Source organism: Brevibacterium linens ATCC 9172, assembly GCF_900169165.1.
GTDB classification, from domain to species: domain Bacteria; phylum Actinomycetota; class Actinomycetes; order Actinomycetales; family Brevibacteriaceae; genus Brevibacterium; species Brevibacterium linens.
In genome coordinates, this window is the sequence record NZ_FXYY01000003.1 from 284,129 (window position 1) to 325,378 (window position 41,250).

The 41,250-nt window shown below is 64.6% G+C and carries 42 protein-coding genes, 4 tRNA genes and 1 other RNA gene (1 of these 47 running past the window's edge); 28 read left to right on the top strand and 19 right to left on the bottom strand.

Annotation, left to right across the window (positions count from 1 at the left end; genetic code table 11):
• From BLIN9172_RS04455 to gluQRS, 9 genes are all read left to right on the top strand, one after another.
• A protein-coding gene (locus BLIN9172_RS04455; protein ID WP_240811981.1) for a molybdopterin molybdotransferase MoeA crosses the window boundary here: on the top strand, positions 1-714 show its 3' portion. 495 nt of this gene lie to the left of the window's left edge; the window shows 714 of its 1,209 coding nt (coding positions 496-1,209); its start codon lies beyond the left edge, outside the window; the stop codon is at positions 712-714.
• Complete coding sequence (moaC, locus tag BLIN9172_RS04460; RefSeq protein WP_101554002.1) at positions 711-1,181, top strand: cyclic pyranopterin monophosphate synthase MoaC; 471 nt, start codon at positions 711-713, stop codon at positions 1,179-1,181. Before BLIN9172_RS04455 ends, moaC begins: the two co-directional genes overlap by 4 nt.
• Positions 1,178-1,609: a molybdenum cofactor biosynthesis protein MoaE gene (locus BLIN9172_RS04465; protein ID WP_101554003.1), complete on the top strand. Its 432-nt coding sequence runs from the start codon at positions 1,178-1,180 to the stop codon at positions 1,607-1,609. Before moaC ends, BLIN9172_RS04465 begins: the two co-directional genes overlap by 4 nt.
• A complete protein-coding gene (locus tag BLIN9172_RS04470) occupies positions 1,606-2,007 on the top strand; it encodes a TOBE domain-containing protein (RefSeq protein WP_101554004.1) in 402 nt (133 codons plus the stop codon). Before BLIN9172_RS04465 ends, BLIN9172_RS04470 begins: the two co-directional genes overlap by 4 nt.
• A 91-nt stretch (positions 2,008-2,098) precedes the next feature.
• Entirely contained in the window at positions 2,099-2,863 is a 765-nt protein-coding gene (gene modA / locus BLIN9172_RS04475; RefSeq protein ID WP_205751026.1) for a molybdate ABC transporter substrate-binding protein, read from the top strand.
• A gap of 20 nt (positions 2,864-2,883) precedes the next feature.
• Complete coding sequence (locus BLIN9172_RS04480; protein WP_101554005.1) at positions 2,884-4,581, top strand: ABC transporter permease; 1,698 nt, start codon at positions 2,884-2,886, stop codon at positions 4,579-4,581.
• 28 nt (positions 4,582-4,609) lie between these two features.
• Positions 4,610-6,301 (top strand): AMP-binding protein, encoded by a 1,692-nt coding sequence (locus tag BLIN9172_RS04485; protein ID WP_101554006.1) that lies wholly within the window; start codon positions 4,610-4,612, stop codon positions 6,299-6,301.
• 99 nt (positions 6,302-6,400) lie between these two features.
• A complete protein-coding gene (locus BLIN9172_RS04490; RefSeq protein ID WP_101554007.1) occupies positions 6,401-6,721 on the top strand; it encodes a GNAT family N-acetyltransferase in 321 nt (106 codons plus the stop codon).
• Entirely contained in the window at positions 6,718-7,656 is a 939-nt protein-coding gene (gene gluQRS, locus BLIN9172_RS04495) for a tRNA glutamyl-Q(34) synthetase GluQRS (protein ID WP_101554008.1), read from the top strand. The genes BLIN9172_RS04490 and gluQRS overlap by 4 nt, the downstream gene beginning before the upstream one ends.
• A gap of 43 nt (positions 7,657-7,699) precedes the next feature.
• Here gluQRS and BLIN9172_RS04500 read toward each other — a convergent pair whose 3' ends face one another.
• Positions 7,700-8,911: a glycosyltransferase gene (locus BLIN9172_RS04500; protein ID WP_308297938.1), complete on the bottom strand. Its 1,212-nt coding sequence runs from the start codon at positions 8,909-8,911 to the stop codon at positions 7,700-7,702.
• Complete coding sequence (locus tag BLIN9172_RS04505; RefSeq protein WP_240812193.1) at positions 8,912-9,823, bottom strand: DMT family transporter; 912 nt, start codon at positions 9,821-9,823, stop codon at positions 8,912-8,914. It abuts the gene before it with no gap.
• A 256-nt stretch (positions 9,824-10,079) separates the two neighbouring features.
• On the opposite strand from BLIN9172_RS04505, the gene BLIN9172_RS04510 reads away from it, so the two are divergent.
• The 5 genes from BLIN9172_RS04510 to BLIN9172_RS04530 all read left to right on the top strand — a co-directional run bounded on the left by BLIN9172_RS04510 (position 10,080) and on the right by BLIN9172_RS04530 (position 14,520).
• Positions 10,080-10,152: transfer RNA gene (locus tag BLIN9172_RS04510), tRNA-Asn, on the top strand.
• Between the two features lie 240 nt (positions 10,153-10,392).
• Positions 10,393-11,415, top strand: coding sequence for an LLM class flavin-dependent oxidoreductase (locus tag BLIN9172_RS04515; protein ID WP_101554010.1), 1,023 nt, complete (start codon positions 10,393-10,395; stop codon positions 11,413-11,415).
• A 92-nt stretch (positions 11,416-11,507) separates the two neighbouring features.
• Positions 11,508-12,947: an MFS transporter gene (locus BLIN9172_RS04520; protein ID WP_240812194.1), complete on the top strand. Its 1,440-nt coding sequence runs from the start codon at positions 11,508-11,510 to the stop codon at positions 12,945-12,947.
• Between the two features lie 120 nt (positions 12,948-13,067).
• A complete protein-coding gene (locus BLIN9172_RS04525; RefSeq protein ID WP_101554011.1) occupies positions 13,068-14,351 on the top strand; it encodes an EAL domain-containing protein in 1,284 nt (427 codons plus the stop codon).
• Positions 14,352-14,443: 92 nt separating this feature from the next.
• Positions 14,444-14,520 (top strand) — tRNA-Ile (locus tag BLIN9172_RS04530).
• A 56-nt stretch (positions 14,521-14,576) separates the two neighbouring features.
• On the opposite strand, the gene BLIN9172_RS04535 is transcribed toward BLIN9172_RS04530, so the two are convergent.
• Entirely contained in the window at positions 14,577-15,110 is a 534-nt protein-coding gene (locus BLIN9172_RS04535; RefSeq protein WP_101554012.1) for an immunity protein CdiI family protein, read from the bottom strand.
• Between the two features lie 158 nt (positions 15,111-15,268).
• On the opposite strand from BLIN9172_RS04535, the gene BLIN9172_RS04540 reads away from it, so the two are divergent.
• Positions 15,269-15,760: a DUF3145 domain-containing protein gene (locus BLIN9172_RS04540; RefSeq protein WP_039211244.1), complete on the top strand. Its 492-nt coding sequence runs from the start codon at positions 15,269-15,271 to the stop codon at positions 15,758-15,760.
• A 331-nt stretch (positions 15,761-16,091) separates the two neighbouring features.
• On the opposite strand, the gene BLIN9172_RS04545 is transcribed toward BLIN9172_RS04540, so the two are convergent.
• The 6 genes from BLIN9172_RS04545 to aceE form a co-directional block, all read right to left on the bottom strand.
• The gene (locus BLIN9172_RS04545; protein ID WP_101554013.1) at positions 16,092-17,336 is read right to left on the bottom strand and encodes a beta-ketoacyl-[acyl-carrier-protein] synthase family protein; all 1,245 of its coding nucleotides are present in this window, start codon (positions 17,334-17,336) and stop codon (positions 16,092-16,094) included.
• Positions 17,337-17,403: 67 nt separating this feature from the next.
• Positions 17,404-17,655 carry an acyl carrier protein gene (locus BLIN9172_RS04550; protein ID WP_025776743.1) on the bottom strand — a complete coding sequence of 84 codons (252 nt, stop codon included), beginning with the start codon at positions 17,653-17,655 and terminating at the stop codon, positions 17,404-17,406.
• A 119-nt stretch (positions 17,656-17,774) separates the two neighbouring features.
• Entirely contained in the window at positions 17,775-18,776 is a 1,002-nt protein-coding gene (locus BLIN9172_RS04555; RefSeq protein WP_101554014.1) for a beta-ketoacyl-ACP synthase III, read from the bottom strand.
• An 18-nt stretch (positions 18,777-18,794) separates the two neighbouring features.
• On the bottom strand, positions 18,795-19,700 hold the full coding sequence (locus BLIN9172_RS04560) for an ACP S-malonyltransferase (protein WP_101554015.1): 906 nt from the start codon (positions 19,698-19,700) through the stop codon (positions 18,795-18,797).
• Positions 19,701-19,755: 55 nt separating this feature from the next.
• A complete protein-coding gene (locus BLIN9172_RS04565; RefSeq protein ID WP_101554016.1) occupies positions 19,756-20,955 on the bottom strand; it encodes a PucR family transcriptional regulator in 1,200 nt (399 codons plus the stop codon).
• A 126-nt stretch (positions 20,956-21,081) separates the two neighbouring features.
• Positions 21,082-23,844 carry a pyruvate dehydrogenase (acetyl-transferring), homodimeric type gene (aceE, locus tag BLIN9172_RS04570; protein ID WP_101554017.1) on the bottom strand — a complete coding sequence of 921 codons (2,763 nt, stop codon included), beginning with the start codon at positions 23,842-23,844 and terminating at the stop codon, positions 21,082-21,084.
• A 293-nt stretch (positions 23,845-24,137) separates the two neighbouring features.
• Here aceE and BLIN9172_RS04575 point away from each other — a divergent pair, with 293 nt between their 5' ends.
• The 3 genes from BLIN9172_RS04575 to BLIN9172_RS04585 all read left to right on the top strand — a co-directional run bounded on the left by BLIN9172_RS04575 (position 24,138) and on the right by BLIN9172_RS04585 (position 25,514).
• On the top strand, positions 24,138-24,581 hold the full coding sequence (locus BLIN9172_RS04575; protein ID WP_025780561.1) for a DUF3052 domain-containing protein: 444 nt from the start codon (positions 24,138-24,140) through the stop codon (positions 24,579-24,581).
• A complete protein-coding gene (locus tag BLIN9172_RS04580; RefSeq protein ID WP_101554018.1) occupies positions 24,578-25,045 on the top strand; it encodes a redoxin domain-containing protein in 468 nt (155 codons plus the stop codon). Before BLIN9172_RS04575 ends, BLIN9172_RS04580 begins: the two co-directional genes overlap by 4 nt.
• Before the next feature lie 64 nt (positions 25,046-25,109).
• On the top strand, positions 25,110-25,514 hold the full coding sequence (locus BLIN9172_RS04585) for an HIT family protein (RefSeq protein WP_101554019.1): 405 nt from the start codon (positions 25,110-25,112) through the stop codon (positions 25,512-25,514).
• Positions 25,515-25,540: 26 nt separating this feature from the next.
• On the opposite strand, the gene BLIN9172_RS04590 is transcribed toward BLIN9172_RS04585, so the two are convergent.
• Both BLIN9172_RS04590 and BLIN9172_RS04595 read right to left on the bottom strand, forming a co-directional pair.
• Complete coding sequence (locus tag BLIN9172_RS04590; protein WP_101554020.1) at positions 25,541-26,302, bottom strand: MerR family transcriptional regulator; 762 nt, start codon at positions 26,300-26,302, stop codon at positions 25,541-25,543.
• 92 nt (positions 26,303-26,394) lie between these two features.
• Positions 26,395-27,576 carry a trans-sulfuration enzyme family protein gene (locus BLIN9172_RS04595; RefSeq protein ID WP_101554021.1) on the bottom strand — a complete coding sequence of 394 codons (1,182 nt, stop codon included), beginning with the start codon at positions 27,574-27,576 and terminating at the stop codon, positions 26,395-26,397.
• A 109-nt stretch (positions 27,577-27,685) separates the two neighbouring features.
• Between BLIN9172_RS04595 and BLIN9172_RS04600 the strand changes: the two genes are divergently transcribed.
• A complete protein-coding gene (locus tag BLIN9172_RS04600; protein WP_101554022.1) occupies positions 27,686-28,159 on the top strand; it encodes an Lrp/AsnC family transcriptional regulator in 474 nt (157 codons plus the stop codon).
• A 34-nt stretch (positions 28,160-28,193) separates the two neighbouring features.
• Complete coding sequence (locus BLIN9172_RS04605; RefSeq protein WP_101554023.1) at positions 28,194-28,622, top strand: DUF1801 domain-containing protein; 429 nt, start codon at positions 28,194-28,196, stop codon at positions 28,620-28,622.
• Positions 28,623-28,681: 59 nt separating this feature from the next.
• On the opposite strand, the gene BLIN9172_RS04610 is transcribed toward BLIN9172_RS04605, so the two are convergent.
• Positions 28,682-29,272 carry a DUF2249 domain-containing protein gene (locus BLIN9172_RS04610; RefSeq protein WP_240812195.1) on the bottom strand — a complete coding sequence of 197 codons (591 nt, stop codon included), beginning with the start codon at positions 29,270-29,272 and terminating at the stop codon, positions 28,682-28,684.
• 123 nt (positions 29,273-29,395) lie between these two features.
• On the opposite strand from BLIN9172_RS04610, the gene BLIN9172_RS04615 reads away from it, so the two are divergent.
• On the top strand, positions 29,396-29,743 hold the full coding sequence (locus BLIN9172_RS04615; protein ID WP_101554055.1) for a cupin domain-containing protein: 348 nt from the start codon (positions 29,396-29,398) through the stop codon (positions 29,741-29,743).
• A gap of 148 nt (positions 29,744-29,891) precedes the next feature.
• Here BLIN9172_RS04615 and BLIN9172_RS04620 read toward each other — a convergent pair.
• Both BLIN9172_RS04620 and BLIN9172_RS04625 read right to left on the bottom strand, forming a co-directional pair.
• Positions 29,892-29,965, bottom strand: a tRNA-Val gene (locus tag BLIN9172_RS04620).
• Positions 29,966-30,059: 94 nt separating this feature from the next.
• Positions 30,060-30,557, bottom strand: a complete 498-nt coding sequence (locus BLIN9172_RS04625) for a TetR family transcriptional regulator (RefSeq protein WP_101554024.1) — start codon at positions 30,555-30,557, stop codon at positions 30,060-30,062.
• 82 nt (positions 30,558-30,639) lie between these two features.
• On the opposite strand from BLIN9172_RS04625, the gene BLIN9172_RS04630 reads away from it, so the two are divergent.
• Positions 30,640-30,716 (top strand) — tRNA-Pro (locus BLIN9172_RS04630).
• Between the two features lie 121 nt (positions 30,717-30,837).
• Here BLIN9172_RS04630 and BLIN9172_RS04635 read toward each other — a convergent pair.
• Positions 30,838-32,244 (bottom strand): uracil-xanthine permease family protein, encoded by a 1,407-nt coding sequence (locus tag BLIN9172_RS04635; protein WP_101554025.1) that lies wholly within the window; start codon positions 32,242-32,244, stop codon positions 30,838-30,840.
• A gap of 205 nt (positions 32,245-32,449) precedes the next feature.
• Between BLIN9172_RS04635 and bioB the strand changes: the two genes are divergently transcribed.
• Positions 32,450-33,667 (top strand): biotin synthase BioB, encoded by a 1,218-nt coding sequence (gene bioB / locus BLIN9172_RS04640; protein ID WP_101554026.1) that lies wholly within the window; start codon positions 32,450-32,452, stop codon positions 33,665-33,667.
• 14 nt (positions 33,668-33,681) lie between these two features.
• On the opposite strand, the gene BLIN9172_RS04645 is transcribed toward bioB, so the two are convergent.
• Entirely contained in the window at positions 33,682-35,223 is a 1,542-nt protein-coding gene (locus tag BLIN9172_RS04645; RefSeq protein WP_101554027.1) for a fatty acyl-CoA synthetase, read from the bottom strand.
• A gap of 129 nt (positions 35,224-35,352) precedes the next feature.
• Here BLIN9172_RS04645 and BLIN9172_RS04650 point away from each other — a divergent pair, with 129 nt between their 5' ends.
• Together BLIN9172_RS04650 and BLIN9172_RS04655 are read left to right on the top strand one after the other, a co-directional pair.
• Entirely contained in the window at positions 35,353-36,207 is an 855-nt protein-coding gene (locus tag BLIN9172_RS04650; protein ID WP_101554028.1) for a Nif3-like dinuclear metal center hexameric protein, read from the top strand.
• 14 nt (positions 36,208-36,221) lie between these two features.
• Entirely contained in the window at positions 36,222-36,950 is a 729-nt protein-coding gene (locus tag BLIN9172_RS04655) for a zinc ribbon domain-containing protein (protein ID WP_025780320.1), read from the top strand.
• Between the two features lie 57 nt (positions 36,951-37,007).
• Here BLIN9172_RS04655 and BLIN9172_RS04660 read toward each other — a convergent pair whose 3' ends face one another.
• Positions 37,008-37,784, bottom strand: a complete 777-nt coding sequence (locus BLIN9172_RS04660; protein WP_101554029.1) for a YaaA family protein — start codon at positions 37,782-37,784, stop codon at positions 37,008-37,010.
• A 140-nt stretch (positions 37,785-37,924) separates the two neighbouring features.
• Between BLIN9172_RS04660 and rnpB the strand changes: the two genes are divergently transcribed.
• An RNA gene (gene rnpB, locus BLIN9172_RS04665) (RNase P RNA component class A) lies at positions 37,925-38,293 on the top strand.
• A gap of 28 nt (positions 38,294-38,321) precedes the next feature.
• Here rnpB and ppgK read toward each other — a convergent pair.
• Together ppgK and map are read right to left on the bottom strand one after the other, a co-directional pair.
• On the bottom strand, positions 38,322-39,155 hold the full coding sequence (gene ppgK, locus BLIN9172_RS04670; RefSeq protein ID WP_101554030.1) for a polyphosphate--glucose phosphotransferase: 834 nt from the start codon (positions 39,153-39,155) through the stop codon (positions 38,322-38,324).
• 1 nt (position 39,156) lies between these two features.
• Positions 39,157-40,065, bottom strand: coding sequence for a type I methionyl aminopeptidase (gene map / locus BLIN9172_RS04675; protein ID WP_101554031.1), 909 nt, complete (start codon positions 40,063-40,065; stop codon positions 39,157-39,159).
• A 125-nt stretch (positions 40,066-40,190) separates the two neighbouring features.
• On the opposite strand from map, the gene BLIN9172_RS04680 reads away from it, so the two are divergent.
• Together BLIN9172_RS04680 and BLIN9172_RS04685 are read left to right on the top strand one after the other, a co-directional pair.
• Positions 40,191-40,916 (top strand): FadR/GntR family transcriptional regulator, encoded by a 726-nt coding sequence (locus tag BLIN9172_RS04680; protein ID WP_101554032.1) that lies wholly within the window; start codon positions 40,191-40,193, stop codon positions 40,914-40,916.
• 146 nt (positions 40,917-41,062) lie between these two features.
• Positions 41,063-41,250 (top strand): helix-turn-helix domain-containing protein (locus tag BLIN9172_RS04685; protein ID WP_145997920.1); only part of this gene is annotated, 188 nt, incomplete at its 3' end.

Here is a 41,250-nt window from a genome sequence, read left to right on the forward strand (position 1 = left end):
GCCGCCGCGTGTGGGGTGAACCAACTTCCGGTGCTCGGTCTCCCGCGCGTGCTCGTCGTGAGCACGGGTGATGAGATCGCCGCTGACGCGGCCGCCGGGATCAACGACGCGAACTCCGTGACGCTGAACGCCGGGCTGCGTCGCCTCGGCGTCGATACCGAGGCGACGTTCGTCCCCGACGACCCACAGCAGCTGCTCGACCGAGTCCGCGACAGCGATGCGGAGCTCGTCATCTCCACCGGGGGCATCTCGAAGGGAGCGCACGAAGTCGTCAAGCTCGCGGCCGACCTCGATGCGGATTCTTCGATGACCTTCGAACCGATCGCCATGCAGCCCGGGGGACCGCAGGGCTGCGGACGCCTGGCCGATCATGCGTGGGTCGCGCTGCCGGGCAACCCGGTGAGCACACTCATCAGCTTCGAACTCTTCATCCGGCCCGCCCTGCTCGGACTGGCCGACCACGAACCGCCCCGCGAGGCCGGCCTCCACCGACTGGCACACGGATTCGACGAAGCCCCTCCGGCCGGAAAGCTGCAGGTGCGCCGCGCCAGACTCACCGACGCCGGCCTCGAATTCGTCGGCGACTCCCGGTCCCACCTGCTCCACAGCTATGCCGAAGCCACGCACCTCGTCTTCGTCTCACCCGAGGACGCGGGAGCAGACGATCCGTTCTCAGCTGTGGGAGATAGGCTGTTGACGTGGAAGATCGCATGAAACTCAGCCACGTCGACGCATCCGGAACCGCCCAGATGGTCGATGTCGGCGACAAGGACGTCACGAAGCGCCGAGCCGTTGCCTCCGGCCTCATCACCACTCGTGCCGAGGTCATCGACCTCATCGCCGAGGCGGGGCTTCCCAAGGGCGATGCTCTGCCCGTGGCCCGCATCGCCGCCGTCATGGGCGCCAAGCGCACCAGCGACCTCATCCCGCTGTGCCATCCGCTGCCCCTGACGGGAATCGACGTGGAGTTCGAACTCCGCGAGGACGCGGTGGCCATCACCGCCGCGGTGAAGACCGTGTCGAAGACAGGCGTCGAAATGGAAGCCCTGACGGCTGTGACCACGGCCGCGCTGGCGATCTTCGACATGATCAAGGCCGTCGACAACCAGGCCGTCATCAGCGACATCAAGGTCGTCGAGAAGACCGGCGGAAAGAGCGGAGATTGGACGCGAGAGTCATGAGCACCGGCACAGTCGTGACCACGGGAGTCATCGAGTCCCCGATTTCGACCCAGGAACTCGAACCCCAGGTCCTCACGGAGACCTGCGGTGCCGTCGTCAGCTTCTCCGGAGTCATCCGCGACCACGACGAGGGTCGGGGAGTCGCTCGTCTGCACTACGAATCCCACCCCCTGGCCTCCACCCAGATCGCCGAGGTGGCTGCGGACATCGCCGCCCGGCACCCTGCGGTCAGGCTCTCCGTCGTCCACCGCGTCGGCGACCTCGAGATCGGCGATGTGGCACTGGCCGCAGTCGTCGCCTCAGCCCATCGGAAGGACTCCTTCCTCGCCTGCTGCGAACTCATCGACGAGGTCAAGGCTCGGGTGGCGATCTGGAAGCATCAGCACTTCAGCGATGGCAGTGACGAATGGGTAGGAGCCCTCGAATGACCCGACTGCGGATCAGCGAAGCGGCACGGTTCCTCGGCGTCAGCGATGACACCGTGCGCCGGTGGGTCGCCGACGGTCGACTGTCCCAGCACAAGGACGCCTCGAATCGGGCGGTCGTCGACGGCAGTGAGCTCGCCGCTCTCGCTCAATCGTCCTCCGAGGCTCTGCCGGACCCCAGCGGAGTCGTCAGCTCCTCACGCAACCGCTTCGCCGGTCTCGTCACGGACGTCAGCATCGACGGAGTGATGGCCCAGGTCAGCATGCAGTGCGGTCCCTTCCGCGTGGTGTCGCTGATGTCGGCCGAAGCCTGCCGCGAACTCGGGCTCGAGCCGGGCAGACTTGCGACCGCCTCGGTGAAGGCGACGATGGTGTCGATCGACACCGTTCCGAGTTCATGAGGACCGGCCGTGCCTGGCAGAACGCGAGCGTAGAGTCTCATAATCGGAGCTGAAGTCGACACGGAGTCGCATTTGCGGGTTCAATAGGAGTATGAAGAAAACCTTGCTGGGGCTCTGCACCGTCGCAGCCCTGACCCTGACCGCCTGTTCATCGGGATCGGATCCGCACGCCGAGGCGGACGAACCGGAGGAGATCACCGTCTTCGCCGCCGCTTCGCTCACCGAAGTCTTCGACGACATCGCCGATGAGTACACCGCCACCGATCCGAATGCACCAGACGTGAAGTTCTCTTTCGCCGGTTCCTCCGACCTCGTCTCGCAGATCTCCGAAGGCGCCCCCGCCGACGTCATCGCCACCGCCGATGAGAAGACGATGGACACGCTCGCCTCCGACGATCTGCTTGCCGGCGAGCCCGAAATGTTCGCTTCGAACACGCTCACCCTGGCCGTGGCCGCGGGAAATCCGCAGGCGATCACGAGCTCCAAGGACTTTTCCGGCAATGACCTCGTCGTCTGCGCGCCTCAAGTGCCCTGCGGGGCCGCAACTCAGAAGTGGGCCGACCTCAACGACGTCGCACTCGATCCGGTCAGCGAAGAGAACTCGGTCACCGATGTGCTCGGCAAGGTCAGCGCCGGACAGGCCGACGCCGGAATCGTCTACGTCACCGATATCGCCCGTGGAGGCGGCAAGGTCGAACAGGTCGATCTCGACGGCGCCGACAAGGTCATCAACAAGTACCCGGCCGCCACTGTCAGAGCCAGCGAGAACCAGGACCAAGCCGATGACTTCGTGAAGTTCCTCGGTTCCGACACGGCCCAGAAGCTGCTGCGCGACGCCGGATTCGCTGCGGGCTGACCATGCCTGCGCCTGCTCCGATGCGTCGCGAGACGTCCCCGGTTCGACCCCCGCGGCGGCCCAGATCGGAATCGCTCGTCCCCGGCTGGCTGTGGGTGCCCGCCGTCATCGGAATCGTCTTCCTGCTCCTGCCGATCATCGGCATGCTCACTCGGGTCGATGCCCAGAGTCTGCTCGCCGTGATCACGGCCGAGGAATCCCGCCTGGCGATGAGGCTGTCCCTGCTGACCTCGGTGACCTCGGCACTCATCAGCGTCGTCATCGGCTTCCCCCTCGGGTACCTGCTCGCCACTCGGCGGTTCCCCGGCCAGCGCATCGTGCGCACCCTCATCCTGCTGCCTCTCGTGCTGCCGCCGGTGGTCAGCGGTCTCGCGCTGCTCTACACCTGGGGTCGGTCGGCCATCCTCGGCGGAGGGCTCGAAGCGGCGGGCCTCAGTCTCGCCTACACCACCTCGGCGGTGATCATGGCGCAGGTCTTCGTGTCCCTGCCGTTCATGGTCATGTCCGTCGAGACCGCCACCGCGGGCCTCGGACGCCGCTATGAACTCACCGCGGCCGAGCTCGGTGCGAAACCCAATCGTGTGTTCTTCACGGTCACTCTGCCGCTGCTCCGACACGGAATCGTCGCGGGCGCCGTGCTGTGCTTCGCCCGTTCACTCGGCGAGTTCGGGGCCACACTGACCTTCGCCGGATCGCTGTCCGGCGTCACCCGGACGATGCCCCTGCAGATCTATCTCGTCCGCGAATCCGACCCGCAGGCGGCCATCGGCCTCTCGCTCCTGCTCATCGTCATCGCCGTGCTCATCATCATCGTCGCCTACCGGTCCCCGCACGCTCCCCGGCTGAGATCCCCTAACACCGCCCCGACCCCCAACCCCGCCGAGGCGGTCCCATCCGCCCTCGACGACGCCCCGAAACGCGGGGGAGCGACCGAACCGAAGCCGCGGTCCGTGGGACCTGCGAGACCTGCACAGAGCATCAGGGCCGAAGTCCAGCTGACTGCCCGCGGAATCGATCTGGATCTGACTTCCGCGCTGCCGGGGACCACTGCGATCATCGGCCGCAACGGGGCCGGAAAATCCACCCTGTTCCAGGTGCTCACCGGCGCCCTGGTGCCTGATTCGGGACGGCTGCGTCTCGGGGACGACACGGTCTTCGACATCGCTGCCGGACTGTGGCCGCCGGTCCACGACCGCGGAATCGTCCATCTCGCACAGAGCCCCCTCCTGTTCCCCCACCTGAGCGTCATCGACAACGTCGGATTCGGTCTGCGGGCTCACGGTGCGACTCGCCGCGTCGCACGTGAACAGGCGCAGGCGATGCTCGACCGCCTCGGCGTGGGACAGTGCGCGCACCGCAGACCCGACGCCGTCTCCGGGGGACAGGCCGCCCGCATCGCGCTTGCCCGTGCGCTCGTCGTCGAACCGAAGCTGCTGCTGCTCGACGAACCGCTGGCCGCACTCGACGTGGATGTCGCTGTCGAGACCCGTCGGGTGCTGTCCCGGCTGCTGAGCGGGCGCAGCGCACTGCTGGTCACCCACGACGTCGATGACGTCACCGCTCTGGCCGAGTCGCTGGTCCTGGTGGAGAGCGGCACCGTCGTCCACTCGGCTCCCGTCGGACAGGTCGACCCCGAAGCCGCAGGTGAGGGCGCCGAATTCCTCGCCAGCTTTTGCATGCGGGACCGTGACGGAATAGTGTGCAATCAGTCACAGTGAAAATTGGCATGCAAGGGAGCACACCGCAGTGTCCGAATTGTCCTACTCGTCGGGAACATCGACGGAACCGCTGCTCGGGATCACCATCGCCGAGCACATCAAACGCACCGCCGCGAGGAATCCCGAAGCGCTGGCATTGGTCGACCGGCATTCGAATCGGAGGTGGACGTACTCCGACTTCGATCGTGACACCGACGCACTGGCCATCGGCCTTCTCGAACGTGGAGTGAAGAAGGGCGACCGGGTCGGCATCTGGGCGCAGAACGTCGGCGAATGGGCGCTCGTGCAGTATGCCACGGCGAAGATCGGAGCGATCCTGGTCAACGTCAACCCCGCCTACCGCAGCCACGAACTCGAGTTCGTCGTCGAACAGTCCGGAATGAGCCTGATGATCTCGCAGATCGTCGCACCCCCGCACTCGGACTTCCACGCCATCGCCACCGAGGTGGCCGCCAAGGTCCCCAGCCTCGATCTCGTCTTCCTCGACACGGTCTCCGCAGACCTCATCGGCGGTGTCACGGTCGGCGAGCGCGAATCCTTCGCTCACCTCATCGGGCAGGGCCGCGAGATGCTCGACGACGAACGGGCGAAGTACGCGGTGCGGCTGCAGCAGGTCATCGACGACCTCTCGGCCGATGATCCGATCAACATTCAGTACACCTCCGGCACGACCGGGTTCCCCAAGGGTGTGACCCTCAGTCACCACAACATCCTCAACAACGGCTTCTTCATCGGCGAGATGCTCTCGTACACCCCCGCCGACACCGTGGTCGTTCCCGTGCCGTACTACCACTGCTTCGGTATGGTCATCGGCAACCTCGCCGCGCTGAGCCACGGCTCGGCGGTCGTGCTGCCGTCACCGGCCTTCGACCCGGTGGCGACGATGTCGGCGGTCACCGAGGAGAAAGCCACATCGCTCTATGGTGTGCCGACGATGTTCATCGCCGAACTCGAGCACCCGCAGTTCGCAGAATTCGACTTCTCGACTCTGCGCACCGGCGTGATGGCAGGATCGCCGTGCCCGGTGAACACGATGCGCCGAGTCATCGACGATATGAACATGTCCGAGGTCGCCATCTGCTACGGCATGACCGAGACCTCGCCGGTGTCGATGATGACGCGTGTCGACGACTCCCTGCAGAAGCGCACCGAGACCGTCGGCCGGGTCATGCCGCACCTGGAGATCAAGATCGCCGACCCCGTCACCGGGCAGACCGTTCCGCGCGGCCAGAAAGGCGAATTCTGCACTCGCGGCTACGCGGTGATGCTCGGCTACTGGAATCAGCCGGACAAGACGGCCGAGACGATCGACGCTGCCCGGTGGATCCACACCGGCGACCTGGCCATCATGGACGATGACGGCTACGTCGACATCTCCGGACGGATCAAGGACATGGTCATCCGCGGAGGCGAGAACATCTATCCGCGCGAGGTCGAGGAGTTCCTCTACCACCATCCAGCGATCCGCGACGTCCAGGTCGTCGGCATCTCCGACGAGAAGTACGGCGAAGAACTCATGGCGTGGGTGATCCTGAAGGACGGCTTCGACTCGCTCACCGCCGACGAGGTCCGTGAGTTCTGCTCCGGCAAGCTCGCCCACTTCAAGATCCCACGCTATGTCGAGGTTCGCGAATCGTTCCCGATGACGGTGTCGGGCAAGATCCGCAAAGTCGAGCTGCGCCGAGAAGGCGAAGAGCTCACTCACTCGGCCGGAGCCTGAGGGCAACGGGCGCGGTCCCGGCAGGGGCTGGGGTCGCGAACAGACCCTGCCGCGACCATGTATCGTTCACAGAGGAGACGGCCATGAAGGAGCGCACCAATGCCACAGCCTCAACTCAGCCCCACACCGGTCCGAGTCGTGAAGAACGTCGATCGCGAACGGTTCGAACTCTTCTCCGAAGAGACCCCGGGGGAGTTCATCGGGTTCCTCGCCTACCAGGTCATCGATGAGCACACCCTGGAGCTGCAGCACACGATCATCTCCGAAGGCTACTCCCGCCGCGGTTTCGCCCGCACTCTCGTCACCCGGGTGCTCGACCTCCTCCGTGCGGATGGGACGTCCATTGTGCCCACCTGTTCCTATGTGCAGGACTACCTCGAACGGTTCCCGCAGTACGGCGACCTCGCAGCCGATCAGTGACCGGCACACACTCAGTCGGCGGAGCCGGGCGTTTCGCTCCGAGCCCGAGCGGTGACCTCCACATCGGCAATATCCGCACCGGACTGCTCAGCTATGTGCGTGCCCGGCAGACGGGCCGCCGGTTCCTGTGGCGGGTCGAAGACCTCGATCGGGTGAAGACCGGCGCGGCCGACTCGCAGCTCGAGGTCTTCGCCGACCTCGGAGTCGTTCCCGACGAGCGTCCCCTTGTCCAGTCCGCACGCACCGCGGAATACTCGGACGCGATTGCGAGGCTGGCAGCCGACGGTCTCGTCTACGAATGCTATTGCTCACGCAAGGACATCGCCCAGGCCCCGAGCGCGCCCCATGCACCACCCGGGGCGTATCCCGGGACCTGTCGCAGTCTCGGCGAGGGAGAGCGGGAATCGGCCCGACGGAGACTCGAGGCGAACAACCGGCAGCCGGCGCTGCGTCTGCGCACGGACAACCGAGAGCACAGCATCACCGATGTGCTGCTGGGCCGAGTGGAGGCCCTTGTCGACGATCTCGTGCTGCGGCGAGGCGACGGCGTCTACGCCTACAACCTCACCGTTGTCGTCGATGATGCAGCGAGCGGAATCGACGAGATCCTGCGCGGGGACGATCTGGCCTCTTCTGCACCGCGGCAGGCATATCTGGCACAGCTGTTGGGTCTGCCCGCACCGGGCTGGGTCCATGTGCCCCTGGTGCTCAACGACAGCGGCCAGCGGCTGGCCAAACGCGACGGCGCGGTGACCTATCAGCAGCTGCGCAGCCTCGGGTGGAGCGTCGAGGACGTCTTCGCCTGGATGCAGCAGTCACTCGGGTTCGACGGTACCGGCTCCCGGTGGAGGTCCGTCGATGACATGATCAGGAGTGTCGACTTCACCGGGATGCCGACCGCCCCGACGGTCTTCGTCCCACCTGTGGGTGGTTAGGCCCGCGTTCGTCAGGCCGCCTGTTCGTCAGCTCGCGTGGCCGTCAGGCCGCGGACGAGTCGGCGGCGTCTCGGATGACTCCGTCGTAGATGGATTCGAAGGTGTCGAGCGTGTATTCGATATCGTGTTTGGCCACGACGTCGAGCGACGCTTTCGACATGTCATCGAGATCGGCTTCGGGCATCCGGCAGATGCGGGTGAAGCGATCGGCCAGGGCGTCGGTGTCGCGCGGCGGGAACAGATACCCGTTGACTCCGTCGCGGACGAGGTGCGGCAGGGCCACCGCATCGGCAACGACCACGGGTTTGCGCGAGGCCAGCGCCTCCAGCGTGGCGATGGACTGCAGCTCAGCGGTCGAGGGCATACAGAAGAAGGTGCAGCGCTGGTAGGCGTCCATGAGCGCCTTGTCGCTGATCTTTCCGAGCACATGCACTCGGTCGGCGATGCCGAGTTCCTCCGCCAGGTGCTTCAGCGGTTCCTCCTGGTCACCGCCGCCGACGATATCGGCTTCGAGCCCCAACTCCGGATCGGTCTTCGCCACTGCCTCGACGATGTCTGCGGCATGCTTCTCCGAGGAGAGGCGACCGACGAAGAGGACGCGCGGGGGAACGGCCCGTGACTGGGCGCAGTCGAGTTCGCGCAGATGAGCGAAGCGTTCCAGATCGATCCCGCACGAGACCGCTCGGATGGGAGAGGAGAAGCCGTTCTCGGTGAGCAGATCGGCCGCCAACTGTGTGGGCACCGTGATGAAGTCAGCGGACTGGAACTTCCGGCGCAGATCCCACCAGGCGATGGCGGTGCCGCCGTCGAGAACGGGCTTCGGAGCTCTGAGGTAGGGACGGACGTTGTCGGGCATGAAATGGTTCGTGGCCACGACGGGGATAGCCCGCCTGATCGATTCGGAGAAGGCAAAGCGGCCGATGACGAAGTGAGCCTGTGTATGCACGACATCGGGACGGATGCTGTCGAGGAGTCGGGAGAGTTCGGGCTTCGTCTCCCACGGTATGCAGATCATCCACGTCGGGTGCAACGGCCAGCGGTGAGCGGTGAGTCGGTGAACGGTGACCCCGTTCTCGACGCTGACCGAGGGTTTGCCTGTCGCCGAAGGGCAGGCGACATGGACATCGTTGCCGCGGGCGGCGAGGCCTGCGGCGAGCCGTTCGGCGAACTTCGCGGCACCGTTGACTTCGGGGGCGTACGTCTCTGCCGGAATGAGGATTCGGCGTTTCGGAGTGGGACGGTGCGCAGACAGGATTCAGCTCTCCTCGGTGTCGGTCATGGTGTCGGAACGGCGGGCGTTCCTGCGCTGAGCTTCTCGATCTCTGACATCGGGATGATACCGCGACAATACAACGACGGCTGCGCAGGCGACCAATCCGGTGAGCGTGATGGTCAGGATCAGCCAGATGGGGGAGTGGGCCGCCTCGCCGAGGACGATGGTGCCCAGGATGACGGCACCGATCGGGTCGATGACTGTCAGCCCGGCGATGACCATCTCCGGAGGGCCCGCCGCATAGGAGTTCTGGACGAACAGGGAACCGAGGGCAACCGCCGCCACCAGTGCTGCGACGTTGATCCAGGTGACCTGGTCGATGCCGGCCCGGAGGAACTGGACGCTGACCAGGTGGGCGTTCGTCGCCACACAGGCGAAGAGCAGTCCGGCCGCGATGATGAGAACCAGCTGCGGGGCATGACGGAAGACGAGGACGATCACCAGGCCGATCGCGACGGCGATGGCGGTGATCCAGAACAGGGGCATGGCATCGGCGCCGAGGTGGACCTCCGACTGTGCGGTCGTGGCCGAGAGCGCGACGAAGGCCGTCACCCCGGCGGTGCACCAGACGACGGACTGGACGAGTCGTCTGTTGACCTTGAGGCCGCGGTGACGGACGCCGAGCAGCACGGAGACGATGAGTGAGAATGCCCCGATCGGCTGGACGACCATCACCGGGGCCAGGGCCAGGGCGACGAAATTGCCCGCCGTTCCCACGCCGAGGATGGTCAGCCCGAGCAGCCAACGGCGGTTGCGGAGCAGGTCGGTGAAATGTGCCCAGCTCAGTCCGTTGTGGGAGTCATCCTGCCCGGCAACGGCTTCGTGCTGATACAAGGCGCCATAGGCCAGTGCCACGGCCGCGAGGACGGCGAGGGCGATTGCCGCTATGGTCACGATGAGTCTTCCGGTTTCGACGGTGCAGTTCTGGGGTGGGGATCGCTTTGAGTCTATCGCGCAGGACGGCGGTGAAGATGGCCGCGGACTGTGTTTGTCCTGACTGTAAGGCAACCCTGCGGCAACGGGTGGGGAAACCCTCAATGCTGTGGCCGAAGCACCCTCCACGCTGTGAGCTAAAGCACTTGTCTTGGTTTTGTTCGTCGGCCGGGAGGTTTGCTAAGCTGGAACACACATCCGCAGGAAACTGCGGTATTCCTCCGTAGCTCAGTTGGCAGAGCATTCGACTGTTAATCGAAGGGTCGCTGGTTCGAGCCCAGCCGGGGGAGCAGCAAAGGCCCCGTCCATCATGGACGGGGCCTTCGTCGTTGCCGGAGGGTCCCCGGAGCCGACTCCGGTGCGCCAGCCCCCGCGGGTTCAAAATTCATACGCACTGTTCAAGAACACCACGTAGGCATTTTGAGGCCGCTGATGCCGACAATTTGAGTGTGAACCATACGGAAGCAGCGGACCTCGGCACGCGTCGAGACGAAGAGGAATATGTGCCTCTTGAAGCGAGTTCATCTGGCATGAAGTCTTTCGGATTCCTCAGTTTCGGTCACTATGACAACGGCGGCGACCTCGACGCCGGGCAGATGCTGCGCGATGGTGTTGAGATCTCAGTGGGCGCCGACGAACTCGGCGTCAACGGCGCCTCCTTCCGGGTCCATCATTTCGCGCCCCAGGCAGCCTCGCCCATTCCGCTGCTGTCGACGATTGCCGGGAAGACCAGCAGGATCGAGGTCGGTACCGGAGTCATCGATATGAGGTATGAGAACCCGCTTCACCTCGCCGAGGAGGCCGCCGCCCTCGATCTGCTCTCCGACCAGCGGGTGGCGCTGGGCATCAGCCGCGGCTCCCCGGAGCCGGCCCTGCGCGGATGGGAGGCCTTCGGCTACGAGGATCACACCGAACCCAAAGCCGCGAACATGGCCAGGGAGAAGTTCGATCGGTTCCTCCGCGCCATCCGCGGCGAGGAACTTGCCCCGGCCGATCCGCAGCAGTTCGGTCCGGGGAAGCCTCTGCGCATCGAACCGCATTCCCCTGGCCTTGAACGCCGCATCTGGTGGGGTGCTGGATCTGCTTCCACCGCCGAATGGGCGGCACAGCAGGGTGTGAACCTGATGAGTTCGACTCTGCTCACCGAGGCGACCGGTGCCGCATTCGGGGACCTGCAGGCCGAGCAGATCGCCAGGTACCGTCAGGCATGGAGCGCCGCGGGGCACGAATGGACTCCGAGAGTGTCCGTCAGCCGCAGCATCTTCCCGATCACCACCGATCTCGACGACCTCTATTTCGGTCGGCGTGGGACCGGCCAGGGTGATCAGATCGGCATCATCGACGACACACGCTCGACGTTCGGCCGTACCTACGCGGGCGAACCGGACAAGCTGATCGAGGAGCTCCAGTCCGATGCGGCCATCCAAGCTGCCGACACCCTCATGCTCACGATCCCCAGCCAGCTCGGCGTCGACTACAACCTGCACCTCCTCGAGTCCTTCGCAGAGAATGTCGCACCGGCTCTCGGATGGGTGCCTGCCGGTGCGCACTGAAGGGTACCGTCGTAGGACCATCTCCGAACGTATGATGAGACCAATCGGAGATGAATCACCATAAGGGACATTTCACCATCAGGGGAGACTGAGTGAGCGAGCGCACGACGATGACGCAGACGCAGAAGCGCATCCTCATCATCGGCCTCGTCCCCCTCTTCATGTCCCTGCTGTCGGTCTCGAGCATCAATGTCGTCCTGCCCTCCATCGCCGCCGGCATCGATGCCTCCACCTCGGCCCTGCAATGGGTGCTCACCGGGTATGCGCTGTCCTTCGGCGTCGTCCTCGTCGCTGCCGGACGGGCCGGCGATGTCTTCGGGCGCGGCCAGCTGTTCGTCATCGGCGTCGGTCTCTTCGGGCTCTCCTCGCTGGTCGCAGGAAGCGCCCCGGATCCGCTGACGCTCAATATCTCCCGCGTGTCCATGGGGCTGGGCTCGGGGTTCCTCAACCCGCAGGTCGTGGGCCTGCTGCAGCAGTATTTCCAGGGTCCGCCGCGCGGTCGTGCCTTCGGGCTGATGGGCACCACCGTGGGCCTGTCGGTGGCCATCGGCCCGGTGCTCGGCGGCGCCCTCATCGCACTGTTCGGCAGCGAACTCGGGTGGAGGGCGACCTTCCTGGTCAATGTGCCCTTCGCGATCGCCTCTCTCGTCCTCGCCCGGGTCTGGCTGCCTGCCGGAGCATGGCGACCTGCCGTCGATGAGGACGCGAAGAGCGTCGAAGGCGGCAGGGATCTCGACCCCGTGGGAGTCATCCTCCTCGGTGTCGGCGTCCTGCTCATCCTCCTGCCCTTCGTCGAATCATCGCTGGGCTGGTTCATCTGGCTGTCCCTGCCGGCAGGAATCGGCGTGATCTGGCTGTGGGCATGGTGGGAACGTCGCTATGCGCGTCAGGGTCGCCCTCCGATGGTCGACCTCGATCTCTTCCGCATCCGCAGCTTCAGCAACGGGGCGATCATCATCGCCCTCTACTTCCTCGGCGTGACCAGCGTCTGGGTCCTCGTCGCCATCTACATGCAGCAGGGGCTGGGGCATACGGCCCTGGCTGCGGGAATGATCGGTCTGCCGGCCGCGCTGTGTTCGGCGGTCTCGGCGGATGTGTCCGGACGGTACGTCTTCCAGATCGGGCGCCGCCTCGTCGTCTGGGGGATCGCGCTGTGCCTCCTCGGTCTCCTGGCCACCATCGGGGTCGTCGCACTGCTGTCCCGTGGCATCGGCAGCGAATGGTGGATGCTGCTCACCCTGGCTTTCATCGGCACCGCACAGGGCATGGTCATCAGCCCCAATCAGACTCTGACTCTGCAGGAGGTTCCCCTGCGATACGCCGGATCCTCCGGGGGCGTGCTGCAGACAGGGCAGCGCATCGGCACCTCGATGGGGCTGGCGATCATGACCGCTCTGGCCTTCTCGATCACTGCGGTGAGCAATTGGCATTGGGCAATGATGGGAGCGTTCGTCGTGATCGCCGTCATCGTCATCCTCGCCGGAGTCGTCGGCCTTATCGAAGTTCGCCGAGGCGGCCCCCGCCGAGCGTGAGGAACCGTTCGCGGCACACCCGGTCGGTACGGCCAGCATCAGCTGTCAGCGCAATAATGTTACGGATTTTAGACAATCCGCTGTGTCCGAATGTGGAAGACTGTGAACGCACATCAGCCCATGGAAGGAAACACAGTGGTCGAGGCCGTACCCGAAGACGAGCTAGCGCTCGAAGAGCTCGTGCGCTCGGGCGGGATCGAAACCTATTTCGCCCCCGTCGTCGATGTATTGACTTTCCAACGGGTCGGCCATCAGATTCTGCAGGCCCCCACGGGTGATCCTGAACTGGGACGTGCCGAATCGGAGAACCTGCGCCACGCCATGCGCGCCTCGACGATCACCGGTGATATCGACGCCTCCCTGCGGGATTCGGCGCTGCGCACGGCCGAAGGCGCAGGACTGCCGAAGTCCAACCGCCTGTTCCTCCACGCCGAAGCCGAATCCTTCGCCACCCTCGAGGACCGTGCCGGGGAACCCGACCGGTCGGTGATCCTCCAGCTCGACGCCAACCGTGTTGCCTCGTCTCCGGCCTCGGTGCTGCGTTCGGTGCGCTCGGCGCGCGCCATGGGATGGGGAGTGGGCATGTCATCGGTGGGTGCCGACCTGCGCAGCACCTCCTTCGTCCCGCTGGTCAATCCCTCCGTCGTCGGACTCCACCCGGACGTCCTGCGCATCGCCTGCGACTCCCATCTGGCTGAACTCAACCGCCTCCTCCACGCCCATCTCGAACGCACCGGCGCGGTCATCCTCGCCGACGGCGTCGTGACCGAAGACGATCTCGACCGGGTGCGTGCCCTGGGGGCACGATTCATGTCGGGGAGCTATTTCGGTGAGGCCACGAAACAGCCGCAGCCGTTCTCCGAACCGAACGAGGACGCTCTCGTCTCCCACTACTCACGCAACCTTCCGGCATTGGGCACACCGTATTCGATCTCTCAGGGGCTCCGGCGTGAGCCGCTGGTGATGAACCGCGAGCTCCTCGTCGCCCAGATCGCCGCCCTGGAAGAGCGCGCTCTGGCGTCGGGAACTGCGACCATCACTCTCGGCGTGTTCGGGGAGGACGCCGAGTTCTCCGAGGCGACACGGCTGCGGTACGAGAAGATCCGTGACACCGTTGGGCTGACCGCGATGTTCTCCGGCGGGTTCGACGGTCCACCGATTCCCGGAGTGCGCACCGGGCTCGTCGATGCGTCCGATCCCATTCGCAACGAACACGGTGTCGTGGTCGTCGGACCGGACTGGTCGGGCATGGTTGCGGCGTCGAAACGCAGTGATCCGGGCAGCGACGGGCAGACCGTCTTCGATGTCTACATCACGACCGACCGGTACACATGCGTCGACGCCGCACGCAGCGTTCTCACTCGCGTCGCACCTCTCACCGCAACAGCGAGGCTGCGGGCCTGAGCAGCGCGAGTCCGGGTGTCCCGGCTTTGCAGAACGCACGTGTGATCCGAATGGGGGAGCGGACTCCGATGGTGCTAATGTTGTCTCGGCTGGCCCCCGTAGCTCAGCTGGTTAGAGCAGGGAACTCATAATTCCTTGGTCGTCGGTTCAAGTCCGACCGGGGGCACCATGCAGGACTCGACAGTCGTCTAAGCACTGGGGTCGAACCCTCAGTTGTCATCGCGCTCAGGACCTATCCTCTTCGTGCTCTTGCTGGGCCCCCAGGCCTTGATTCGGGTCGAAGACTGTCCCGGACAGGGGAGCGTAGGCGATCCAACTTCCGCCGGGATTGTTCCTCCTGCGCTCTTCGGCCTCGCGCTTTTCGGCCTCTGCCTCGTCGAACAGCCGTGTGAAGGCTGCTTCCGCCTTCGGGTTCTCGGCGGAATGCTCCGACCGCATATGCACAGTCTCCGCGCTGACCTCATGTGAAGAGAACTCCACGACGAACTGCGGGCCGACTTCGGCAGCGACAAATCGGGCGAGCCGGACGCCTTCCTCGGTGTACGTGCGTTCAGCTGTCGCCGTCACCCATTCGAAATCGGAATCGAGCGAGTCATAGTAGGACTGTTCCCATGCCTCCAGCTCCGCGACCAGCCACTCGGACAGTCCCGTGTCCTCGTAGTCGATCGGCATACTGATCCACAGCACCGTATCTGCATAGTCGGGGAACATGCGGATGGTCCGGAGCGATGCATCGTCGGCACTGTGAACGTCGGTCATGTTCCCACCGTAACGCCGATTGTCGGCCACCTGCAGACACCCGACGCCACCAGCACATTTGATGCTTGGCTATGGGTCGGACATCGACTATCATGTGGTCAGCACCTCCTTTCGGATCGTAGGGGAAGACGTATCCGAGGTAGGAGGCAGAAATGGATATGACACAGGGCGTACTCTTCGTCCACTCAGCACCTCGTGCGCTGTGCCCTCACATCGAATGGGCAGCGGGCGGGGCAATCGGCGCACAGGCACGCTTCGACTGGACTCCCCAGCCGGCAGCGCCCGGTCTCGTGCGCGCAGAAGTCTGCTGGCGCGCGCCCGCAGGCTCGGGAGCCCGTATCGCATCCGCACTGCGCGGCTGGGACTCGCTCCGGTACGAAGTCACCGAGGAGCCCTCGGCCGGAGTCGACGGCGGTCGGTGGAGCCACACACCCGATCTGGGAATCTACCACGCTGTCACCGACACGGCCGGAAACATCCTCGTCCCTGAAGACCGCATCCGCTCCGTGATGGAACGCGCGGCAGGCGATCCCGCGAAGTTTTCCTCGGAGATGGCGATCGCCCTCGGCGAAGCGTGGGACGAAGAACTCGACGCATTCCGCCACGCAGGAGAGGGCGCACCGGTGCGCTGGCTGACCAAGGTCGGCTGAGCCTCTCTTCACCGCGCCGGGACTGCCGGCACACGCGCTGATTCCGTTCGCCTGATTCTGTCGCTCGATTCTGCTCAATGGGCACACCCTCCTACCTCGGGTGTGCCCATTTCGCAAGCTCTCGTGCCTGCGCGCCTTATGCAGGAGGCTCTGCACAGACCACCTTCCTGGTTGCCTTAAGCAGATTGCTCCGCACAAACCACCTTCCCAGGTACAGACCGCGATCTGCGCCCTCATGGAAACGGCCCACTCTGAGTCGGAAAGCACAGTTTCAAAACCGTGCTCTCCGACTCAGAGTGGGCCGTAGCGCTGTCTGAGTTCGCGCAGAACCTCAGACGGAGCGGAATGCGACGACGGCGTTGTGACCGCCGAAGCCGAACGAGTTCGTGATCGCCGCGATATCGCCGGAAGGCAGATCCGCAGGAGTGTCACGGACGATGTTGATCCCCTTGACCTTCGGGTCGACCTCATCGATGTTGATGGTCGGGGGAGCGGTGCGAGTCTGCAGTGCCTTGACAGTGAGGATCGCCTCGACGGCACCGGTACCGCCGAGCAGGTGGCCGGTCATCGACTTCGTGGCCGAGACGAGGGCGTCGGAGACGTTGTCGCCGAGGAGTTCGCTGATGGCCAGCGATTCGGGGATGTCTCCGACCGGAGTCGACGTGGCGTGTGCGTTGACATGCTTGATCTCGGAAGCGGTCAGCCCACCGGCGTCAAGCGCCTGCTGCATGGCGGCCAGGGCGTGCTTGCCCTCGGGCTCTCCGCCGGTGATGTGATAGGCGTCGTTCGAGATTCCCCAGCTGGCCACCTCAGCGTAGATCTTCGCACCACGAGCCTTCGCATGCTCCTCGGTCTCGAGGATGAGCGTGCCCGCGCCTTCGCCCATGACGAATCCGTCACGGTCGATGTCGTAGGGACGCGAAGCGGTCTCGGGAGAATCGGTGCGACGTGACAGCGCCTGCATCGAATTGAAGGAGGCGAGCGTGATCGGATGGATCGCGGCTTCGGAACCACCGGCGATGATGATGTCGGCCTTGCCCGAAGCGAGAACGTCATAGGCGTGACCGAGGCTCTCGGTCGATGAGGCGCAGGCGGAGACCAGCGTCTGCACTCCAGCGCGAGCCTTGAACTCCATCCCGATGGCGGCCGCGGGGCCGTTGGGCATGAGCATGGGCACGGTCAGGGGCATGACCCGACGCGGGCCCTCCTCCTGCAGAGTGTCCCAGGCGTCGAGGAGAGTCCACACTCCGCCGATCCCGGTCGCCCAGGAGACGGCGGTGCGTTCCGGGTCGGTCTCCTCGAGGCCGGCGTCGGCCATGGCTTCACGAGCAGAGATGAGGGCGAACTGGCTCGACGGATCGAGGCGTTTGGCCTGGACCCTTTTGAGATTGTCGGGCACGACCTGTGGGTCGACCTGCGCGGCGAAGTCCACGGCGAGGCCGTACTTCTCCGACCAATCGTTGTCCATTGTGTGAACGCCGGATTGACCTGCCAGGATGGCTTCCCAAGTGGCATCGACAGTCGCGCCCAGGGGGGTTACCGCACCGATTCCGGTGACGACAACTTTAGATGTCATGGTACAAACCTCGTCGATAGTGTGGACACGGCCCGTCTGTGGACGGGCCGTGTTCGGCTGCTGTGTCTCAGGCTTCCTGAGCTTTGTTGATGTAGTCGACAGCGTCCTGAACGGTGACGAGGTCCTTGACGTCGTCATCGGGGATCTTCACGCCGAACTTCTTCTCGGCGTTGACGACGATGGTCATCATCGAGATGGAGTCGATGTCGAGGTCATCGGTGAACGACTTGTCGGCTTCGACTGCTTCGACAGCCAGGCCGGTCTCTTCGTTGACGATCTCTGCCAGCCCAGCGAGGACTTCAGCTTCGGTGAATGCCATTTCTTTCCTACTTTCTGATTTCGGTCGAGGGTTTTTCGACCGTTTGAGGAACTTTTCGACGAGTGTCCCGCCGAATATCTTAGGACATTCACGGAGAGTTTTCCGTGAATGGGTGTGTCTCAGGGCAGGCGTACGACCTGGGCGCCGTAGACGAGGCCCGCCCCGAAGCCCATCTGCAGGGCGAGACCGCCGCTGAGCTCGGGCTGTTCGCGCAGCAGCCGTTCTGTGGCCAACGGGATCGACGCCGCCGATGTGTTCCCGTTGTCAGCGATGTCACGCGCGATGATGACCGATTCGGGAAGCTTTAGCTGCTTGGCGAGCTCATCGATGATGCGCATGTTCGCTTGATGCGGAATGAAGGCAGCGAGGTCCTCGGCCTCGACCCCGGACGCGGTGAGCGCTTCCTTGGCCACCTCGGCGCCGTCCCATACAGCCCAGCGGAAGACGGTCGGACCGTCCTGGCGCAGGGTCGGGAACGGCAGCTCGCGGTTGTCGCGGATGTCCATGAGCGAATCGGTCATCCGGATGGTCGACCAGTTCTCACCCTTCGAACCCCACACGGTCTTCGATATGCCCGGTTCATCGGATGAGGTCACGACGACGGCGCCGGCTCCGTCACCGAGGATGAAGGAGATCGAGCGGTCCTCAGGGTCGATGACCTCGGAGAGCTTCTCGGCGCCGATGACGAGGATGTTGTCCATCGTTCCGGCGCGCACGAGAGCATCGGCCTGGGAGATGCCGTAGCAGTAGCCGGCGCACGCGGCGCTGATGTCCCACGCCGGGATCGGGCCGGTGCCCAGCCGCGCGGTGAGAGCGGCGGCTGCTGAGGGCGTGAAGTACTCGAAGGTGACGGTGGAGATGATGATGCCGCCGATGTCCTCGGGCTTGAGGCCCGCAGAGGCGATCGCTTCGAGCGCGGCCTCTTCGGACATATCGAGGACGCCGACGTCCTTGCTGGCACGACGGCGGGTGATGATGCCCGTACGCTGACGGATCCATTCGTCGGAGGAGTTGATCGGTCCGGCGATATCGTCGTTGCTGACGAGATTCTCCGCGCGGTAGGCGCCGATTCCGGCAATGCGGGAGAAAGTGCCGAGCTCGGCAGTCTTGAGTGTAGGCATGGCGTCTTCTTTCGATTCTCAGGCGTGGGCTGCCGCGAACTCACGCGCGCCGTCGAGGTCGGCGGCCGATTTGATAGCGAATGTCTCGACGCCCTTCATGGCGCGTCGAGCTATTCCGGTGAGTGTTCCACCGGGGACGAGTTCGATCATTCCGGTGACCCCGGCACTCAGCAGCGTCTCCTGGCACAGGTCCCAGCGGACCGGGTTCGTGACCTGCCTGACCAGGCGGTCGACGTACTCGCGCCCGGTTTCGACTGCGGTGCCGTCGGAGTTGCTGAGGATCGAGACGGTGGGATCGGAGACCTCCATCGCCGAGGAGGCGGCAGCGAGATCATCGGTGGCCGCGGCCATGTACTCGGTGTGGAAGGCACCGGCCACGGCCAGCGAAATGACCCGGGCGCGCTCCGGCGGGTTCTCGGCCAGTGACTCGAGAGCGTCGAGGGATCCGGCGGCCACTGTCTGACCTCCGCCGTTGACGTTGGCGGGGCTGGCGCCGGCGGCCTCGATGGCGGCGAGAACGTCCTCGGGCTGGCCTCCGACCACGGCGGACATCCCTGTCGGGGTGGTGGCGGCAGCAGCGGCCATTCCATCGGCTCGCACCTTGACGAAGCGCATGGCATCGGCAGGTGTGAAGACGCCTGCGATCTGCGCGGCGGCGATCTCTCCCACCGAGTGTCCGGCGACGACGGCAGGGCTGACGCCGAGTTCGGCAGCGCAGGCGATGGCGGAAGCGACGAGCAGAGGCTGTGCCACCGCGGTGTCCTTGATCGTCTCATCGTCGGATTCGGTTCCGTGCAGACGCAGATCGATCCCCGAAGCGGTCGAGAGTTCGTCGATCTGTGCCGAGAAGGTGTCGAGTTCGAGGAACGAACTCAGGAAACCGGTCTTCTGGGCTCCCTGGCCCGGACAGGTGATTGCAAGCACTCAGTTCTCTTTTCGTTGGGTTCCGTTGATCAATCTAATGGATGCTGTGCCGATCTCAATGAGATTTGTCGTTGTTCGACAATACGCCGTCCTCGGACAGTCGCCCATAGACCAAGGCGATGTGGATGACGAAGGCATCACGCGACGTGGTCGGATCGAGCCCGATGGCATCGGTGATCTTCCGCAGCCGGTAACGGACGGTGTTCGGGTGCACGGACAGCGCCTTGGCCGTGGCTTCGAGCGAGGATCCGAATTCGACATAGGCGCTCACGGTCTTCAGCAGCTGGCCCGTTCCCGAGGTCAGCGGCACGTAGTAGCGTTCGATGAGTTCGGTCAGAGCGATCTGGTCCCCGGACAGGGCGCGCTCGGGCAGAAGGTCATCGGCCTTGACCGGTCGAGGGGAGTCCGGACGAGCGGTCGCCGCCTTGAGCGCCCGGATCGCCGCCTTCGCCGAGGTGGCCGCCTCGGCGAGGCCCGGCACCGCGGGTCCGACGATGACTTCGGAAGGGCCGAAGCAGTCCGAGAGGTCCTCGACGGCATCGTCGAGCTCGGTGACCCCGCCGAGGACGATGAGCAGGCGGTTGTCGTGGATGCCGACGAGCGCATCATCGGCCCACCGACTCGCCTTGCGGCGGATGCCGTCCAATCCCTTCTTCGCCGAGCGCTGCGGGGCACGGCCTACGATGACGCATACCGGGCCCTCGGACTGCCACCCGAAGGCCGCAGTGCGGCTGGCGAGCTCGTCGACGGAGTCGCCGCGGACGAGGGCGTCGACGACCATCGCCTCGAGTCGGGCGTCCCAGCTGCCTCGAGCCTCTGCGGCGCGGGCGTAGACATCGGCCGCGGCGAACGCGATCTCACGGGAGTAGACGAGGACGGCCTCACGCAGGGCCGGCTGTTCGACGGGGCGAGCGATGTCCGGGACGCGCTCCTCGACGACCTCGACGACGATCTTGAGCAGCTGCAGAGTCTGCTGCAGGCTGATGGCGCGGATGAGGTCGCGTGGCGCGGTCTTGAAGATGTCGGAGACCACGCGCAGATTCGTATCGGGTTTGCGATACCAGTCGACGAACGAGGAGATGCCCGATTGGGCGAGCAGTCCCACCCAGGAGCGGTCGGATGATGACATCGTGCGGTACCAGGGCAGCTGCGCCTCCAGCCGCTGCAGAGTCACCGAGGACAGGACACCGACCCCGGCACGCAGTCTGCGGGCGGTTTCGGCGCGACGGCGCAGGGTCTCGGCATCAGACATCATGAGCACGAGTTTAGATGACTGAGGACAATCCGGTTGTCACCGACATACAAATATCCGGAAAAGATGACAAATATGGCCGGAGTCTTGGAGACTCCGGCCATATCAGCGCTCAGTGTGCGGGCGAGCTCAGGCGCCTGCCCCTTCGGTCGAACCGGAGTTGCCGGCACGGACATCGTGGAGCTGGTACTTCTCAGCCGCCTCGGCGGCCTTGTCGATCGAGATCTTTCCGGTGTCGGCCAGCGAGATGAGCGCCTGCGTGACCACGGACGGACCGTCGACGAGGTAGTAGCGGCGTGCCGCGGGACGAGTATCCGAGATTCCGTAGCCGTCGGTTCCCAGCGAGGTGAAGTGGCTGGGCACGTACTGACGGATCTGGTCGGGAACGGCGCGCATATAGTCCGAGGTTGCGATGACCGGTCCTTCGGTCTCGGCCATCTTCTCGGTGACATACGGGATTCGCGGTTCGGACTGCGGGTTCTTCAGGCGCTCGTTCTCCGCGTCGAGCCCATCGCGGCGCAGCTCGGTCCACGAGGTCACCGACCACACATCGGCCGAGACGCCCCAGTCCTGATCGAGCAGCTCCTGAGCTTCGAGCACCCACGGCACACCGACGCCCGAGGCCATGAGCTGAACCTTCGGACCGCCGTTGTCGGGGCCCTTCTTCAGCAGGTAGAGGCCCTTGAGAACGCCGTCGACATCGAGGTCCTCCGGTTCGGCCGGCTGGACCATCGGCTCGTTGTACATCGTGATGTAGTAGAGCACGTCGGGGTCACGCTCATCGGCGGGATCGTACATCCGGTGGATGCCGTCCTTGACGATATGCGCGATCTCGTAGCTGTAGGCCGGATCGTAGGAGACCACCGACGGATAGGTCGAGGCGAGCACGTGCGAATGTCCGTCGCCGTGCTGGAGACCTTCGGCCACGAGGGTGGTGCGTCCCGCGGTGGCGCCGAGGACGAACCCGCGGGCCATCTGGTCGCCTGCTGCCCAGAAGAAGTCACCGGTGCGCTGGAAGCCGAACATCGAGTAGAAGATGTAGAACGGGATCATCGGCTCACCGTGCGTGGCGTACGAGGTGCCGACCGCGGTCAGCGCCGCGGTCGCTCCGGCCTCGTTGATGCCGACGTGGAGCAGCTGACCGTCCGTGGCCTCCTTGTAGGCGAGGAACAGGTCGCGGTCGACGGAGATGTAGTTCTGCCCGTGCGGATTGTAGATCTTCGCCGTCGGGAAGAACGAGTCCATGCCGAAAGTGCGGGCCTCGTCGGGGATGATCGGGACGATCCGGTGACCGAACTCCTTCTCCCGCATGAGGTCCTTGAGCACGCGCACGAAGCCCATCGTGGTGGCGATCTCCTGCTTGCCGGACCCGCGGCGCCCGGCCTGATAGGCCTTGTCCGACGGCAGCTTGAGATCGATATGATTCGACCGACGCTCGGGGGAGTAGCCGCCGAGCGCCGCACGGCGCTCCTGCATGTACTTGATCTCGGGAGCGTCGACTCCCGGATGGTAGTACGGAGGCAGCTTCGGGTTGTCCTCGAGCTGCTTGTCCGAGATCGGGATCTGGAAGTGGTCCCGGGCGAGCTTGAGATCGTCGACCGTGAGCTTCTTCATCTGGTGCGTGGCGTTGCGGGCCTCGAAGTGAGGTCCGAGCGAGTAGCCCTTGACCGTCTTGACGAGGATGACGGTCGGCTGACCGGTGTGCTCCATCGCGGCCTTGTAGGCTGCGAAGACCTTGCGGTAGTCGTGGCCGCCGCGCTTGAGGTTCCAGATCTGTTCGTCGCTGTAGTTCTCGACCATCGCCTTCGTCCGCGGGTCGCGGCCGAAGAAGTTGTCGCGCACGAACCCGCCGGACTCGCCCTTGTAGGTCTGGTAGTCGCCGTCGGGGGTGGCGTTCATCAGGTTGACGAGCGCACCGTCGCGATCCTTGGCCAGCAGCGCATCCCATTCGCGACCCCAGACGACCTTGATGACGTTCCAGCCGGCGCCGCGGAAGTAGGACTCGAGCTCCTGCATGATCTTGCCGTTGCCGCGGACGGGTCCGTCGAGACGCTGCAGGTTGCAGTTGATGACGAAGTTGAGGTTGTCGAGCTCTTCGAAGGCGGCGACGTGGAGCATGCCGCGGCTCTCGGGCTCATCGAGCTCGCCGTCACCGAGGAAGGCCCAGGTCTGCTGCTGTGAGGTGTCCTTGATCCCGCGGTTGTGCAGGTACTTGTCGAACTGCGCCTGCGCGATCGCGTTCATCGGTCCGAGCCCCATCGACACCGTCGGGTGCTCCCAGAAGTCGGGCAGCTGGTGCGGGTGGGGGTAGGACGGCAGACCCTGCGGCTCGCCGTCGATGAAGTGCGACTGCTGCTGGCGGAATCCGTCGAGCTGCTCGGCGCTCATCCGGCCTTCGAGGTAGGCGCGGGCGTACATGCCGGGGGAGGCATGGCCCTGGTAGAAGATGTGATCTCCGCCGCCGGGATGATCCTTGCCGCGGAAGAAGTGGTTGAGGCCGACCTCGTAGAGAGTCGCCGAGGAGGCATAGGTGGAGATATGTCCGCCGACCTCGACACCGGGACGCTGGGCCCGGTGGACGAGCATGGCGGCATTCCAGCGGTTCCAGCGGCGGTAGCGGCGTTCGACCTCTTCATCGCCGGGGAACCAAGGTTCGTTCTCCGGACCGATGGTGTTGACGTAGTCGGTGGCCGTGAGACTGGGCACGCCGATCTGCTTCTGGCGCGAGCGCTCGAGCATGCGCAGCATGACATAGCGTGCTCGAGACCGACCGCCCTCGTCGATGAGGCCATCGAGGGAGGCCAGCCACTCAGCGGTCTCCTCCGGGTCGATGTCGGGCACCTGGCTGGGCAGCCCGTTGAGGATGGGTCCGCCCTGATTCCGATTGTCCACGATGTGGTCCTCTCTTCAGCTCCACGATCTTCTTTGGTGTAGAGACCGTGTCCACCGGATGGTGTGTGCTCCGCAGGTTGTCTGAGCCCAGAGGCCACCCGATACACCTGTCAGCCTAGTACGCGCAGCCGAACTTCGCGCTCCCGCGAAGTTGTGATCTCTCTGACGCACGTGCCCGACGATGAGACATGGTCGCAGTCCGGTGCGCTGTTTGGGTGCTGTTTGAGTGTGCTTGCCGCGCGAGGACGCGCGGATATTTGCACCTTGACCACTGTTGGCGGAACAATACAGGCATGAGCAACTCCGCTTCTGAAAGGACATCCTCCACTTCGACCCTCGCAAACGAGCTGGGACACAACCTCGGCTTGAACAAGGGCGACTATGTGCAAGAGGTCGGTTATGACGATGACGTCGATCAGGCACTCTGCGAGGCGATCGAGAACATCATCGGAGACAAGATCGCCGACGGCGAAGAGGATGATGTCTACGACGTGATCCTCATGTGGTGGCGGTCCGACGACGATGACCTCATCGACGGCCTCGTCGACGCCCAGACCACGTTGAAGGAGGGCGGAGTCGTGTGGCTGCTCAGCCCGAAGGCGAACCGCCCGGGACACATCAGTCCCGCAGACATCTCCGAAGCGGCTCCCACCGCCGGAATGCACGTGACCTCCACGGTCAGTGCCGCCGATGACTGGGCCGGATTTCGGCTCGTGGGCAAGAAGAACTATTCATGATCCTTCGGCCCGGTGACCGGGCCCCGGATCTCACCCTTCCCGATCATCTCGGATCGGTCATCACCCTCACCGAGGCTACCCCGCACACTGCCCGCGTGCTCGCATTCGTTCCGTTCGCCTTCTCTCCGATCTGCGGAGACGAACTCGCCGCCCTCGACGGGTGGCAGGAGCGGATGCGGCAGGGCTCGCATGCGGTCGACGTCATCGTGGTGTCCACGGACTCCAAGTACACCTTGGCGGCGTGGGCGGCGCAGGCGAGCGCCGACGTCACTCTGGCCTCGGACTTCTGGCCCCACGGTGGAGCCGCACGTGCCTTCGGGGTCTTCGATGAGATCCACGGAGTCGCCGAACGAGGAGTCTTCGTCATCTCATCTGCGGGTACGATCGTGAGTGGCAGGCAGGTCGCCCGCACAGAGACTCGGGACTTCTCCGAGGATTTCGCTGCAGCGCTGTCCAGCCTCTGACAAACGACCCACCACCGAAGTGCCGATCGTCGGCACCTTCGGAGACTGCTGAGGAGGACACCTCATGGCCACGCTGTTCACGAAGATCATCAATGGAGAGGTCCCCGGCACCTTCGTCTATCAGGATGACAAATGCGTCGCATTCCTCGATGTCGCTCCGATGACCGAAGGCCATGTGATGATCGTTCCCCGTGAGGAGATCTCCCATTGGATCGACGCCGATGCGGACCTTCTCGCTCATCTCACCGCGGTGGCGAAATCGATCGGCGAAGCACAGAAGCGAGCATTCGACTGCGACCGCATCGGCCTCCTCATCGTCGGCTACGAGGTTCCGCACCTGCACATCCACGTCCTGCCGACGACGTCGATGGATGACTTCGACATCTCTGACCGTGCTCCGATGCAGACTCCGGAACAGCTGGAGGCGCCTGCCGAGAAGATCCGACAGGCGCTCTCCGAACTGTCCTGAGCCAGTCGGCGCCGGATTCGGCCGGGTCAGAGACCGTGGGCCTCGAGCCAGCGGTCGAGCGCGTCTCTCACGAGCTCGGCGCCGACGGCTCCGCCGTAGTTGGCACCGAATCGAGGGTCGTCGACGTACATCTGGCCGAGACCGCGTACGTAGCCCGCGAGGTTTCCCTCGGGATCATTCGCTGGGGTGCCCGGAACCGCTCGCAGCCACTCGATATGGCGTTCGGCGAGTTCCTGGCAGCGGTCCGATTCGGGCCGTGCCCCATCCTCTGCGGCGGCGATCCAGTCCTCGGACAGAGAGCCGACGCGAGCCTTCCACTCCCGTTTCTCCTCGGGGGACTGCCGGGACCACCATTGGTCTCCCCGCCGGTAGGCGTCGGCACCCCAGCGCCTGGTCACTTCCTCTTCGTGTTGGCGATGGTCGAAGCCATCGAACATCTCTTCAGCCATGAGCGGCTCACCTGCTTTCAATCGTGTGATGGTCGCGGTGACGGCGGCGAGCTGTCGGTCGAGCCGGTCTCTCTCGCGTCCGAGCGAGACCAGATGCTGCGACAGCGCTTCGACCGGATCGTCTCTCCGATCGAGCACCTCGGCGATCGTCGTCAATGACAGACCCAGCTCCTTGAGCAGCATGATGCGCTGGAGTCGCACCAGTGCCGCTTCGTCATAGCAGCGGTAGCCGTTGGCGGCGATCGAGGTCGGCGGCAGCAGACCGATGGCGTCGTAATGACGCAGAGTTCGGCTCGTCGTTCCCGTCAGCCGCGCGATTTCCTGAATGGACCAGTCCATGTTTGACAGCTTAGAAGTTGACGCAACGTCAAGGTCAAGGCCGGATTGATCGACACGAGGAGAAAGTTCTGACCCTGTCTCGGAACGCCGACTCAGGCAGCGTCGCGAATGGCGTCGAGTGCCGTGAGCAGGTCTCGGGCGAGGTCGTCGACATGTTCGAGCCCGACCGACAGGCGGACGAGGCCGTCACCGGGTTTCGCGGTGGCCGCCACGGGCCGATGCGTGAGCGAGGCCGGGTGCTGGATGAGCGTATCGGCACCGCCGAGGGAGACCGCGTGCACGATGAGATCGCAGTGTTCGACGAAGGTCCTGGCCGCTTCGAACCCTCCGGCGAGTTCGATGGCGATCATCGCGCCGCCGCCGTGCATCTGCGAACCGACGAGCCCGCGCGGATCGGAGTCGGCGAGACCGGGGTAGTGGACCCGGGCGATCTCGGGGCGTGTCTGGAGGCGCCGGGCGAGTTCGCCTGCGGTGTCCTGGGCGGCGCGCATCCGCACTGCCAGCGTGCGCAGTCCGCGGTGCAGGAGATAGGCGCCCATCGGGTGCAGCAACCCTCCGGTGATGGCGCGGACCCGACGCAGACGCATCGTCCAGTCGCTGTTCGTCGCGATGATCCCGCCCATCGCGTCGCCATGACCGCCGAGGTACTTCGTGGCACTGTGCAGCACGAGAGCTGCCCCATGGTCGAGCGGACGCTGGAGCACTGGGGTGCAGAAGGTATTGTCGACCAGTACCGGCACGTCTCCTGCCGCTGCGACGACGGCGCCGATGTCCACGAGGTCGAGGCTCGGGTTGGCCGGAGTCTCGATGATGACGAGGCCGGTGTCCTCTCGGATCGCCGAGGCGATCTCATCTTCTTTCGCCCAGGTCACCGAGGTGCCGAGCAGTCCTGACTCGAGCAGGTGATCGCTTCCTCCGTAGAGTGGGCGAACGGCGACGATATGAGGAGTGCCAGCCTCGACCGCGGCGAGGAGCGCAGCGGTCATGGCTGCCATTCCAGTGGCGAAGGCGACGGCGGATTCGGCGTTCTCCAGTTCGGCGAGCGCGGACTCGAAGCGTGCCACACCGGGCTGCCAGAGCCGCTGGTAGACAGGAGAGTCCCCCTCTTTCAGAGCATGGCCTCCAGCGAGGCTCTCATAGGAATCTCCTCCCGTGCGGACATCGTTGACCGGGTTGGTGGTGGAGAGGTCGATTGCGGGAACGTGGACGCCTTCGTCTGCGAGACCGTCCATCCCGCCGTGGACCATTCGGGTCTCAGGGTGCATAGATGTCATAAGCGTATTCAATCCAGTTCTCCCGACGTGCGCAACGAATGTGCAATGACCTGCAGGTATTCGATGCTCTCCAGGAGAATCTGCAATGAGGTATGGGAGACTGTGACTCATGTCGCAGAATGTCTCACTCGATGGCACCGATCTTCGCCTCCTGCAGGAGCTCAATGCCGATGCACGCGCATCGGGCGCGGTTCTGGCCGCGGCCGTCGGCATCTCGGAATCGACGGTGTCCCTGCGTCTCAAACGACTGAGATCGCTCGGTGTCATCCGCGGCTTCCATATCGACGTCGATCCGACGGCGTTGGGAGTCGGCCTGCAGGCGCTCATTTCGATTCGGTTGGCCAAGCATGATCGGACCGAGATCGACGCGTTCACTGCGGCCGCGCCGAAGTTCCCGGGGGTGGTGCGGATGTACCATATGGCCGGAGCCGACGACTACCTGCTCCACATCGTCGCCACAGACACCGCGGCCGTGCAGTCCTTCGTCCTCGACTATCTCACTCGGTATCCTGCCGTGGCCCATACACGCACGAACCTCATCTATCGTGTCGAAGACGGCTCCGCTTGGATCCCCGAGGAATGATCCCAGAGGTGCCCTGAACTGCCATACTGTCCTCATGGCAGAGAACAAGACCCAGCCGACCGACGCCGATGTCGCCGCCTACCTCGATTCGGTGACTCCCGAGAAGCGCCGCGAGGACGGACTCGCCCTCGACTCGATCTTCCGTGAGGTCACCGGCGAAGAACCCGTGATGTGGGGTCCCTCGATCGTCGGCTACGGCCGCTATCACTATCGATCCCCGGTGAACCCGCGCAACCACGGCGAGTGGCCCGCGACAGGGTTCTCCCCTCGCAAAAGTCAACTCTCGCTGTACGGACTCAAGGACCTGCCCGAGGCGGCGAAGCTGCTCCCGGAACTCGGGAAGTACACAGAGGGTGCCGGCTGCGTCTATGTGCGTCGTTTGGAGAACATCGACGAGGCGGTGCTGCGCCGACTCATTGCCATCGCCGCGGCCCGTCCCGACGATCCGGAATCGGCCGACTGATCACAGGCACCGGTTGAAAGCCGATGGATGACTCCGGTTTGCTGATCACGGGTCCGTGATCAGCTGCGGGCGGTGATACTCAGCCCCTGTTTGCGCTGGTGGACAGAGAAGTACTGCAGTCCCGCCTCGGCGTCGGCGAGGAATCGGCGGCGGGACTTACGGGGCAGCCACACGAGCTGGCCGGGGGACAGGTCGATCGTTGCCGTTTCGGTCTCAAGGATGCCTGCACCGGCGAGGACGTGGATGAGGACGTCGAGTGACGGACCGGTATGTTCTCGGATCTCCCCGCCGGGGGCCAAGGCAATGACATTCTCGTCTAGGTCACGCCGCTGCGTCGGCAGCTGCCAGACGGATCCGGAGTCCTCGGCGGTATCGCTGAGTTCGGTGACGTCGAGGACGACGCGAGGGGCCGGTGTGCCGGCGCGACGGACGATGCGCACCCGAGCTTCACCCTCTGTGCTCTCCAACGGCTCCCAACCGACCGCACCGGCGAACTCGCGGACCATCTCCACACGCAGGCCTTCGGGTACGTGATCGTTGACGAGGATCAGGCCTGTGCCGACCTCGAGTTCCTCATACGCCTTGATGATGAGCGGATGCCGCTCCGGCTTCGGTATGTTCCGGACGTCGATGACGGGTTCGTCTGCCACAGCAATACCTCTCAGTCGCTTCGATGATTCTGCATCGAAACTATCACCACAGTGGGAAATCGAGATTACGCTGAGGAAGGAGGCAAGCCTCCGAGCTGTACACCACTGAGGAAGGAATTCACGATGACCGAACAGGCGTCGGCACAGAACCTGGAGAGTCTCAGCGCAGAGCTGCTGGAGAAGGCTCGCGGGGTACGCAGCGGGCGGGCCGCTAAGGGCGTGTTCACCGGAACCTATCTTCGGCAGGCCCTGCTCACACTGCGAACGGGTGCCGAGCTCGCAGAACATGATTCCCCACCGGAAGCGACGTTGCAGGTTGTGACAGGTCAGGTGCGGATGGTGACGGCCGATGAGACCTGGGAACTGAGCGCCGGAGAACTCATCGCCATTCCCCCTCAGAAGCACTCGGTGGAAGCCCTGACCGATGCGGCATTCCTGCTCACGATCCGTACGGAGATCGACAAGGGGTGATCGACTCCGGTCCCGGTATTCGACTCCGGGGCCGGTCTGCGACTCCGACCCCGCCTCGGCGGATTTCGATTCAGCGCCAGCCCCGCCTCGGCGAGATTCGGGGCGAAATATGGAAAAGGCACCCCGTGCTCACGGGATGCCTTGACGGTGGGCCCAGAGGGACTCGAACCCCCGACCCTCTCGGTGTAAACGAGATGCTCTAGCCAACTGAGCTATAGGCCCCACCTGCGTCGTCGACGACTGCGACAGCGCTTGATCAGTATGCCATACCCGAGGGTGAGCAGCGAAACGGGAGCGCCGGCGTACACGGTGATGATCAGACCTGTGACCGGGAGGATCGCAGCAGCCGCGCCGCATTTGCTGCGAAGTTCTCTGCTGCATCGGCGGGGTCGACGTCGAAGAGTCTGCGGTTCTGTTCGACGGCCACGGAACCGAGAGTGAGCGTGAGGATTCCATGAGAGAGTTCGGCTCCCAGCCGATCGGTCGTCAACGCCTGCGGAGTGACATCCGTTGGGGCGATCGAATAGCCGAGCAGCACGATCTCGGCACCGTCACGGTATTTCAGCAGCACCTCGCGAAGTGACATCGCGGCAGCGAGTGGATCGACGGTGGCGGGACAGAGAGTATCGACTTCGGCCTTGAGGCTGCGCGAGATGAGGATGAGAAGAGACTGCTTGTCCTTGACGTGCCAGTACAGCGCAGAGGGCTGAACGTCGAGTTCACGGGCGAGTCGGCGCATGGACAGATCGCCGAGACCGTAACGCGAAAGGATGGTCAGGGCAGTGGTGGTGATGCTTTCGGCGGTCAGTGCCAATGAGACATACCTTTCATTCTTCCAAAGTGGCCGGTCCCGATTTTTCAGATCGCGTTCCCATCGCTATAGTAGTTCCTGGTCACGGGATATAGCGCAGCTTGGTAGCGCGCCTCGTTCGGGACGAGGAGGTCGTGGGTTCGAATCCCGCTATCCCGACCAAGGGAAAGTGCCGCATCATCGCTCAGGCGAGGATGCGGCACTTCTGCATTCACCGCCGGCTATCGTCGCGATGGGGGTGCACTGCACGAATGCAGCGCACCCCCATCTTCACGACTCGCGGTCAGGAGGGTGATCCTGGCTTCCGGGAGCCGGCATCGGATCGATGGGCCGCCTCGGCGAAGTTCTCTGCGAGGAGATCGGGATCCGTGCCCCGCCACCGGGCGATCGCCTTCATCACCTGGTAGATGATGATCGCCGAGGCGGTGCCCAGGGCGATGCCTTCGAACTGCAGTCCGCCCGGGGTCCAGGTGAAGTTCGCGATGGCGACGATGAGTGAGACCGCAGCGGTGTTGAGGTTGATCGGATTGGAGAAATCGACCTTGTTCTCCACCCAGATGCGCACTCCCAGCATGCCGATCATTCCGTAGAGAACCGTCGCCGCTCCGCCGAGGACGCCGGGTGGGATGGTGGCGATGATCTCGCCGAACTTCGGCAGCATGCTGAGGACGAGGGCGATGATCGCTGCGCACAGGTAGGCGGCGGTGGAGTAGATGCGGGTGGCGGCCATGACTCCGATGTTCTCGGCATAGGTCGTCGTTCCCGAACCGCCGCCGGATCCGGCGAGGATGGTCGAGAACCCATCGGCGAAGAGCGTGCGACCGGTCAGTCGGTCGAGGTCGCGGCCGGTCATTGCGGCGACCGACTTCACATGACCGATGTTCTCTGCGATGAGGACGAGGACGACGGGCAGGAAGAGGCCCAGGTAGCCCAGGTCGAAGGCAGGGGCATGGAATGCGGGCAGTCCCACCCAGTCGGCTTTCGTGACGGTGGAGAAGTCGAGCTCGCCCTGCAGCCATGCCGCGCCGTAGCCGACGAGCACGCCGATGAGGATGGACAGCCGTCCGAGCATGCCGCGGAATGCCACCGTGGTCAGCAGAATTGCGATGATCGTGATCCCAGCCGTCAGGGGAGCGGCCTTGACCCAGTCCCAGGCGGCCGGTGCCAGGTTGAGGCCGATGAGCGCGACGATGGCGCCGGTGACCACGGGAGGCATCGTCACCTCGATCCACCGGACGCCGACGACATGGACGACGAGTCCGACCAACGCCAGAGTCACTCCGACGGAGATGATTCCACCCTGAGCCAGGGCCATGGCATGAGGCTCGAGGTCGTCTCCCGACGTCGCCGAGAACCCCGTGACCGCACCGATCGGGGCGAGCAGTCCGAACGACGACCCGAGGTAGGAGGGCATCCTGCCCTTCGTGATGAGCAGGAAGAGCAGAGTGCCGATGGCGGTGAAGAACAGCGTCGTCGACGGCGGGAAGCCAGTGAGCAGCGGAACGAGGAATGTCGCACCGAACATCGCCACGACGTGCTGGGCCCCGACGCCGATGGTCCGCGGCCAGCTCAGACGCTCCTCGGGCAGAACCCTCTCACCGGGAGCGATCGTCCGCCCATCACCGTGCAGACGCCAGCCGCGGCGACTGCCTGTTCCGTTGCGAGTGTCCGTCTGTGCCGTATCCGCCATTGTGCTCCTCGTTCCGATCGTGCTGCTTCTTGGCCGTTGGCCGGCCGGAGGACAGCGTTCCGTGCCGGCGAGAGAAGTCTATGCGCCCGGGCACTGACTCGCCGAGTCGACGGCCGCTGAACGCGTTTCACGACGGTGCCGCCGGAACCTGACGCAGAGACAGCGATCACGGTTCTGATAACGCATTGAGGGGTGCTCAGGGGGCGTGACCTGGACTGACAGGGAGCCACTTCAATCGCACGGAGGCGAAGGACCAAACGATGACGCCTGTGAGCACCGACCAACTTGTGAACCCAGACCAGCTCGCCGAGTCCATCCTCAACGGGGAGAGTTCACCGAAGCCGAGGCACTTGCGCTTCTGTCGACGCCGGATGAGGACGTCTTCGGCCTCGTCCACGCGGGGTCACGACTGCGCCGGGAGCACTTCGGGATGACGATCAAACTCAACTACCTCGTCAACCTCAGATCGGGAATGTGCCCGGAAAGCTGCACCTACTGCTCTCAGTCGCTGGGCTCGACGGCGGAGATCCTCAAGTACTCGAGGCTGAGCTCCGACGAGGCCATGGATCAGGCGAGCCCGGGCATCGGCGGGGGAGCCTCCCGAGTCTGCCTCGTCGCCAGCGGTCGTGGCCCCAGCCGTCGCGACGTCAACCGAGTCGGAGAGATCGTCGAACGGCTCAAGGACGAGAATCCGGACGGCGAAGTCTGCGCCTGCCTGGGCATCCTCAGAGAAGGGCAGGCCGAATCGCTCAAGGAAGCCGGAGCCGACGCCTACAACCACAACATCAACACCGCCGAGTCCTTCCACGACACCATCGACAAGACCCACACCTATGAGGACCCGGCGAACACCTTCGAGCTGGCCAAGACCGCCGGACTCTCACCCTGCAGCGGCCTCATCGTCGGACTCGGCGAAAGCGACGAGCAGATCATCGAAGCGCTCTTCGCGCCCAAGGCCCTCGGCTCCGACTCGATCCCGATCAACTTCCTCGTCCCCTTCGACGGCACCCCGCTCGAGGGGCAGTGGAACCTCACCCCGATGCAGTGCATGAAGATCGTCGCGACGGCACGATTCGTCTGCCCCGACCGAGAGATCCGTCTGGCCGGCGGCCGCGAGATCCACCTCAGGTCGCTGCAGCCGATGGCACTGCAGCTGGCCAATTCGATCTTCCTCGGCGACTACCTCACCGCCGAGGGCCAAGCCGCCGCCGACGACCTCGCGATGATCCGCGACAACGGTTTCACCATCCTCGGACAGGAGACCGGGGAAGGAGGGGATGCCCGAACGGACGAATCCGCTGGAGGATGCGGTGGGGCAGCCGGCTGCTGTTCCTATTCGCAGACCACCGCCGAGGCGGCCACCCACACCGATCCCGTCATCCGCAGGCGCGGTGCAGGCACCGCTGAAGTCGCCAACGCCTGAGGGGCCGCATGCCCTCAGGCTTGGCGCAGGCTGCGCTTGAGGATCTTCCCCGCCGAGTTCTTCGGCAGTTCGGCGACGAACTCCACCCGCTTGGGCACCTTGAATCCGGCTAAACGCGACTTGACGTGGCCGGTGACTTCCTCGGCCGACAGTGACGGCTGGCCGTCCTTGAGGACGACGAAGGCGGCGACCGCCTCGATCCACTTCTCATCGGCGATCCCGACCACAGCCACCTCGGCGACCTGGGGCAGTTCGAAGATCGCGTCCTCGACCTGGCGGCTGGCGACCAGCACGCCGCCCGTGTTGATCACGTCCTTGACCCGGTCGACGACCTCGACGAAACCCTCCTCGTCGACCTTGACGAGGTCGCCGGAATGGAACCAGCCGTTGTCGAACGCCTCGGCGGTGGCTTCCGGGCGGTTCCAATAGCCTTCGCACAGCTGCGGCGACCGGTAGAGGATCTCGCCCTCCTCGCCGGGGCCGACGTCGTGACCGCCGGCGTCGACGACACGGGTCTCGACGAACATGACCGGGCGACCGGCCGAACCCGGATGATCGTCGTGCTCTTCGGGTCGCAGCACAGTGCACAGGGGCCCGAGCTCGGACTGGCCGAAGCAGTTGTAGAAGCCCAGCTGCGGAAGCCGCCGGCGCAGGCGCTGAAGGATCGGCCCGGGCATGATCGACGCACCGTAGTAGGCCTTGTGGAGGCTGTCGAGGTTGCGGGTGTCGAGGTCGGGGCTGTTGGCCAGCGCTACCCAGACGGTGGGAGCGGCGAAGAACGAATTGATCTGGCGTTCCTCGAAGATGGCGAGCAGCTGCTCGGGCACGGGTGCAGGGACGATGATGTTGTGCGCGCCGATCGACAGCAGCGGCAGCAGGAAGACGTGCATCTGCGCAGAGTGATAGAGCGGCAGGGCATGGACGGCACGATCCTTCGCTGCGAAGTCAAGGGACATGAGGGACGACAGGTACTCGTGCAGAAGGGCACGATGGGTCATCACCGCCCCTTTCGGCGCCGAGGTGGTACCGGAGGTGTAGAGCAGCTGAGCCACGTCCGCGTCATCGACGGTGAACTCGGCACTGTCGGCAGGAGCGATCTCCTCCGCGGTGGCGACCGGAACGAGATCGGCGAAGTCGATCACCTGCGCCTCGGCCCCGGTCGGTGTTGCGGTGACAGCGGACATGAGATCGGCGTCGGCGAAGACGATCTCGGCACCGGAATTGCTGAGGATGTAGTCGAGTTCGTCGTTCTTCAGCTGATAGTTGACCGGCACATGGATGAACCCGGCACGGGCGCAGCCGAGATAGAGGAGGACGAAGAGATCGGAGTTCTTCCCATAGGCGGCGACCCGGTCGCCCTTCGTCGCACCGAGACGGACGAGTTCGCGGGCCACCGCGGTCACGGCGGCGTCGAGCTCAGCATAGGTCCAGGTCCGGTCGCCGAACTCGATGGCGGTGTCGGTGGGGACACGACCAGCGCTGCGTCGGATGAGGTCCGAGACCGTGGACGAGTTTCTGATGACGGGTGATTCGGAGGAGGTGCCTGTAGTTGTCATGGCCCCAATATATGATCTGAATCACGTTCCCGGAAAATCGTCCGCCGATCTCTTCGTCATCCTCGGGGTGTTCCCGATTGCCGGATTCCGGGCCATGATCACCGACCCCGATGTAATAGTGTGGGGGGCATGAGACATCCGAAGGTGAGTGACTGCGTTGAGGTCTTCGACTCGCTGTGGCCGCCGGCTCTGGCCGAGCCCTGGGACTCCGTAGGACTGGCTGTCGGCGACCCGGATTCCGAGGTCCGGTCGATCCTGCTGGCTCTTGATCCGATGGACGCCGTGATCGCCGAGGCTGTCGTCCTCGGTGCGGACCTCGTGTTCAACCATCACCCGCTCATGCTCAAACCCGTGAAGTCGGTCAACGCCGCAACGCTCAAGGGCGGAGCCGTCCACACTCTCATCAGCAACGACATTGCTCTGTTCAATGCGCACACGAACGCCGATTCGGCTCGTGGCGGAGTCTCAGATGTGCTCATCTCGCTTCTGGGCATCGAGGATGCGCGGCCCTTGGCCGCACACTCCGGCGCTGACGATTCGGAACGCGGCTCGCCGGCGACAGGAATCGGACGCGTCGGCGATCTCGACCGGCCCACACCGGTTCGCGACCTCGCCAGGCGACTGGCGACGCAGCTGCCGCGCACCACGACAGGTGTGCGCATCGCCGGCGACCCGGCTGCGACAGCGACCCGTGTCGCGGTCTGCGGCGGCGCCGGCGACTCGCTGTTCGCCGAGGTCCGAGCCAGCGGCGCCGACGTCTACGTGACCGCAGACCTCCGCCATCATCCGGCCACCGAGGCTCTTGACACGGCGAATCGTCGCGCGCGTGGACTCTCGCTCATCGACGTCTCCCACTGGGCGTCTGAGACAGTCTGGCTGAATGCGGCGGCCGAGGCGCTCGAGACCGAATTCGCCCGGCGGGGCTTCGCTGTCTCGCTGCAGCACTCGGCGGTCAACACCGACCCCTGGGTCGAACGGTACTGACAAGGAGACCGACGATGCTCATCACCGACAGCCAGAGAACTGCGCTGCAGACCCTCATCGAGCTCACCGCCCACGGGCGCGCCCTGCAGTTCGAACACGACAATCCGAGACGGGCTGAGGAACTCCAGGAGCTCATCTCCCGTCACAAGGAGCTCGGCGAGAAGCGGACCGAGGCCGCTGCGGTCGTCGACGGCCACCAGGAGGCCATCGCCGAAGCCACCCGTCTCATCGAGGCACAACGATCGAAGGTCGAGAAGAAGACCGCCGAGCTCAACGACGGCACCGGTCTGACCAGCAGAGACATGGTGAATCTGCAAGAGGAGATCGCTGGTCACGAAGCTCGGGTCGCCGAGCTCGAAGAATCGCAGCTGGAGGAGATGGAGAAGCTCGAAGCCGCTGAAGACGAACTCGCGGCAGTCGATGACCGGATCGCCGAGGTCACGGCCTCCGGCAAAGAGGTGCAGACCGCGGTGAAGGACAGGAAAGCCGAACTGCGGGAACTCATCGCCGAGAACGAATCCGCAGCGTCGGGCGCGAGGAGCGAAATGCCGCAGCAGCTGCTGTCGGCGTTCGATGACAATGTCCGGCAAGGCGGTCCCGGAGCCGCACTGCTGAATGGACCCAACTGTCAGGCGTGCGGTCAGGAGATCGGCGGAGCTGTCTGGCATGAGATGCTCGGCGCCGACGTCAACGAAACCTATGAATGCGAAGAGTGCGAAGCGGTGCTGCTGCGTCGCAGCTGATCCTGTCTCGACCGATCTCGTCACCCCTGAAGGACGGGATCGTCTTTGCCACGCGTCTCAGTCGCGGAGGGCGATCATGAGATTCGCCGGCTTTGATTTCGTCGATGCGGTGAATTCGACCTCATAGAGTTCCTCAGCCCGAGACACAAGGTCATCAATGGTCTCCGGCAGGGCTCGATCGTCGGAGAGCAGTCGACCGGCGAACTCGCCTCGGTAGAACTTCGCCCAGTGGGAGACGACGCGACGCTTCCCACCACTGACGGACACAGCGCCCATGGTGACGACCTGATCAGCGGGACCCGGCCACACGGTACGGTAATCGCTCGAACGGCAGTCGAGGGCCACCTCGGCGGGATCGAGGGAACAGGACTTCGCCAGAATCGGCTTCCAATAGGATGTCAGCTTTCCCAGGGTTCCCAGATCGGTCTTCATCGCCAGTCGGTAAGCGGGGATCGCGTCGAGTCCGTGCACTCGGCCGAACAGGGCAGAGAAGACGTGGACGTCGTGGAGGCGGTGCCGCAGCGTCTCGTCATCATCCGACCGCGCCACCAGTTCTCTCGCGCCCATCGCCTCGTAGAGCACTCCGGAATAGGTGAGCAGTGCGGGAGCACAGGGGATCTCGTCGAGAATCGTGTTGCGTTCGACGTCCGCGGTCAGCGACGCGCCGACGCCGAGTTTCTCGAGGGCATCTCGACGCTTCGACACCTTCTTCAGCGCAGCGAGCACGCGTTTGCGCTTCGTGGTGAGCTCCGGAGCCGAGAGACTGTCGAGGTCGAGCGTGGGGCCGGATGACGACGGGGTCTTGCCCTCGGAGGGCGGCAGCAGGATCTTCACCACCCCATCGTATGATCACGCACTGTCGCGGCTGAGGCCGGGTGCGGATGAGGTTGATCACGTTCGATGTCCGGCATCCGCTGCATGTGGGTGCCGTGTGCGTGGGGCCTTGCCGAGCGACTACACTGGGATGCTTGAGGACAGGTCACCAGACGGTCGCGGCTCTCTTCACGAGGGCTGAGGAACGTCCGGGCTCCACAGAGCAGGGATGGTGGGTAACACCCACCCGGGGCGACCCGCGGGCCAGTGCAACAGAAAGCAGACCGCCCAGTTCCGACTGGGTAAGGGTGAAACGGTGGTGTAAGAGACCACCAGGGCGGCGGGTGACCGTCGCCGCTGGGTAAACCCCATCCGGAGCAAGATCAGACAGACGACGTTCGAGGCTGCTCGCCGAGTCGTCGGGTGGATTGCTTGAGGCCGGTGGCAACATCGGTCCCAGATAGATGACCGTCAGGCGAGAAGGGCGACCGACTCGTCGACAGAACCCGGCTTATCGGTGACCTGTCCTCACCCTCATGGTCAGCTGCGGCGCCCCAATCACGACGTGCTGCGACGGATCTTCGCCTTCCCGTCTTGGACCGCGACCATCGCAGCCCCGACGATTCCGGCGTTGTTGTACAGCTTCGCCGGCTTGAGCTTCGCTCGCGTCTTGATGAGCGGCAGATACTGGTCATGGGACTTCGAGACTCCGCCGCCGACGATGATGACGTCCGGAGCAACCAGCAGTTCGATCTGCGAATAGTACTGCTGCAGCCGGGCCGCCCATTCCGGATAGGAAAGTCCCAGCCGGGTCCGGACCGATTCCGCGGCCTGCGTTTCGGCGTCGGCCCCGTTCATCTCGATATGACCGAGTTCGGTGTAGGGCACCATCCGGCCCTGAGTGAACAGCGCAGTTCCGATCCCCGTGCCCAGAGTCGTCAGCAGCACCGTCTTCTTCCGATGCTTGCGTCCGGCGCCGAAGATCATCTCGGCCAGGCCCGCGGCATCGGCGTCGTTGAGGAAGTACACGGTACGGCCCGTGCTCTGTCCGATGATCTCGGCGATGGGCGAACCGATCCAACTCTGGTCGAGGTTCGCCGTGTATTCGACGCGTCCTTCGCGGATGACGCCGGGGAATCCGCAGCCGACCGGCAGGGAATCGAGAGCGGCACGGTCGGCGACGAGTTCGAGCTCCACGGCACGCTCACTGAGCGCATGGAGCAGCGTGGTGATCGTCGCAGCCACGGCATCCGGGGTGCTCGGCTTCGGGGTGAGCTCGCGCAGCCGCTTGAACGGCAGCTTGCCGGTCACTGTGTCGACGAGGGCCGCCTTGATCCCGGTCCCGCCGATGTCGATGCCGATCGCAAAGCGGGGGGAGGCCTCTGTGCTCATCTCATCTCTCCTCGTGTGCGGGTCCCGCGGCGATCGCGGTGTCGGCGTCGGGCAGGGTCAGGATCTCGGCGCCGGACTCGGTCACCGCCAGCGTGTGCTCGAACTGGGCGGAACGCCTGCGATCCTTCGTCACCACGGTCCAGGAATCGTCCCAGACGTCCCAGTCGATGGTGCCGAGGTTGAGCATCGGCTCGATCGTGAAGATCATTCCCGGCTCCATCGTCTCGGCGTGGGCGGGAGCGGCATCATAGTGCGGGATGATGAGCCCCGAATGGAATTCGCGTCCGACCCCGTGGCCGCTGTAGTCGCGCACGACGCCGTAGTCGAAGCGCTTCGCATACTTCTCGATCACCCGTCCGATGACGTTGATCTGCCGCCCCGGTCGGACCGCTTTGATTCCGCGCATCATCGACTCGTAGGTGCGTTCGATGAGCAGGCGAGACTCCTCGTCGACGTCTCCGGCGGTGAATGTGTAGTTCGTATCCCCGTGCATGCCCTGGTAGTAGGCCGTGATGTCGACGTTGACGATGTCGCCGTCTGCGATGACGGTCGAATCGGGGATGCCGTGGCAGATCACCTCGTTGACGGAGGTGCATACGGATTTCGGGAAACCGCGATAGCCCAGAGTCGACGGGTACGCTCCGTGATCACACATGAACTCGTGCGCCACCCGGTCGATGTCATCGGTGGTGATGCCGGGGACGATCATTTCGCCGACGGCGGCCAGGGCGTTGGCCGCGATCCGACCGGCCGCCCGCACCGCCTCGACCTCCTCGGGGCTGTAGAAATTGTTTCCCCGGCCTTCGTCGGCGTCGGCGCGACCGACGTACTCCGGGCGGGGGATGTTCTTCGGCACACCGCGTTCGGGCGAGACGGTGCCGGGCGTGAGCAGGCGAGAGTGAACAGTCATGATGGTGTCGATCCTATGCTGGAAACGCGGCTTTGTCCCGCCGGCCGCCCGCCTGTCGATGAGGGTGCGAAGGGCGCGTGGAGTCTAGAATCGGAAGCAGCCGTGCCAAGGAGACGGGAGGCAGATTGAGCGACGACACGACATCGGCGGGCCACGAGTTCGCAGGCCTGGGCGAAGTGGTGAGCCTGACGAGCGCACCGCAGCAGATCGCCGACCACATCCTCTCCGGCATCGCCGTGGGAGCGCTGCCGGAAGGCACACTGCTGCCGGGAGAGCGGGCTCTGGCCGCGGATCTGCAGGTCTCCCGCTCGAGCGTGCGCGCGGCCCTGCTGCGGTTGGAGCGTCTCGGTGTCGTCGAACGCCGCCGCGGCCGCGGGGGAGGGACGTTCGTCAAGACCGCCCGCCCCGAGGCGCTGGCCCCCATGGCCGGCAGGATCGACGAATTCCACGCCGAACGTCGCAACCTCCTCGATGCCCGCGCCGTCTTCCAGAATTCCCTGGCCGCGACCGCTGCGCGCAGACGCACCGAGGATGAGCTGAGCGAGCTCCGAGAGTTGGCCGAAGTCTATTCCCGACGCGCCGAGGCGGCCGCCGCCCGCACGGCGGACGCGCAGTTCCACTTCGCCATCGCCCGGGCCGGGCACAACCCGGAACTCGTGCGCATGGCCATCGACCTCGATACGAAGATCAACGCCGGTTTCCGTCACGACCCGTTCTCCGCCGAGCTCTTCGACCACGCCGTGGACGATCACGGCGCAATCGTCGAGGCGATCGCCGCGGGAGACGCAGCAGAGGCCGGACGACTGTGCGAGGAGCACTTCAGATACACGACCATCGTCCCCCGCCCCTGACCCACTTACTACCTGACGGCGGCTCAGCAACCTCGCGCGAGGTTGCTGAGCTGTGCTGTCTCACTACCTTGCTTACAACCTGTCTCAACACATTGCTGACACCATGTCTCATGACGTTGCTGACACCATGAAGCACACTTCGGGTCATGCCCGAACCTCTTTCACTGGCCACCCGCCGCGCGATCATCGACTTCGACCCCAACGCATCAGACTCTCCACCGATCACCGAGTTCTGCCGCCACCACGGCATCACTCGAACCACGTTCTACGCGATCCGCAAACGCTACAAAACCGAAGGACTCCTGGCACTCCACCCCCACTCATCGGCACCGAA

Coding starts and splice junctions, on each gene's coding strand:
- moaC (WP_101554002.1), top strand. CDS start 711: ATGAAACTCAGCCACGTCGACGCATCCGGAACCGCCCAGATGGTCGAT.
- BLIN9172_RS04465 (WP_101554003.1), top strand. CDS start 1,178: ATGAGCACCGGCACAGTCGTGACCACGGGAGTCATCGAGTCCCCGATT.
- BLIN9172_RS04470 (WP_101554004.1), top strand. CDS start 1,606: ATGACCCGACTGCGGATCAGCGAAGCGGCACGGTTCCTCGGCGTCAGC.
- modA (WP_205751026.1), top strand. CDS start 2,099: ATGAAGAAAACCTTGCTGGGGCTCTGCACCGTCGCAGCCCTGACCCTG.
- BLIN9172_RS04480 (WP_101554005.1), top strand. CDS start 2,884: ATGCGTCGCGAGACGTCCCCGGTTCGACCCCCGCGGCGGCCCAGATCG.
- BLIN9172_RS04490 (WP_101554007.1), top strand. CDS start 6,401: ATGCCACAGCCTCAACTCAGCCCCACACCGGTCCGAGTCGTGAAGAAC.
- BLIN9172_RS04515 (WP_101554010.1), top strand. CDS start 10,393: ATGAAGTCTTTCGGATTCCTCAGTTTCGGTCACTATGACAACGGCGGC.
- BLIN9172_RS04525 (WP_101554011.1), top strand. CDS start 13,068: ATGGAAGGAAACACAGTGGTCGAGGCCGTACCCGAAGACGAGCTAGCG.
- BLIN9172_RS04535 (WP_101554012.1), bottom strand. CDS start 15,110: ATGACCGACGTTCACAGTGCCGACGATGCATCGCTCCGGACCATCCGC.
- BLIN9172_RS04540 (WP_039211244.1), top strand. CDS start 15,269: ATGACACAGGGCGTACTCTTCGTCCACTCAGCACCTCGTGCGCTGTGC.
- BLIN9172_RS04545 (WP_101554013.1), bottom strand. CDS start 17,336: ATGACATCTAAAGTTGTCGTCACCGGAATCGGTGCGGTAACCCCCCTG.
- BLIN9172_RS04550 (WP_025776743.1), bottom strand. CDS start 17,655: ATGGCATTCACCGAAGCTGAAGTCCTCGCTGGGCTGGCAGAGATCGTC.
- BLIN9172_RS04555 (WP_101554014.1), bottom strand. CDS start 18,776: ATGCCTACACTCAAGACTGCCGAGCTCGGCACTTTCTCCCGCATTGCC.
- BLIN9172_RS04565 (WP_101554016.1), bottom strand. CDS start 20,955: ATGATGTCTGATGCCGAGACCCTGCGCCGTCGCGCCGAAACCGCCCGC.
- BLIN9172_RS04575 (WP_025780561.1), top strand. CDS start 24,138: ATGAGCAACTCCGCTTCTGAAAGGACATCCTCCACTTCGACCCTCGCA.
- BLIN9172_RS04580 (WP_101554018.1), top strand. CDS start 24,578: ATGATCCTTCGGCCCGGTGACCGGGCCCCGGATCTCACCCTTCCCGAT.
- BLIN9172_RS04585 (WP_101554019.1), top strand. CDS start 25,110: ATGGCCACGCTGTTCACGAAGATCATCAATGGAGAGGTCCCCGGCACC.
- BLIN9172_RS04590 (WP_101554020.1), bottom strand. CDS start 26,302: ATGGACTGGTCCATTCAGGAAATCGCGCGGCTGACGGGAACGACGAGC.
- BLIN9172_RS04595 (WP_101554021.1), bottom strand. CDS start 27,576: ATGACATCTATGCACCCTGAGACCCGAATGGTCCACGGCGGGATGGAC.
- BLIN9172_RS04600 (WP_101554022.1), top strand. CDS start 27,686: ATGTCGCAGAATGTCTCACTCGATGGCACCGATCTTCGCCTCCTGCAG.
- BLIN9172_RS04605 (WP_101554023.1), top strand. CDS start 28,194: ATGGCAGAGAACAAGACCCAGCCGACCGACGCCGATGTCGCCGCCTAC.
- BLIN9172_RS04615 (WP_101554055.1), top strand. CDS start 29,396: ATGACCGAACAGGCGTCGGCACAGAACCTGGAGAGTCTCAGCGCAGAG.
- BLIN9172_RS04635 (WP_101554025.1), bottom strand. CDS start 32,244: ATGGCGGATACGGCACAGACGGACACTCGCAACGGAACAGGCAGTCGC.
- BLIN9172_RS04645 (WP_101554027.1), bottom strand. CDS start 35,223: ATGACAACTACAGGCACCTCCTCCGAATCACCCGTCATCAGAAACTCG.
- BLIN9172_RS04650 (WP_101554028.1), top strand. CDS start 35,353: ATGAGACATCCGAAGGTGAGTGACTGCGTTGAGGTCTTCGACTCGCTG.
- BLIN9172_RS04655 (WP_025780320.1), top strand. CDS start 36,222: ATGCTCATCACCGACAGCCAGAGAACTGCGCTGCAGACCCTCATCGAG.
- ppgK (WP_101554030.1), bottom strand. CDS start 39,155: ATGAGCACAGAGGCCTCCCCCCGCTTTGCGATCGGCATCGACATCGGC.
- map (WP_101554031.1), bottom strand. CDS start 40,065: ATGACTGTTCACTCTCGCCTGCTCACGCCCGGCACCGTCTCGCCCGAA.